The following is a 57,671-nucleotide window of genomic DNA, read 5'->3' on the forward strand; positions in this document are numbered from 1 at the left end:
CTGGGGAAGGGATAGATGAGTGGATGAGCTGGTTGGAGGCGCAACAATGTGCATAGGAACACCAGCGCAGCTGATTGCCTTGGATGACAACCAGCCAGATATCGGCATTATCGCCGTAGGCGGCGCTCGGCGTGAAGTCGATCTATCTCTGATTGGCAGCTGCGATGAAAACGGCCAGTCGCGACTTGGCCAGTGGGTCCTCGTTCACGTGGGCTTTGCCATGAGCGTATTAGATGAGCAACAAGCCAAAGAAACACTCGCAACGCTTGAGCAAATGTGTGAGCTAGAAAGTGATGTAGGCGCCTTTTTAAATAATGGCGGTGGCAGCTATGCGCTGGATTGATGAATATCGCGATGCAGATAAAGTTCAAAAAACTCTCGCGCTGATCAATTCAAAGATGGCAACACTCAGCCGCTATAGCGCACGCTCACCACTTCGAATTATGGAAGTCTGCGGCGGCCACACACACGCTATTTTTCGCTTTGGCCTAGATAAACTGCTGCCCGAGAGTATTGATTTTATTCACGGGCCAGGTTGTCCGGTTTGCGTATTGCCGATGGGGCGCATCGACAGTTGCATCGAGATAGCTCACCACAGCGAGGTGATTTTTTTAACCTTTGGCGATGCCATGCGAGTACCCGGTAGCCATGGCTCATTGCTAGACGCGCGCCGTGAAGGCGCCGATGTCAGGATGATTTACTCCCCGCTCGATGCGCTTAAAATTGCCAAAGAAAATCCATCACGAGCAGTGGTGTTCTTTGCCTTGGGCTTTGAAACCACCATGCCCGCCACAGCGATGACGTTTATCAAAGCCAAGGCACTTAAACTTTCCAATCTATTTGGGTTTTGTCAGCACATTACTATTATTCCAACACTCAACGAGCTGCTCAGTTCGCCAGATCAACAAATTGATGCGCTCCTTGGTCCAGGCCACGTGTCGATGATTATCGGCGCAGATGCCTATCAGCCATTATGTCAGCAGTATCACTGTCCATTGGTGGTCAGTGGCTTTGAACCCGTTGATATGCTCCAGAGCGTTTTGATGATTGTCGAACAGATTGCCCAAGGGCGATGCAGCGTCGAAAATCAATATGCCCGAGTGGTGCGCAGTGAAGGTAATCGCCAAGCTCAAGATGCGATTGCTAAAGTCTTTACGCTTAAACAATCAAGCCAATGGCGAGGGCTTGGAAGTATTGCTAAATCAGGAATGCGCTTTAGTGATGACTTTGCCCAGTTTGATGCGGAGATAAAATTCGCTCCGCGCCAGTATGACGTCAGTGAGCAAAGTGGCGCTCGCTGCGGTGATGTGTTAACGGGTAAATGTAAACCTCAACACTGCCCATTATTTGCCAAACAATGCTCCCCCAAACAACCAGTTGGAGCATTAATGGTGTCATCAGAAGGCGCGTGTGCAGCCTGTTATCAATATGCTTTGGAGGATGAATGTCCAGCGATGTAATTACCTTAGCGCACGGCAGTGGCGGCCAAGCAATGGGCCAGTTAATTGAAAATCTGCTCGTTAAACAGTTTGATAACCCCTATTTGCGTCGTGGTGAAGATCAGGCCCGACTCGCGCTGTCATCCATGAGCTCAGGGGCTGGCACGTTGGCGATGACCACCGATAGCTTTGTGATTGACCCTTTAGAGTTTCCAGGTGGTGATATCGGCAAATTGGCCATTTGTGGCACCGCGAACGATCTAGCAGTGGGCGGCGCTTGCGCTCAATATCTGACCTGCAGCTTAATTTTAGAAGAAGGGTTTGCTATCGCTCGTTTAGAAAAAATCATTCAGAGTATGGCAAAAACCGCTCAAGAGGCCAACATTCAGATTGTCACTGGAGATACCAAAGTTGTGGGTCGAGGCTGTGCTGATAAATTATTTATCAACACCACTGGCATTGGTGTGATTGATGCTCGCGTGCAGTGGGGCATGGAACAGATTAGTGCAACAGATGACATTATTGTCACCGGCACATTGGGCGATCACGGCGGCGCTATTTTAAACCAGCGCGAAAACTTAGGTTTGGGCGATGCGTTGCAAAGCGATTGTGCCCTGCTCTGGCCCTTGGTTGAACCACTGATTCACATTGAAGGTGTTCATACCTTACGCGATGCCACCCGTGGCGGCGTAAATGCTATTTTGCACGAATTTACCAAAGCCAGTGGACTTGGCTTTGAAGTGAGTGAAACGCAATTGCCTATCAGTGATGCGGTTCGCGGCATGTGCGAGTTATTAGGGCTTGACCCACTTAATCTGGCCAATGAAGGTAAGCTGGTTATTATCTGCAAAAATAGCGCAACCGAGCAGGTGTTAAATGCGCTCCACCAGCACCATTTAGGCACTAATGCAGCTGTCATCGGCAAGGTTCAGACAAAATCAGGCGTTCGCGTTAAAGGCGCTTATGGGGTTGTGCGCACCTTAGATCTACCTTATTTTGAGCCTCTTCCGCGTATTTGTTGATCAAGTTTCGGTTATTGAACACACCAAATCGATATAATGCCTTACAAATAATATGGCTTTATCGATATGGCTGATTTACGCGCATAGTAGAGATGTTTCATTATCATCAAATCGGCTATTTCGAACCTATTGCCTTAAGAACAGATGGTCTTAAATAGTGACGCTGTGGCGGGTATTTAAGGCAGCTGTTCTGTGCTCATATATGCTTCAGCGAGATAGTCATGTTCATAACAACCAACGATCATACGCAATCGACATTTTGGCTGGATTTGACTCATCAGCTCCTTGAGCAATTTACTATCGAGGAGTTCTTGGGTTGCCTGCAGCAGAAGTTAGCGGCGCACCCGGCGCATTGCCAACCAACATTATTGGTTTCTGGCTCTGAGCAATTGAGTTGGCATATTTATGACCCAAAATACCGCAGCTTTGAACAGCCCGGATTATTTGAAAATGGCCCGCTGCATCAGATTCAAACGACTCGACAAGTTCTAAAACTGAGCCGTGAAGAGTTTATCCAACGCTATCCGGCGCTCTATCAACAGGCTAACTATCCTGAATTTAATTACTATGCAGCCCTGCCACTGGTTGATACTCAGGGCCGTTATAACTTGTGTGAAATCTTAAGTGAAAAGCCCTTTGAAGACACCCAAGTGCTGACCCATTCATTATCCATTGCGCTGGCTCACTTGCAATCGCACGTTGAACTGCGTTATCAGGAAAATCAGTTGTGTCAGCAGCGCGATGACTTTCATGTGTTAGTCAATGTCACCAATTCGGTGCTAGCCCAACGCGAGTTAGATAAAGTGATTTTGCAGATAGCCCGAGAAATCCACCGCTATTTTGCCCTTGATGCCATTACCATCACGCTGCCAGATACCGAACCTAAACATAACATCAGCTACAGCACCTTCTTTTTTAACTCTCAGGAGATATCGCTGTGTGAACAGCGCTCACTGAGTAACAAAAGTCAAAGTCGCCACGTTTTTGAACATGCCAAACGCTCACTTCACTCGCTTAACAGTGATGATGATATGGCGCTCTCAGAGCAAAAGCTGTTTGATTTGTGGCCGGCCTCATCTCATCAACTAGGATTACTGCCAATTATCTATGCAGGCAAAGTCTGCGGCGTTTTAAAAGTGGCCCATGGCGAACCAAATACCAACAGTTTTAGCCAAAATCGGCTCGATCTGCTTGAGCAAATCGCTGAACGCGTCGGAATCGCCATCGATAATGCCCGCGCCTATCAGCAGATCAAATCACTTAAAGAACAGTTGGTGCATGAAAATCACTATTTAAGTGAGCAAATCGACCAGATCGATCATCAGTTTGATCAAATCATCGGTCGCAGCAGTGCTATCAGTGATGTGATGAAACAGATAGAGATCGTCGCGAAAACCGACTGCAGCGTATTACTATTAGGCGAAACCGGAACTGGTAAAGAGTTATTTGCCAAAGCGATTCATCAACTGAGTCCACGCAATGGCAAACGCATGATCAAAATGAACTGCGCCGCCATGCCTGCCGGCTTATTAGAGAGCGATCTATTTGGTCATGAAAAAGGCGCTTTTACTGGCGCGAGCACCAGCCGAGCAGGCCGCTTTGAGCTAGCCCATCAAAGCAGCCTATTTTTAGATGAAATAGGCGATATGCCGCTTGAGTTGCAACCCAAACTATTACGAGTTCTCCAAGAGCAAGAATTTGAACGACTCGGTGGTAGCAAACTGATTCAGGTCGATGTTCGCCTTATCGCGGCAACCAATCGAGATCTCAAACAGATGGTTGAAGATAAAAGCTTTCGCAGCGATCTCTTCTATCGGCTCAATGTGTTCCCGGTACGTCTGCCGCCACTTCGAGAACGCCTCGAAGACATTCCGACATTAGTTAAGTTTTTTGCTTTTAAAGCGGCGCGCCGTTTGGGCCGAGAAATTAACAGTATTCCAGCCAAAGTGCTCCAACAGCTCCAGCAGCATCCATGGCCGGGCAATGTGCGTGAGTTAGAAAATGTGGTTGAACGCGCAGTGTTACTCTCGCCAGGTCGAGAACTTTGCTTACCGCCAGAGCTTAATATTCAAAGTGAGTTTGACTTTAGCTCATTTAGCCACAAAGTTATGCCAGAGCCAAAACCTGATCACCACCAGTACGACCAGATTATCAGCGCCTTAAAAGCAACCAATGGAATCGTGGCAGGCCCTCGCGGTGCAGCGCAAAAACTAGGCGTAAAACGCACAACCTTACTGTCGCGAATGAAACGCTTAGGAATTGACAAAAATGCGGTCCTTACCGATGAATCTTGCTAACAACCTGACAAAAAAGAGTAAAAAAGCTTGTCGGTTATTTCGTGCGCAGGTAGATTAATCTCTGTTAGCGAAAATTAGTGGCTTGGTGTTAAAAAAATGCTAGGCTCGCTCCCTTCTGCATTAAGTTAAAAATAGTTATGAAACTCATTGTTGTCGGCATCTTGCTGCTAGCTGCGGCGATCGCCATTGCTTCTACGCAGACGTATCTGCTTTATTACATCCGTGAATTGCACTCTTTTGGTGGTGGCCTGCTAATTGTGCCAGTGCTTTGTTTTTTGGTGATTATTTACGTGATTCACGACTTTGTGCAGGTCAGTAAAGGGCCAAATTTGGCTGATAATCCCCATGCCAGAGAAAACGAAAACAAGCTATTACTGGCTTGGAGCGATAGCGACGCAACCGATAGCCATTATCATCCGCAAGCTGTGTGGCGTAATTATCTGTTAGGGTTATTAAGCTTTGATATCGGCTTTTTGATCTTAGGGCGCAAATGGCGGGCGCGGCGCTGGCTAGAGAAAAAAGCTCGGCGGGTTCAATCGCCTTATGCCTGTTGGGCGGCGCGTTGTTGGCTAACCCAAAAAAACGAACCTAACTTTGCCAAAGCAATTGAACAATTAAGCTTATCTGTCACTCTTGAAGATCCCGCTGCTTATGGTTTGCTGGGCTTTATTTATAGCTGTCCTGATAGCCCATGTTATGACACCGAAGAGGCGCTTAGTTATTTTATTCGCGGCGCCAATAATCAAGATTGGTTTTCCCGACTCAATCTTGCCTATTGCTATGAATATGGCATCGGAATCAAAGCAGATAGCCAAAAAGCGCAGCAACTTTATCAACAGGTTGCAGAACAAAATGGCCAAGTGGCGGCTGCAATGCGACTCTCACTGATGCAGGAGCAAGACCCAAATCAGTTAGAAAATGCCTATTACTGGGCTTATATCACAATGATTGAGTCCGACCGCAGTGATAGCACGGTGGCCCGCTGCGCGGCATTAGTGAACCAACTGCTGCCCGAACAAGTGGTTAACCTTGAAGAGCATGCCAAGCCACTGCTGCGGTTACTGGCACTGAAACGCTCGAACCATATTGGCAGTGTGAGTTGGCAAACATCCGAGAGTTTAAACCGCTAACCCAGATGATAAAAAGCCAGTCAGCTTAACTGACTGGCCTTAAGTAGCCTTGTCGAGACTAATTTAAAACGCTCTTACTGAGCCTGCCAAGATGCTTCAATTAACGTTTTGCCCTGACATTTTACAATTCCCAAAAAGCGATCGCCTTTGGCAATCGTGCCAACCCCTTTAGGTGTGCCAGTCATTAAAATATCATTGTCATCAAGCGTGGTATAAGTGCTGAGCTCTTCTAGCATTGCTTGTGGAGAGTGGATCATCTGGCTGATATGACCTTGCTGGACAAGCGTCTCATTAATGGTTAGTTCAATGCTTAAATCATTAATATCTAACCCATCCAGTGCCACAAATTGGCTAAAAACAGCTGCGCCATCAAAGGCTTTGGCGCGCTCCCACGGCAGTCCTTTACCTTTTAGGGTGTTCTGCAAACCTCGCTTGGTCAAATCAAGACCAAAAGCGACTGCAGCTAAGCGACCATCACGAACCAAAAAGCTTAACTCAGATTCATAATGTAATTGCTCTTGATGAAAACAGTGCAATTGCTCAGAAATGGCTGAATTTGGCTTATTGAAGACGACCATCTGGTCGGGAACAGCGTTATTAAGCTCGGTGATATGCTCAACATAATTGCGGCCAATACAGACGACTTTACTGGGCGTGACGTGAGTCTGCCCAACTAATACAGTATTCATGTTTTATCCATAAGCTGACAAGCGAAAGCAGGCTTTCGATTGGAGTGAAAATCCGCGCACAAGGTTCATCAGCATGAACCTTGTCACCTTATTAAGTTATACGGATTATGCCAGTTGCTGACAAGCATTGGATAAGCGCTCACAAGCACTCTCTAACAGTGCATCATCCACCGCATACGCAATTCGCAGATATCCTGGCATGCCAAAAGCAGAGCCTTGCAAAAGCGCTACATGGGCTTGTGAGAGGATCCAAGCAGCCACATCGACATCATCATTAAGAATTTTTCCATCCGCAGTTTTTTTACCAATCAGCCCCTGACAGTTGGCAAATACATAAAAAGCACCATCGGGCGCATCAGCGCTCAAGCCATCAATGCTGGCAATGGTCTGTAACACTTTATCTTGGCGCTTGGCTAATTTGTCTCGCCACCCATCTAAAAATTGCTCATTTTGCGTGAGTGCGCAAACGGCGGCAGCCTGCGAAATAGTGCTTGGATTAGAGGTGCTTTGCGACTGTAAAATCTGCATCAAGCTGATAAGCCAAGCCGGGCCCGCTGCATAACCGAGTCGCCAGCCGGTCATCGCGTGACTTTTTGAGACTCCATTTACAGTTAAAGTGCGATCAGCTAACTCAGGTGCTGCCTGCGCAAAGCTCTGATAACCAATGCCCCGATACCGCAGTGGCTCATAGATGTCATCTGACATCACTAAAACATTAGGGTAATCTCGTAGCACTTCAGCCAACGCTTTGAGCTCACTGGCAGAATAGATAGCCCCCGTAGGATTATTGGGCGAATTTAAGATTAACCAGCGCGTTTTATCGGTTAGTGCGCTTTGCAACTGCTCGCTGGTAAGCTTCCAACCACTTTGTTCAGAGCAAGGAACAATCACCGGCTCACCGTCGGCTAGACGGACCATATCTGGATATGAAACCCAATACGGCGCGGGAATAATGACTTCATCTTCATCTTCAACGGTTGCCATCAACGCATTAAAAATAAGCTGTTTTGCGCCACTTCCAGCAATAATTTCATCTTTGTGATAGCAAAGTTGATTGTCTTGCGCAAATTTCTGAGCAATCGCCTCTTTGAGTTCGGCTGTTCCCGCAACCGCCGTGTATTTGGTTTGATGGTTAACAATGGCCTCAATACCGGCATAGCTAATCGCATCAGGCGTGGCAAAATCTAGCTCACCTTCACCCAGATTGATCACATTTTTACCCTGTTGCTCAAGTTCTCGAACCTGGTCGGAAATCACGGCCGTTGGTGACGGCTTCACACGCAGCATACGGCGCGCGATCAGTCGGTTATTCATAATACCACCCATTGTATAAATTGAATCAGTTAGTACAATCAAAGACACAAAGCTCACTTCGGGAACATTTATGCCACGTATTTTTATTATTGATAATGCTCTAACGCCGGCACATTTTGGCGTCACAGCCAGTATTTGGGCCAACCAGCACCAGCTGCCTTTGTGGAGCCTAAGGCCCAGTTTCGAAGGCGACTATCCCGATAGTCACCAGCATGTCTGTCATAGCGGTTATTGTGTCACTAGCGGTTTATATCGCAGTGACACACTTGAAGCTGAAGTCACAGACATAGAGCAGCTTAAAAATAGCCCAGAGCACTGCGTTATAGTCCTTTCAAGCACGGATAAAAACCGCATCAGCTCTTTTAGTGGCACACGTTTTGTCAGCTCGCTCCAAGACGATAAACTTATTCTGGCTGACTCAAACAACCAGTCCCTCCTTGAGCTGCGCTGCGATCATTTTGGCCGCTGGAGCACCAAGCCTTATGAAAAGCAAAGCCAAGCTTTGCCAATTGCCATCATCGCTCGAAAAGCTGACCAGTGTGATGCTTATCCAGCTATTCTTGGCGCATTAGGCGATGCAGCCCAGATGCTAAAAACTGACGTTGCCATCTCGTTTATCGCCCCCAGCGAAGTATCTCAAGAGCTGTCAAACCTTAAGAATTTCGCTGGTATTATCTTGCCTGGTGGCTCATCCATGCAGGCGGTAAAAGCACAAATTCAGGTTGCCAAAACAACGCTCAGCCAACAGCTCCCAACCCTTGGACTGTGCTTAGGGATGCAGAGCATGGCGACCGCGATTGTGCAAACCTATCCAGAGTTTGCAAAAGCCATGCTTGAAGAGCTCGATGCTAGTGCGCCAGTGCTAAGTTTTACCGCATTTAGTGACCATCGACACCGCTGTGGTCTGTTTCCCATCACGCCGATAAAACCGCTTTGCCGCCTTATGGGCTCAGGCTCGATGCACTATAACCATCGTTATCAGTTCAACCCTGCGCTCACCGATTACCTAACAGCTCAGCAAATTAGCATCAGCGCGACAACAGGCGATATCGTCGAAGCGATTTCACACCAGACGCATCCATTCTGGCACGGCGTGCAGGGTCATCCAGAACTAGCCTCTCGTACTGGGGCCCCGCATCCGCTATTTAGTGCATTTTTAAACCATTGCCAAAGCCAAATTTAAAACAGTGTCAAAGGCCGAGCGAGTGAACCGAGTTGGCGATAGCCTGTCTCGGTCACAACCACTGTTTCACTCACCCCGACAGTGAACTGACCATAGATACGCAAAGCCGGTGGAATGTGGAATGTCATGCCAGGTTGCAGTGGTGTCATCACACCTGAATAGAGACTTAAGATCCCGCCTTCCCCCCAATCAGGTGCGAACGAAACCCCAACCGAATAACCGGTGCGTTTTTTAAAGTTGTCCGTAAATCCCGCTTTATCAATGACTTTCTGACATGCGATATGCGGTGCTTCACATGGTGCACCCGGTACAATGGCATCAAGTGCCGCTTGCAGCGCTTCTTGACACACTTTATCCATTTCAACGGCAATCGCCGGTGGCTTACCCAGCCATGCAGAACGCATCAACGCGGCATGATAACGGTCATGGGCGCTAGACATTTCTAAAAAGACCGGATCATTTGCCTGCATCACTCGGCGTCGCCACGTTCCGTGAGGAACCCCACTGCGAGGACCTGTTGAAACCAGCGGTTCCATACCGACATATTCAGAACCCGCAGCAATCGCTGCGCCCATCATCGCCGAAACCAGAGCATTTTCATCGCTTCCTTCACGAACAGCGGCTAAACCTGCGGCCATGCCAGCATCGACATAACTGGCGGCCTTGGCAATTTTCTCAACTTCAGCCGGTGATTTAACCGCCCGTAATGGCTCGATAATACCCGCGCAATCAGCCAGTTCACCTAACTTACTTTGCAACGCTTCATAAACGGCAATTGGCAAAAACCAGCCTTTTTTATCGATGCCAATACGCTTGCTCTGCCAGTTGTTCTGTTTAATCATCTGGAAGAGAAAATCAACGGGATTATCGCCATCTTGATAAACCGCCGCATCACTAATAAATGTGTTTGAAATGAAGTTAAAATACTCAAGCTGGCGAATCACAAATACCGGCTCGCCTTCAACTGGTAATAACAAGGCCTGAAACGTGTAATAACCTGGAGTTTGCTGACCTGTTAACCAGAAAATGTTCTCCGGCCCGGTCACAATCATGACATCAATGCCAGATTTACTCAGTTGCTCGCGAGCGCGCGCAATGCGCCCTGCATATTCAAGTTCTGCAAACGCAGATTCACTGCCCTGCACCACATTACTCACACTAGCCATTATTAAACTCCTTAAGGAAAGTGGCCCCTGTCGTATCAAACGAAACGCCTAGACCATATGAATCGTGCATGCTCACCATGCCATCGTGATAACAAACGCCCCGAGCGGGGTCATCTTTTAGGCCATCGGCACCATACAATTCAGCATGTTCTGGAGCCATCGCCAAAGAGGTAGCAATCGCCGCTGCAGTGGCCACATTTCCTTCATTCATCTGACCAATCATAAAGGGAACATTTGCCTGCTTAAGCTTTTTAGCCGCGCACATCAGCGGGGTGATCCCGCCTAGTTTTACCAGCTTTAAATGCGCGCAAAGCGCCACGGGTGAGTGGATAATTCGCTCGATAGCCGCCGCTGAATTGATGCTCTCATCGAGCATTAACGGAATGCCAAATTCAGCCAACTCGCTTAAATACTTATCGTCAGCCACAGCAACAGGCTGCTCGACATACTCTAAAGACAAACTTTTAAGACTCGCTAAATGCTCTTTTGCCTGTTCAACTTGCCACTGTCCGTTTACATCAATCGCCAGCGAAATCGCATCGCCAAACGTTTCACGAAGCAGCGTTAAGCGATGCCAATCATCAGCAAAAGCGCCAACACCGACGCGCAGTTTTAATTGGGTAAAACCGCGTTCAACGTAGCTTTGGGCTTGGTTAAGCAGCTGCTCAGTCGAGCCCCAAAATAAGGTTTGATTGGTGTGGATCTGATGGCTAAGATTCGGGCTTGGATTGAGTCGCTGCGCAACGCTGAGCTGCGCTTGTTTTGCCAATAAGTCGTGCAACGCGCAATCAAGCAACATCCGCCCTGGAGCCAACAATAAACACTCATCGTGATGCACGGCATCCAACATCTGCTCAGCTGATTGCTGCCAATTCCAGTTGGATAAAACTGTGACGACATTTTCCAGCACCGTGTTTTGGGAGTAACCATGCAGATAGCTGATATTAAGCCGAACTTCACCGATGCCCTGCAACGACTCATCATCTAAAACCAGCCAGAGCGTATCAAGCCCCACGACAGAACCTGAAGAGGCGGTGTGCAGCGTCACGCCATGATAATGAAGCATTCCGCGATATAAGCGAGCACGCATAAGTTAGTCGACTCCTAACATCGCAATGGCGATATCAAAATAGATAGATGCAGTGGCAATAAACTCTTCAATGGGCACAAACTCATCGGGTTTATGGGCAACCGCGAGCGAGCCTGGACCGATTACAATGCCCTTGGCTCCCAGCGCTCGAAAATGCACTAAATCGCAGCCGCCTTGAAAACCATAAGGACCCGGATCGCTTTGTCCATAACGCTGACTGGCAGCAAGTCCCACCTGAACAATTTTTTCATCGGCACTGGTTTGCGTTGCCCCGCCCGTCGTTGGCTGCCAGCGCACAATCTCGGCTTCGACACCAAACTGTTGTTGGGCAACATCTAAAAGCTGCTGAATTTCTTCTTTTACCAGCGACTCATCTTCACCGGGCACCATGCGGCGGTCTAACATTATCTCGCAATCTTGGGGCACGACGTTATCAGCATGGCCACCATGAATACGAGTGACCGTTAAGCTGGCGTTGCCCACTAATGGATGATGACGGCAACACACCTCTTCGTGGTGCGATTTTTCAACCAAGCCCAGCAATTGCCCAGCTTTATAAATCGCGTTAACTCCCAAATCGGGCGTCCCAGAGTGAGCCGCTAAGCCTTTCACTTTTATAACCGGACGCAAGCTGCCTTTATGAGCTGAGAACACTGCATTAGACGTTGGCTCGCCAATCACTGCAAAATCGATTTTAGCGGGCTGATTTTTAACGTAATATTTAGCGCCTTCACTGGCGACTTCCTCATCGGCGGTAAAAATCACCATCAATCGCCCTGACCACAGCTCTCGATTCGACGCCAACATTCGCGCCGCTTCGACCATGCCAACTAAGGGCCCCTTGGCATCACAAGAACCGCGGCCATATAAACGCCCTTCGCGCTCAGTGAGGACAAACGGATCGCTGCTCCAACCAATGCCTGCTGGAACCACATCAAGGTGCGTATTAAACGCAAAGCAAGGGCCTTCACCGTTTTCCAACACAGCGATCATATTGGTCCGACTTGGCGCATATTCGCTATATGAGACATCAAAACCAAATTCAGATAGCCAACCTGCTGCACATTGAGCAGCCTCAATTTCTTTGCCCGGGGGATTTTCAGTATTAATTGCGACAATGGTTGCTAAATTTTCTTTCATCCGCACGCTATCTACGTTTGGCATAGTCAGACTCCGATTAATGTAATATTTGATCTAAGAAACGGCGGGCTCGTTGGCTCACATTCGATGAGAAGAAGTCATTGGCACTGGCCTGTTCGATAATTTCGCCATCTTCCATAAATAAGATTTTGTTCGCCGCACGGCGGGCAAAACCCATCTCATGGGTGACGACCATACTGGTCATTCCTTCGGCACTGAGCTCAGCCATCACATCGAGTACTTCGCGAATCATCTCCGGGTCAAGCGCCGAGGTGGGCTCGTCATAAAGCATCAGGTCTGGTTTCATCGCGAGTGCTCGAGCAATGGCAACACGCTGCTGCTGACCACCGGAGAGCTCATCGGGGAAATGTTCGCTGCGCTGTTGCAGGTGAACTTTAGCCAGCAGCTGTTCCGCTTGCTTGCGAGCGTCAATACGGTTCAGACCAAGCACAGTCATTGGGGCCAGCATGATATTCTCAGCCGCCGATAAATGAGAAAAGAGCTCATAGTTTTGGAACACCATGCCGATGCGCTGGCGTAATTTATAAGGCGATATATCACCGCCGCTGATGTTTTTGTTATCAAAGAAAATGTCGCCATTTTCTGGTGGCGCTAACATGTTAACGCAGCGCAGCAGTGTCGATTTGCCTGAACCCGATGGACCGATCAGAACAACGGTCTCTGTTGAGTGCACATTCACACAGCAGTTTTTTAACACCTGATTCTGGTCGAAATATTTATCGACACCGATAATCTCTAATAGTGGTTTCTCTTTTTTGCTCATGAGACCTCCTTATCGGGTGTGCTCAAAGAAAGCTCTGAGGCATTGGTTGGAAGCTTTTTACGTCGTTTTTTCGGATCAAGGTGGCGCTCTAACCAAGATTGCGTCGCCATAAATAGGCTGGTTAACAGCAAGTAGTAGATGCCCGCTGCACATAGCGCTTCAAAGTAACGAAAACTTGCGCTTGCGGTTTGGTTGGCAACCAATAAAAGTTCCTGAACCGCAATAACCGAGACCAAAGCACTCGATTTAAGCATGCTGATCATCTGGTTACCCATTGGCGGCAACACAATACGTGCAGCTTGCGGAAGCACAATTTTGCGCATCACTTGCGTGCGGCTCATTCCCAAAGCAAGCCCGGCGGTCCGCTGACCACTTTTCACCGCTTGCAGTCCAGAGCGTAAAATCTCCGCCATATACGCCCCTTCATTCATCGACAGCGCCAGAACTGCACAAGTGAACGCTGAAAAGCGCATACCGAATCCTGGTAACACGTTATAAATAAAGATGATTTGGAACAGCACAGGGGTGCCGCGAAACAGCCATAAGTAAAAATAAGCGAGTACTTTTAAAGGTCGAAATGGCGCTTCTTGAAGAAGCGCCAGAACTAACCCTAAGATCACGCCAAAAAATAGCGAAGTGACGGTGATCATAAGAGTCATCCATGCCCCTTGTATAAAGGATGGCGAGATGACGTAATGCCACATTAAGTCTAGGGACATGAATTGCCTCCGTTAGCAGTTACAATCAGTTAAAAATCGAGACAGACTGAGGCAAGTCCCACTTTTTGATAATCTTGCTGTAAGTGCCATCTTTAACTATCGCTTTTAGACCTTTTTGAAGTAATGCTGTCATTTGGCTATCGCCTTTACGAACTGCAAATCCAATGTGAGTATTGGCTTCGAACTCAGGTCCAACCGCTTTGAAAATCCCAGGTTTTTTGCTAAATAGAGCTGCAACTCCTGGAGTTGATAGATATTCAGCATCAGCGCGGCCCTGAGCCACAGATACAGCGGAATCAGTCGCGGATGGATAGGTCAAAACTTTGATTGCGGGTTTATTAGCGCTTGTACATTTTTTGTTATCCGCTCGCGCTTGGCTCTCTTCAATCCCGCCAAGTGTTACAGCCACGCGCTTACCGCATAACGAAAAGTTTCGCCCGGTAATTTTTCCCGGATTATTGTCCTTAACTACAACTCGGTTACCAATTTTCATATACGGCACAAAATCGACCTGTTTGGCGCGAGTTGGATTGATATACATCGCTGAATTGATGATATCTAACCGTTCCCCCTGCAATGCTGGAATCAACCCTTTAAATTCCATTTTCATTGCTACAGGTTTAAGGCCGACTTCCTTACTTAGCGCTGTAATCATGTCGATATCAAAACCGGTTAATTTGCCATCTTGGACAAATTCAAACGGCATAAAGGTTGCGGCAGTCCCGTATGTTAACTTTCCTGACTCAACCATTTCACCAGCCACAGCGTTTAACGATGTGAGCGATGAAAGCGCAATAGCCACTACCCCAAGGCAGCGAATAACAGGCTTAGATCTAAACATATATATCCCCAAAATTGATTATTATGGATCGAAAAATACAATTAAATGTAAAACGAACTATCGCTGTCGATATTAACCGCACCCGAGTCGCGATTCGGCTACAAAAAGAAGCAGTGAGGATTAACCAATACCAGCCACATAAATTCTGAAATATTTAGCAATCTTTCGCTGTTTTACCCATCTTTTGGATTATATATAGCAAAATACGATCCAAAATGACGCTATATAACCCATGACAATTGCTTTTCATTATGAAAATCAATGAATACCATGATCATAGAGCTATGAAAAAATGATAAAAGGTACACGAAAAAAGTTGTATTAAATGTTCATAAAAGACAAATTAATCCCTAAAAGAGTGCAACAGCTGCACTTTTTTAGGGAAATAAGATAAATCTAGGCGGATATTTTGAATTTATTTTAATAATAAGCCTACAATATTGTATATTTAGAACCTAATAATACATTCAGGATAAATCCATGCCCACTGCATCTAGCGCAAGTAGTCGAAGAATAGCCAGACAGATTATTGAGCTGATCTGCGAGGCCAAATTTGAAATCGGTCACCATCTTCGCGAACAACATTTAGCCGACGCCCTAGGTGTATCGAGAACGCCAGTAAGAGCAGGACTCAAAGAATTAACTCAAATGGAAGTGGTACAAGCTCGTCCTCATCAGGGATTTTATCTGTTAAAAAGTGTTGAACAGCTGCAAGCATTAAACATTGAACAGCCCAAAAGTGTCGATCAAACCTTATATGAACAGTTGGTTCGAGACCGGATCCAAGGTGTATTAGATGCTCAATTTACCCAAACACAGATAGCCCAACGATATAACGCCGATAGAGGTGTGCTCACTCGTACGCTTTTAAAACTGGCAGATGATGGACTCATAGCCAGACGAACAGGACAAGGTTGGCGGTTCTTACAAACTTTAAATACAGATATCGCACTGCAAAATGGTTATGGATTTAGGCTAATGATAGAGCCAAGTGCCCTTTTATCGACACAATTTCATATCGACCGTCATCAGCTTAAACGCTGCCGGGCACAACACTTACGGCTGATAACTCATCCAGATATCACCCAAGTTGCTCCCAAAGAACTATTTGAAACTGACGCTGAATTTCATGAAATGCTAGCTGAAGCCAGCGGCAATTTGTTTATCCATCAAGCTATTGTGCAACAAAACCGCTTACGCCGATTAATGGAGTTTGCCAGCTACAATAACAAACGCCGAGTACGAGAATGGTGTGAAGAGCATGTCGCCATTCTCGATGCTATTCGTGACAATGATAAAGAGCAGGCAGCTTTATTGATGAAAAATCACCTGCAAATAGCTTATGACCAGGTTGCCAATAAGGTACCTAAGGCTTAAGAATTACCTTTGCTCTTCTTTTTAAAATTGACACATTCGCTATCTTTTTGTTTATGTTTCATCGCCAAGTATATATCTCGATCTTCTGTCAGATACATTTGGTAATACGGTGTATGATAAACAGGTGTTAATTTATTGACAGGGTAATATTTATCACTAATAAACCTGACGTCATAACTGTCTAATATAAAATTATGTTTTGTTAAAAAATAGCCACTTGAACCTTTGTAATTTTCATCAAGGTTACGACAGGAAAAATAATTCTTTAATGAAAACTTAACAATTGGAAATGCATTTATGACAGCTCTATTTTCTTGTATAGTAGGTAAGTCACCTGAAATAGAAATAGTTTTTCCTAAGTCGTTTAGATCAGCAATTTTACTACTTACAGATGTCATCATTGTAAGATAAGAGTCATACCGAATAGACTGTGCTTTTGGATAAACATTAGCATTAACAAAGAAAATAATAATTAATGGAATGATAACAATATTACTCCATTTGAAACCTAGCATTTTAAATAAAAGATAATATCCATATATTAAAAGGCCAGAGAAACCAATCATTGTACGAAATTGAACAACCGGAGAACTTAAAAAGCAAAGAATACAAAATGATAAAAACAATACTAAAATAGGAGATATTAATAACAAACATCTACGAGAAAATTTAACATATTGTTTTTTACAAATAAGATGTAAAAATGGCAATACTAGAAACAATATAAAATATATGTAATATAGATATTTAAACTGACCAGAAAAAGTTAATTTAATAAGACCTGTAAAGCTCATTACATTTTTTAAAAATTCATGCAAGCCATTTATCGACAGAGCAATTAAAGCACTATGTTCTACACTATAAACCCCAGATATAAAGCTCTTTACTGAGAGCATGTATAACATAACACTTAATACAATTGACAATATATATTCGTAGATAAAATATTTATCATTAGCTCCTTTTTTTTGAAAAATATAATTTTCTACAAAAAGGATAAATGATAATACTAAAAATAGTGAAATAGCTGGCTGATACAAGGTCCAAATACCAAGTAGCAGTATTGTTCTTATCCCCACTGATAACGTAAAATTATTTTTCTGTGGTAACAATGCCGTATAGATTGCTAGTGCAATAGCAAGAGTCATTGTCAGAGAGTCATAACGATATGAATAAACCTGAAGTAAAAAAGGACTACCCAAGCACAAAACCAGAGCAATTATGCCACTAGCAACATGTTCTTTAAATAAGAGCAACCTTAACCTATTAGCGCATAAGATTACCGAAAAAACACCAACAATAAGCCCTAAAGGATAGATATTAACGCTACTGTTTATGGCAATCATTTTAAAAATGAAATTGGTTAGAAGACGACCATTACGATCCCATGCAAAAATACCATTGATACTCCGATAAAGATCATCAGCATAGTAAAATTGATATAGAAAAAATCCGCTTAGATAAATAGTTAAAAGAATAGAGCTATATATAATATAATTCTTTTTATTGTTATCCATATACATTCCCTATTTTTTTATAAAATATCGAGGCTTATGGCGCACTTGATTATATATTTTCCAGATGTATTCGCCAATGACGCCTAAACCTACCAGCTGAATACCTAACATTAAAAATAGAATATAAGCTATTAAATAGGAGTTGCTAATTGTAAAGTTTTCAATAAATAGCGCTTCACAAAAAACCGATAACAACAAACATAAAGAGGTGATGGATATAAGCCCGCCAATGTAGATCCAAATCTTCAGAGGAAACGAAGAAGAAAGCAATATCGCATTAAAAGCATATCGGACCAGTTTCAAGCAACTAAAATTAGAGTGCCCTGCAATCCGTTTATCTCTTTTATATTCAACAATTTCATAATCTGAACCAACCTCTTTATAGATTGCCTTCATAAACATTTCATAATCATCAAGCTGAACGATTCGCTCAACAACCGCTTTAGAAAGCAATCGAAAGTCTCCGACATTATTATCAATCGGAACATCACTCACCAAATTGAAAAATTTATAAAATAATCGAGCGGTATTTTTCTTTAAAAATGAATCTGAATTACGATCAACTCGTTTGGCTAAAACAGACTCAGCATTGGAAGCTTGCCACTTTGAAATGAGCTCTAATACCACATCGATAGGGTCTTGCAAATCAACATCAATGGGGATCGCTGCATCAGAATCATGGCTGATGTTCTCAAGACCCGCAAACAATGCTATCTCTTTACCAAAATTTCTTGAAAAATTGATAGTTTTAATATGATTATCGCCAACGGATAACTCTTCAATAATCACTTGCGTCTGATCATTACTACCATCATTCACAAATATGATTTCAAGTGAAAAACTATGTCCATATAATTTTTCTTTGACTGACTGATAAAATAATTTAATAGTATCTTCTTCATTATAAACTGGAACAACTATAGATATTTTCATGCTTTATGACCTACAGTTAATACTATTTTTTTCATGACAAAGAACCCGAATAGAAAATTAATTCCCGAACTTATTATTAGTGTCAAAAATGGATTCCCATTTAATTGGCCAGCTATATAACCAATCAAAAAATAAATAATCGCCATAAAGCAAATATAAAGAAGGTATTTTCTTATATGAAGGTTAGCCCGAAAGGTAAAGAAACTATTCATACAATAGCTAAATGATACGGTAACAAAAAAACCTAGGACATTTGCAAGGGATTGATCTAAGTAGATTAATTTAAATGCAATAAAAAACACCAACCAATGAATAGCCGTATTAAAACATCCAACAAACCCATAGCGAAAAAACATTTCCATATATTAATTTCAACTAACCAGATACAAAAAAGCCATCTAATATAAAGAAAGATATCATACAACTCAATAGACGGCATCGAATAATTCTAATATCCTAGAATATTAAAAAATAATATTAATACTTATTAATTAATATTATAGTCCATTTTTAGTAATCACTTAATAGGGTTATATTTATACTCTGCTAAACCACTACTCTTGAGAGAACACTTAACAGGTCAACCCCATCCCAGAGCCAATCAAACGCAAGCGCTTGACCCGGAGCAACCACTCGGTCGATCATGATGCTCGCAGATTGAGCCAACTGCTCTTTCATCGCTTCTCTAGAGCTACCAACCACGACACAAGTTTGATAATTAATGGGTTGGTTAAAAAACTCTTCAATACTCTCAAATTGAGACCAATAAAGTGTCCCGCCTCTGCGAGGTGGTAACTGAGCTAGACTCTTGAGCTCGCCCCAACCAATATTATGAGTGCTGTGATAACCTTTAATGAGTCCATCTAGTGAAGCTTTTTGCAGTAATGTCAGCTGTGTTGAACCACTGCAAATAGATGAATCAATATATTCGGCAATTTTTGCAAATATTTTCTTGCGTAGCGATGAATCACTACCAAGCCACACCAACACTCCCGGGGAAGAACACGATTGCTGAGCAAATTGGCTAATATCCTGAGCAAGCTGTTTTAATTGCAGTTGCACAGAGTGGCCCGGCATCTGGCGAATATTGTGCTCATCAAGCACCGCCAAAGATTGGCGATCAGCAAATGCAACCTCCAACGCACCAGGCGATAGTGGATATGATCTAATTTGTTTTATTGTCGCATTGCCTCCCCAAATGACTCGGCTTCGCGATTGCAAACTTAACGCTGTTGTTAACGTATCACTATGGGAAAAACGTATAAATCGAATACGCTGGGCGATGCTCTGCCAGCGGTTTTGGCTTAATAGCTGATTAATGGCTTTAATCACTTGCTGCTGTTCTGGTAGTTGCCGAGAGGATAAACGCACGATGGTTGGATTACCTTGCAACAGAGATGCAAAAGCTGAATGAAATGCCACCATCGGCACATTCGCCGGAACGACATGAAAGCTCAGCCCGCGTGGCGCGCGCAGGTTATCTCTTTGGCGAATTGCCACCGCTTGTTCAAGAGCACGAGCGCGCAAAAAGAATCCCAGTGCTCGAGCATTAGGGGCGTCACTTAAGCGGCCCAACGCATCACTAAGGGCTGCAAAAAACTCCATTAATATCGGAGCATAACAGGGTAATGGTTCAAGATTTAGCGTCTGGACATTTGCATTTTCAGGGACTTCGACCTGTATAAGTTCAGCGTCATCATCACTTAACTGAAGGTATCGCTGCATCCTCTCACCTCTGCTTTTTGCTCCCGGCCGAGCACTTTAAAATAGCGACCTTTGCGACCACATGGACAATCGTCATCACCCAACCAAATTCCTATATCCTCAGTTAGAATACTCTGGCCCGGATAGCTTTGTGCTAAAGAGGAAAACACCTGAATCAGCCCTGGCTCACCCATGGGGCTGGGAGCTAAATTAACCGGGTTTCGAATTAAAATGTCGGAAAAAATCGGGCAATGCAGATGGCCATGCTCACAACTGACAAAAATACTCCCGGTTTGCTCGGCCATACCGTAAAAATTATGCACCTGATTGGAGCCAATCGAAGCTTCACATTGCTGATTAAATTCTTCACTGCTAACCGAGAGATGTTGCAGCTTTTTCCAACCGCCACTGTGAAAAATAATGGCTTGGCTCAGATCCAAACTCACCCCTTGCTCCGCCAGAGGTTTGAGCAAATATTGCCAAAGCATAAAGGTGAAACCAAAAATGAGCACCGGCTGATTTTGATGTGCTTTCACAAACGCTTCAATCACGGGCCAATTGGGTTGCATCTTATCATCCAGCGCATAACAATGATCACGGCCCATAAATGACAAGCCTAAAGCCCCCGCGCCACGGGCCGAAAACCCACTGCGCTGCGCAATCAGATTACTTTGCTCAATGAGCAGCATCGGCAAGCGGGCTCGACCCACCCAACTTTGCATGATCTTAACAAGCGCTTTGCTTTGCAAGGCCGCGTTCGCCCTATCTAAGATAATCTGAGATTTTGCGCCGCTCGTCCCCGATGAGGTAATCGTTTTAAACACCTCATCATCAGCAATACTGGATAATCGAGCTAACTTAAAGAGCTGAACAGCCAGTGGTAACACTTCACAATACTCTTCAGCATCTAGGTTTAAGTCTGAGCCTTCCAAAAGCGTGTTATAGCTTGGACAATGTTCGCTATGCCAACGAGTTAGTTCATTTAGCCGAGCGAGTAACAGCCTTTCTTTATCTTGCTGACTGAGTCCATAAATTGGCGCATTCCACAGGCTATCCATCTCACTCATATCTGTGCTCTTATATGGCTTTTTCAATCATTGAAACCAGTCCGATATAGTCTAGTTTCCCATTAATGTTATGAGGTAAATCGGCAATCACTGCGACTTTAAACAAAGACGGATGCAGTTGTAGCTCTTCGCGAAGATACGACTCAACTTTGATTCTTTGCACAGGGGTGAGTACTGAGATACGCAGCGCATTATCCCCACCACAGCAGGTGGCAGGAATACCTTGCGCTGCCAGTGCACTCTCAAGTGAATCAAGCGCAGTTCGCACGCCAGCTAGTTTAACAATGCGTTTGAGCCGCCCGGTAATATAAAAAAATCCCTGAGAATCGCGATATCCCAAATCACCAGTTTTTAAAAACTCTGGCCGCTCGGGCTGCGCTAAATCCTTAAGCTCTGCGGCATAGCCAAGCATCACATTGGGTCCGCGATAGATAAGCTCACCGATTGTGCCATCAACGAGTGGCCGGTTTTGCTCATCAACAACCTCAATCGTACCGCCTGGAATTGCCACACCAATGCTTTCTGAACGCGCTAAGACTTGGGTCGCTGGCAAATAGGCAATTCGCGCAGTTGCCTCAGTTTGCCCATACATAATAAAAAACTCTTTCCCCTGCAAACTGGCCCAGTTGGCAAATCGCTCTGCCAAATTTGCATCCATGTGGCCACCTGCTTGCGTCAAAACTTCTAAATCAGGCCACTCGCTGCGGCGCATCCGAAGCTGCTCATAGATTTGATAACTATAAGGGACACCAGCAAGCTGAGTGATACGCTGCTCGCGCATCAATTGCCAGAATTCTCGACTTAATGGGTCGGGCTCGGTTAAAACCGTCGTGCCACCAATCCATAAGTGGCTATTTAATAGAGATAATCCATACGAATAAGCCAGCGGCAGCGAGCTTAGCACACGCGATGAAGGCTTCATCTGTAAATATTGCGCAATAGAGGCGGCATTCGATGAGATATTTTCAAGGCTAAGCTGAACCAATTTGGCACTACCGGTTGAGCCTGAGGTAGTCAACATCACTGCTAAATCATCGTCAAATTGGTGGCTCTGTTGAGATTGTCGCTGTCCTTGCAAACGGCCATTTAAATAACACCAATTGGGCTGATAGCGCTTTAAAATAGTCTGTTCAGTGCGCCGATTTAATTTTGGATTAAAAAGAATAACTGGATGTCGGCCTATCAGCGCGGCCAGATAAATAATAACTGTTTCCGGGCGATGGTAGGCCCGCAGCACAATCAGCTGACGCTCTTTTCCCCATTGGCGAACCAATAACTGTGCTTGTTTGAGTAACTGCTTATAACTTAAGGAGGTTCCATCGTGCCAAAGGGCTTCACCTTGGTGACACGTTATCTTTTCCACTAAGTTCAAAGTTGCATTCCTCCATCAACTTTTATGACTTCACCGGTGATGTAACTGGCCATAGTGCTGGCTAAAAATAATGCACATTGTGCCACTTCTTGCGCACTGCCTGCTCGTTTAAGAGAAATTTGTTCAATATGTTCAAGGCGTTGTGAATCAGTCAAATCAGCCACCAGCGATGTGTCGATAAATCCTGGGGCAATGGCATTAACGCGAATATGATCGCTAGCTAATTCTTTGGCCAATGACTTAGTCATTCCAATCAAGGCCGCTTTACTGGCTGCATACACGCTTTGTCCGGGATAACCATTTAACGCCATCACCGAAGACATGTTAACAATACTGCCACCACCTGCTCGGCGCATCATCCGAGCTGCATACTGACAACAATAGAAAGGCCCAAAACTATTGGTCGCAAAACTCTCTAAAAGAGTATTATTGGCAGCCATTGCCAGTAACGAATCAATGCGCACACCCGCATTATTAATTAATATATCAAGAGTTTTACTCTGGGCAAAGACACTGCGAAACCCCTCTTTTACAGCCTGCGCATCACTCACATCAAAGGCATGTACAGAAACATTTACGCCATAACGTTGACGCAACTGTTCAGCTAAAGCGCCCAAAGCTTGTATGTCTCGCCCATTGAGATATAACGTGGCCTGATGCTCGGCAAATAGCTCCGCGATGGCCCTACCGATGCCACTGCTGGCACCTGTAATAAGAGCCTGTTTACCCAGCAAAAGCGCGCTCATTACACATTAACTCCGTATTTAGCAAGGATCTCACGCGCCTTGGCAACGGAGCTCATATCGATAATGTCATCGGTATCAAGCATCACATCGTAACTGTCTTCAAGAGCGGCGATAAGTTGCATATGCGCCACCGAATCCCACTGGACAATGCCTTGATATTGCAAGGAATCGCTGATCAGGCTGACATCGACAGCCAAGGCTTTGGCAAAAACTTCATTCAGAGGTGTTAATTCAGACATGACGAAAAAATCTCAGTAAATTTTGCCGCGCTCGAACATAAGATGGCGCGGTTAACGTTAAAGTAATCCAATAATTATCATTGGCTTGCGTTTGATAGCCTAACATTTGGTTCAGTCTTAGCGCACTATTATTATCACTTTTTACCTGAGTCTGTATCTGGCCTATCTTAAATTGCTCAAAAGCGGCATCAAGCTGACACAAAGCAACTGCAGTGGCTAATAAACCATGACGAACACGGCTTTGGCCCAGATACAAACCACCGTCAGCGGTTGCCTGGCCCATTAACGGCTCTTTTGCAAACCCTTTTAAATTAGCATAGCCCGCGCGAGTATCACCGACATAGACACACCAGTGACATTGTGAATCATCGGAGCTGATTCGTTCATACCAAAGGCGCTGCTGCGAAGCGCTAATCAAGGACTGGCTGAGCATATTCAAGCGAACTTCATCACTATTGCGCCAGCGCCGCAGTGAGGGCAAATCAGCAGGAATAATAGGTTTTAAACTCACGCCATAACGCGTGATAAGCGGTGTTAACATGTCGTAAATAATTTCCTAAATTGCAACTCTCTCACGGTTCTTTGGTTCAGTGCTGGTACTGAGCTTAAGAATATCTTACCCTTGAGCCTCTTCCCCTGTTAACAAGGAATTGGCATGGCGATCGCAATCATTCCGGCGCGCGGTGGCAGTAAACGGATCCCGCGTAAAAACTTAAAACCATTTTGTGGCAAACCGATGGTAAGCTATGCCATTGAGGCGGCAAAGCAAAGCCAATGTTTTGAGCATATCGTGGTCTCGACTGACGATCCAGAAATAGCTGAACTAGCCAGCCAATACGGTGCCAGTGTCCCATTTTTACGCGACGCCGCCCTTAGCGATGATTATGTCGGAACGACCCCAGTGGTGCTTGATACCATTCAACGCCTTGAAAAAGAGAGCCAAATTAGCGACAAAGTGTATTGCTGCATTTATGCGACATCACCGCTACTAGATAGCGATGCCCTTTCGCGATCGCTGGCACTACTTAAACAAAGTGGCGCCGATTATGTCTTCTCTGCCGCAGAGTACCCATTTCCGATTCAAAGAGCCTTAAAACGCGATAAACAAGGATTTATCACACCTTTCTATCCAGAACATATCGGCAAACGCAGCCAAGATCTTGAGCGCGCCTATCAAGATGCCGGACAATTTTACTGGGGAACTCGCGAAGCTTGGCTATCAGGGGAGAGCGTTTTTGAAGGTCGCGGCCAAGCATTTGTACTGCCTCGCTATAAAGTCGTCGATATTGACACCCCCGAAGACTGGAAAATGGCTGAATTGCTCTTTCGCGCCTTGCATTGCGATAAATAGCCACTATGAAAATACTGTTTCGTCTGGATGCAACCACCGCAATAGGCACTGGCCATCTGATGCGAGCGCTGACATTGGCTGATGCCTTTGTTAGTGAGGGGAAAAAATTAGCGCTTCAAGTAGATTGTTGCTTTTATACGCAAACATTGCCTGAAACCTTAAAGAATCTAGTTTTAGCGCGCGGTTTTAGCACCCTTCACACAAATCAATTAAATGCTGATATTGCCCCCATTGAGCATGCCCAACCCGATTTGGTCATTGTCGATCACTATGGACTGGATGCCAGCTGGGAGCGCAAGCTAGATGGCCGCTTTCCACTGTTAGTGCTCGATGATCTAGCAGACAGGCCCCATCATGCGAATTGGCTACTCGATCAAGGCCCGCTGCGCCAGCCAAATGATTATAAACCATGGCTCAATAGCGATTGCCAGCTACTCTTAGGCGGGCAATATGCGCTCATCCGCCCAGAGTTCCGTTTGGTCAAAAAAAACCAAGATCCCACAATTTTGCGACGTGGGTTTATCTGTTTTGGGGGAGCCGACCCGGTGCATGCGACCTTCAAACTCTTAAAAAGTTTAGGCAAGGTTAAAAATGCCCACCAAATTCAGTGGCGCGTTGTGGCTGGGGCCGCGAATCCTGACTGGCTGCAATTAGAGCAGTTATGCCAAAATAGTTCGCTGCCAATCGAGCTTATTCGTCATGAACCCAATATCACGCAGCAGTTGGACTGGGCAGATTTTGCCATTGGGGCGGCAGGCGGCATGACGTGGGAAAGATGCTGTGTTGGGCTGCCGACACTGGCGGTGCCGATTGTTGATAATCAGAGCTTCAACGCACAGGTCATTGACCATTTTCAGCTAGCTCGGTTACTCGATTTTGCCCATCTAGATGATGCTTTATTACTCAGCAAAGCCTTGGATGAACTTGCGCAAAAAGCTGACATTTATCGGCTCAACTCACAAAAACTCATCGATGGTTATGGAGCCAGCCGAGTTGCTAAGCAATTAATCAGTACTTTGTTTTAGCTAAATTTCTGCCACAATTAATAATGTGTATCTGATTAAAGGAGCAGAGAATGCCTTGGCAGTGGAATGAAATACTCAATGCAACGCCCTGGGTTCCCGCTCTTTTAGTTGTTGCCTTATCGCTGGTGATTGGATTTGTTGCTAGGTTCTTAATTTTTCAGCTAATTCGCTATTGGCAAAAGCGCGACAAACCATTATTTAAATCCCTAGAAAACCACCTGCGTGGTTCGATGTTCCTGTTTATTCCTCTGCTCTTAATAAAAATAGGCATCAGCTACGTTGCGATTGACCCAGATATTATCAGCTCCCTATACACTGGCATTAATATTCTGATCATTTTATCGCTGTGCTCCATTGCGATTCGCTTAACCAATGTTGCTCAAGATATTTTATTCCTGCGTTATGACATCTCCCATGCTGACAACCTGCGCGCCCGCAAAATTCGCACCCAGATTATCTATATCAAAAAGGTTGCAATAGTCGTCATTGTCATTTTGGGTATCTCATTTATTTTGCTCAATTTTGCAAGTGTTCGCCGCTTTGGTACGACCATCCTAACCGGTGCGGGTGTTGCCGGGATCATCATCGGCTTTGCACTGCAAAAATCGCTAGCTAACCTATTTGCCGGGATTCAAATTGCTTTTACCCAACCGATTAAGATTGACGATGCGGTGGTCGTTGAAAACGAATGGGGCTGGATTGAAGAGATTAACTTAACTTATGTCGTCGTGCGCATTTGGGATTTGCGCAGGCTCGTGCTGCCCATTACCTATTTTACCGAAAATGCCTTTCAGAACTGGACGCGCAACAGCGCACAGATTTTAGGCTCGGTATTTTTATATCTTGATTATTCCATGCCACTGGCGCCACTTCGAGAATATTTTGAAAAAGTTCTCGATGAAACCGAGCTCTGGGATAGACAAACGCAAGTTCTACAGGTCACCGACAGCACCGATAAAATCATGACTATTCGATTATTGATGACCGCGAAAAATTCCCCAACAGCTTGGGATCTACGCTGTTACGTTCGCGAAAAAATGATTGAATACATCCAGCAAAATTACCCACAGAGTTTGCCTAAATTCCGCGCCACCTTAACCGATGAGGACCAAGCAACCATTAAGCAGAACATTGCTAATCATCCGTCATAAATCACGGTCCAGGATGGGTGGCGATAAAGATAACCATTGCAAACAGTGCGGCAAACAAGAGCAAACCGAAACAATTTAACCAAATCCGTTTAAGGTAGCTTTTCAAAAGCTTAGTTTCCCCTTTAGAGGATATTACAAACGGCTGTTCACGATACTCTGGTTTCACCATACTGTGGTATTGCTCACCTGAGCGTTTATCGGCGAACGTTTTAAATTCACCCAATGCATAAAGTGGGTCGTCGGCGACGATAAGTGACTCGCTATAGCGATAACGATGGTCATAACCAACTGAACGACCCGCAAGTATCTCACTACTAGAAATGGAATCATAAGTGCTACTCACGCGCCGAAAAATTGCAGGGGTTACATCCGCTCCGTATGGCTCTACCTTGCAGCAACCCGTATCATCCTCTAATAGAAAAGGAGTGTCAGAGCTGCGACTGAACTCTGTTCTCCACTCTACGGTTTCTTTACCATCTTTATCTTTGGTCACTACTTTGCGTTCTTTCTCGACTAAAAACCAAAGGCATGCCAGATCAGAAAATGGGGCGCGCTGATATGTTTCTCCCGAACACGCGATGGCTTTGCCGATAAGTTCAACATAGCCTTGTGGCGCTGAGCGAATTTTTGAAGTTGCGGTATCTGCCACCATCCGGTAACGATGATAATTACGACGAATAATCCCAATAAAGGCTGCAAAGCAAATGAGGAAAATGCCTCCCATGACTAAAATTGCAGTCCATTGGCCAGAAGTCATTGAGTCCATGTTCAATTGACTCCTTAATTAAATAAGCTTTTTAGATCAACGTCGCTGGTTTGCTCCTTAGAAAAAGAGAGCATTTCAGCACTTTTAAAGCCGAAGCGCCGAGCGATTAAAACATGCGGAAACTGTTCAATACGGGTATTGAGCAAATTCACTGAGTCGTTATAAAATTCCCGGCGATCACTTATCGATGACTCTAGAGTACTGATACGTTGTTGCAAATTGGCAAAGCTGTCATTTGCATGTAACTCTGGATAAGCCTCTGCTAAAGCGAACAGCTGTCCTAGCCCACTTCTTAGTTCACTTTCAGCCGCTCCAACGGCTTTCACATTTCCATCATGGCTGGCTTGATAAACCCCTGAACGAGCCTGCATAATCCGGTCAAAAGTACTCTGCTCGTAGCTCATATATTGCTTACAGGTTTCAACTAGTTTAGGAATCTCATCATGGCGCTGTTTAAGTAATACATCGATATTTGCCCAAGCACGAGCAACATTGTTTTTCAGATTGACCAAATGGTTATAAATGGATATTCCATAGCAGATAAAAATAATAATTAGTACTGCAAGCGTAATTAGGCCCGTCATCGAGGCATTCATAAAAATCTCACTTGAATGGTTTGGTTTAATTGACTCATTAAACAGTAGGAGAATGAATTTTGATATAAACATCATTAATATGCAAGTAGGTCAATGATAGACAACCTCACACAGAGTGAAATGCCCTCTAAACAGTGATTACTTTCTCATGAAAATCGCCTAATGGTACGACCATTAAGTTTGATCCAACCCAAAGAACTGCCTTAAATTTAGCCAAAATTGCAATTTTTAGCGGTCAAATGTTGAAATTTGCATAACTAGTCAACCACAATGGTAATACCATTAAATGACTTACTATCATCATGTCGAATCAGTCATCGTTATTTAAACCCGTACAACCAGGCCGTGCGAGTGAAGAAATTGCCCTGCAAATTGAAGCAGCTGTGCTTTGTGGCGATTTAAAAGCTGGCGAATCATTACCCAGTGAACGGGAACTGCAACAACTATTTCAAACGGGCCGCGGAGTCGTGCGCGAAGCGCTGCAGACTCTTCGGCAAAAAGGCATGATTGAAGTGCGAAAAGGCGCTCACGGCGGCACCTACATTAAACAGATAGAAGTGGCGCAGGTCAGCGAGTCACTCACCCTGTTTCTGCGCCAGAACCACATTGAACCTATCCATATCATTCGCTATCGAGAAAGTATGGATCATGCAATGGCAGCCCAAGCGCTCACCCAAGCAAGCCAAGAACAGCGCCAAACGCTGGTGCCGATGGCAACAAAATTAGCGCAACTTGCCGAAGATGAAGCCACTTCTCAGCAGCAACTTGGTGAATTAGACCGAAACCTTAATATCGCCTTTGCCAAACTGAGCCACAACCCGGTATTTATCTGGATGACTCAAGCAATGCAGATGGGATTTAGCTCTCAAGACTATAAGCTCTATGAAGATACTCAATTTCGTCTGTTAACCGCCCAGAATTGGGCACACACCGCTCAAGCTCTTGCCAATGGCGACCTGCAACAGACTCATGCGTACATCAGTAAACACTATCTATTGCTACGCGAATGTGTGCAAAACCATCAAGAGCTAAGCACTCACCACAGTTTTATCAACCCAAAATGATCGTTTGAGGAGTTCTATCGACATTTGCTATCAAGGAGTTTTTATGACCCGCGAAAACTATGACTTTATTATCATCGGAGCCGGTTCAGCTGGCTGCGTGCTGGCCAATCGCCTAAGCACCAATCCTAAACATCAAGTCTTGGTGTTAGAGGCCGGACATCCAGATTATAAGCTGGACTTTCGAATCCATATGCCTGCTGCTTTAACCTATCCACTGCAGAGCAAAATGTATAACTGGTGGTATGAGTCAGAACCAGAGCCTTACATGCATAACCGCCGGATTTATCAGCCTCGGGGGAAAGTCTTAGGGGGATCAAGCTGTATTAACGGCATGATTTATATTCGCGGTAATGCCATGGATTATCAAAAGTGGGCAGCAAACGAAGGCTTAGAAAACTGGGATTATGCGCATTGTCTGCCCTATTTTCAGCGCTTAGAAAACAGCTTAAGTGGCGCTAATGACGGCTATAAAGGCGCCAATGGCAAACTAGTGCTTACAGAACCCGAGTGTAGTGAAAGCCCGTTGTTTGATGCTTTTTTTGAAGCGGTTCAACAAGCTGGTTATCCACTAACGAGCAATGTGAATGGCTATCGTCAAGAAGGCTTTGGCAAGTTCGAGCGAACCACGCTCAATGGCCGGCGCTATAGCGCGGCCAGAGCGTTTATCCATCCCATTAAAGATCGCAAAAATCTGCATACGACCTGCCGAGCGCATGTCTGTCGAATCTTATTTGAAGGGACAAAAGCCGTTGGTGTGGAGTATCAAAAAGCAGGCCAGCGCCATAAAGTCTATGCCGCTGAAATTATCTTAAGTGGCGGCGCCATTAACTCACCGCAATTATTGCAACTGTCGGGAATTGGCAATGCCAGTGAACTGCGCGCCCAAGGCATCGAACCTATTGTCGATTTGCCCGGTGTCGGCGAGAACTTGCAAGATCACCTAGAGTTATACGTCCAATACAGCTGCAAACAACCGGTCAGCCTTTATCCGGCGCTGAAATGGTACAACCAACCTGCAATTGGTTGGCAATGGTTAACCAAAGGGACAGGCGCGGCTGCGACGAACCACTTTGAAGCGGGCGGCTTTATTCGCAGTAATGACGAGGTTGCCTATCCAAACCTGCAATATCATTTTCTACCCATTGCGATTCGTTATGATGGTTCTTCACCTCAACAAGGGCATGGCTATCAATGTCACGTTGGCCCAATGAATACCGATGTGCGGGGAAGTGTCAAACTCAAAAGTGCAGACCCATTTGCTCATCCAGCAATCTGCTTTAATTATCTATCAACAAAACAGGAACGTCAGAATTGGGTTGAAGCGATTCGCGCCACCCGCACGATTATGCAGCAAAACGCGTTTGACCCTTACCGAGATAAAGAGCTGGCCCCAGGGCAGGACTGTCAAAGCGATGAGCAAATCCTTGATTTTGTCGCTCGCGAAGGCGAAAGCGCCTACCATCCAAGCTGTACCTGCAAAATGGGTTACGATGAACAAGCCGTCGTAGATAGTCAATTGCGAGTGCACGGCTGTCAGAATTTGCGCATTGTCGATGCTTCGGTCTTTCCCAGTATCACCAATGGCAATATCTACGCCCCAACCATGATGATTGCAGAAAAAGCAGCTGATTTAATTTTAGAAAACGCAGCGCTTGAGCCTTCAACTCAGCCTTTTTATCAACATCACGAATCCAAACACGCGGTTGCAGGTTAACCTCTTATAAGCGATCAATCCGGCCAATCTATGGCTCGATTGGTCGCTATAAAAATTAGTCCACTATCTATTTTGATCTATTCACCCCCATTTTAATCTCAAAAATCACTAAAAATGATTAAAACAATTTATATTTCGATTCAGAGATAAGCCTATTTCTAAAATTTTAAATAATAATATCTATATGAATTTATTTATAAATTTTTAAATTTAATATTATTTTTACATTAAAACAAAACTAATCATAAATTTTACAAACAAAACCTATTATAAATTAATAAAAAGTTCAATCTTTTGACATCTAATCAAAATTCTGACAACCTATTTTTAATTGAACGATTAATTAAAGAAAAACATGCCCAAAGTTGGAATGCCTGAAATCCGCCGCCCGCAACTGATTAACGCCACGATGGAGGTCATCGATGACGTTGGATTAGCGGGGGCAAGTGTCTCGCTAATCAGCCGCAAAGCAGGTGTTTCAGCGGGGATTATCAATCACTATTTCGGTGGTAAACACGGATTGCTTGAAGCCACGATGCGCTCAGTCTTAAAACGTTTAGGCGCAGGCATTGTGGCAAGACTTCGCCAGATCCCATCGGATCAGGTGCTCGAGCGAATTAGAGCCATTGTTGAAGGCAACTTTGACCCGCATCAGACTGAGAGCAAAGTGGTGAAAACTTGGCTGGCATTCTGGACTCAGTCAATGCATGACCACGACTTGTATCGATTACAAAGGGTGAATGAACGCCGCTTGCATTCACATCTGCGCGGTGAACTTAAAAAGGTCTTAAGCGCCCAGCGCGCAGAGTTCGTCGCTCAAGGCGTTGCTGCACTCATCGATGGTTTGTGGCTACGTGGTGCTCTTGCTCCAGAGGGAATTCAAAGTCAAAAAGCAATTGAGCTGATTCGCGATTATTTAGCCCGTGAAATCGAACTTGCCGAAGTTAGTTAATTTTTAAAGGAATGATCATGTCACAGCAACCGAAGATGAGTCGCCAACAGCTTTACATTGATGGCCGCTATCAAAGCGCTACCTCAAATGAGACATTTAACACCATCAACCCAGCGACGAGCGAACTGCTTGCCGAGGTAGATCAAGCCAGTCAGGCGGATGTCGACGCTGCGGTAAAAAGCGCCCAACAAGGTTTCGCCATTTGGTCAAAAATGACGCCTTTAGAGCGCTCCAGAATCTTATTAAAAGCAGTTGAGCTGCTGCGTGAGCGCAACGATGAGCTGGCTAAACTTGAGGTATTAGACACCGGTAAACCCCTGCAAGAAGCCGATTGCGTCGATATTGCAACTGGCGCTGATGTGATTGAGTATTACGCAGGATTAGTTCCGGCCATGCAAGGGGAGCAACAGCCGCTTTCTAACTCAAGCTTCTTTTACACTCGCCGCGAGCCGCTAGGCGTGTGCGCAGGTATCGGCGCTTGGAACTATCCAATCCAAATCGCCATGTGGAAATCAGCCCCAGCGCTCGCCGCTGGCAATGCGATGGTCTTTAAACCTTCTGAAGAAACCCCGCTAAGCGCACTTAAGCTGGCAGAAATATATACGCAGGCTGGCGTGCCAGATGGCGTGTTTAACGTTGTCCAAGGCGATTATCGAGTTGGCCAGATGCTTACCGCTCACCCAGATATTGAAAAAGTTTCTTTTACCGGTGAAGTAGGAACAGGCAAAAAAGTCATGGCCGATGCGGCCAAATCACTCAAAGAAGTCACCATGGAGTTAGGTGGTAAATCACCGTTGATTGTATTTGATGATGCCGACCTTTATACCGCAGTTTCCGGCGCGATGGTCGCTAATTTCTATACCCAAGGTGAAGTATGCACCAACGGCACACGCGTGTTTGTGCAGCGCGGTATCTACGACCAATTTATCGAACAATTACGTGAGCGCACCGCCAAATTAACCATTGGCGATCCGATGAATCCAAACACCCAAGTGGGTGCACTCATCAGTGAAAAACATCTTCATAAAGTATTGGAGTATATCGAGCTGGCTAAACAATCGGGCGCCAAACTAATCGCTGGCGGCAACCGTGTCGTGGATGGTGATTTAGCCAATGGCTTTTTTGTCGCACCAACTATTTTTGCTGACTGCAGCGATGAGATGCCCAACGTTAAAGATGAAATTTTTGGCCCCGTCATGTCCATCTTGCCATTTGATGATGAGCAAGAAGTCATTGAGCGTGCGAATGCCACTCAGTACGGCCTGGCAGCAGGGCTATTCAGTAAAGATTTAAGTCGCGCCCACCGCGTTATCCATAACCTTGAAGCAGGTATTTGCTGGATTAACACGTGGGGCGATTCTCCCGCAGCGATGCCAGTGGGTGGTTATAAACACTCCGGGGTTGGCCGTGAAAACGGCATTGAAACACTTAAACATTACACTCAAACCAAGAGTGTTTACGTAGAGCTTGGGACCTTTGAGAGCCCATACGCCTAATTAGCAGCTCTTTGTATGTAACCAGAATAGAGGATTTTATGGACACCACTCAGTTCGATTACATCATTGTTGGAGCAGGTTCAGCAGGTTGTGTACTTGCTGACCGGCTCAGTGAATCAGGTCAGTACCAGGTTCTATTACTAGAAGCAGGCGGCAATGATCACAGTATTTTTATCAAAATGCCGACTGCCCTTTCCTATCCAATGAACACCGATAAATACGCTTGGCAATTTGAATCACAGCCAGAACAGGGCTTAGATAACCGGCGCTTGCACTGCCCGCGCGGTAAAGTAGTTGGCGGCAGTTCATCAATTAATGGCATGGTCTACGTACGAGGCCACGCCGAAGACTTCAACCAGTGGGTTGAACACGGCGCTTCAGGCTGGGATTATCAGTCATGCCTGCCTTATTTTAAACGCAGTGAAAACTGGGTCGATGGCGGTGATGATTATCGCGGTGAGAATGGCCCGGTCGGCACCTGTGCTGGCAATGAGATGCGCTATAACCCGCTTTATCAAGCTTTTATTGAAGCGGGCAAACAAGCGGGCTATCCACAAACCGAAGACTACAATGGTTACCAGCAAGAAGGCTTTGGTCCGATGCAGATGACCGTCGATGCGGGCGTGCGCGCATCGACAGCTCGCGCCTACCTTAAACGAGCGCGAAAACGAGCCAATCTGACGATTAAAAAACAGGTTTTAGTGCACAAAGTGCTCCTTTCAGGAACACAAGCCACCGGCATTGAATTTAGCCGCGATAACCAGACATTTAAAGCCTTGGCCAAGCGCGAAGTCATTTTAAGCGCCGGTTCCATTGGCTCACCGCAGTTATTACAACTTTCTGGCATTGGTCCTTCTTCGCTATTAAAACAAGCGGGCATTGAGCCAGTTGTCGACTTGCCAGGAGTCGGTGAAAATTTACAAGATCACCTCGAAGTTTATTTTCAACATCGCTGCTTACAACCCATTACCCTTAACAGTAAATTGGACTTGTTAAGCATGGCGATGATCGGCACGCGCTGGTTATTACGCCGCGATGGCTTAGGAGCGACCAACCATTTTGAGTCTTGCGCCTTTATTCGTTCGTCAGCAGGTGTAAAATGGCCCGATATCCAATACCACTTTTTACCTGCGGCCATGCGTTATGATGGCAAAGCTGCTGTAAAAGGTCATGGATATCAGGTACATGTAGGGCCGAACAAGCCCACCAGCCGAGGTTACGTGCGTATTCAAAGTAGCGACCCAACGGCCGCACCAACCATTAAATTTAATTATTTATCTACTCAGCGCGATATCGAAGATTGGCGCAAGGTCATCCGCCTGACCCGTGAAATTTTGGCGCAAGAAGCTTTATCACCTTATCGTGGCGAAGAGATAGCGCCCGGAGTTGATATCACCAGTGATGAACAGATCGATGCTTGGGTTCGCCAAAGCGTCGAGAGTGCTTATCATCCATCTTGCACCTGTAAAATGGGCGCTGATGATGACCCACTTGCGGTCCTGAACGCCCAATGTCAGGTTCGCGGTATCGAGCGTTTACGCGTTGTTGATTCATCCGTTTTTCCAACCATTACCAATGGCAACCTCAACGGTCCGACCATTATGGTTGCAGAACGAGCTGCCGATATGATTCTCGGCAACCCACTTCTTCCACCAGCCGACGTTCCTGTCTGGATCGATCCCGGCTGGCAAACTCGCCAGCGTCTTCACCAAGACGTTCAGTTTGCTCACCCCTGACGATAGTTTCGTCAAATTCTGTTCACCCAGACAGCTCAGCCCACGTTGGGTTGAGTGATATCACTTAAATGAAAGAGGATTTTTGTCATGGAGACAATCTCAAAAAAGAGACATCTTAAACTTTGCGGCGCCCTTCTGGCAGCCTTCAGCCTAGCTTCTGCCGCGCATGCTCAATCAAGCTGTCAGACCGTGCGTTTCTCCAACGTCGGCTGGACTGACATCAGTGCCACAACGGCCAGCACCGGCGTGGTCTTAAAGGGGTTAGGTTATAAAACCACAACCCAAATGCTCTCTGTTCCAGTGACTTACCGCTCACTTGCCAACAAAGATATTGATGTATTTTTAGGGAACTGGATGCCGTCAATGGCTGGCGACATCGCAAAATACAAAAAAAATGGCACCGTCGATACGGTTCGTGCGAACCTCACTGGCGCCAAATACACCCTGGCAGTACCTCAATATGTTTACGACGCAGGCGTTCACAGCTTTAGTGATCTGAAAAAATACGCGAGCAAATTTCACCGCCGAATTTATGGTATTGAACCAGGTAACGACGGAAACCGTCTGATTCAATCAATGATTAAGAAAAATGCCTTTGGTCTGAAAAAATTTGACCTGATTGAATCAAGTGAAGCAGGCATGCTCTCGCAGCTTAAACGAGCGATTCGCCGTAAACAGTGGATTGTATTTTTGGGTTGGGAACCACACCCAATGAATACCAACTTCAAAATTCAGTACCTCTCTGGTGGGGATGATTTCTTTGGCCCGAACTTCGGCGGCGCTAAAGTTTATACCAACGTCAGCCACGGCTACGTGAAACGCTGTCCAAATGTCGGAAAACTGCTAACAAATCTGCAGTTCTCACTGTCGATGGAAAACCAGATCATGGACTCCATTATGAACAAAGGTCAGAAACCAACTCAGGCGGCGCAAGCTTGGCTTAAAGCGCATCCAGACGTTCTTAATGGTTGGTTAAAAGGTGTCAAAACAATTGATGGCAAACCTGGCCTACCTGCTGTTAAAGCCTCATTAGGTCTGCAATAAAAGCCCTTAAAGGGCGGCATTGCCGCTCTTTAGAGCTTAAATTCAATTGAGGAATCTCATGAATTTTATTACCGAACACAAAATTCCGTTTGGCCACTGGATGGAAGTGCTATTTGACTGGCTCAGTATCCATGCCGCTACCTTTTTCGATGCAATTTCAAATGGTCTGGGATGGGCGATTATGTCATTGGTTGACCTGTTTGAATGGGTGCCACCAATTGCATTGATCCTACTAACCGCAGCCATCGCTTATCTGATTCATCGGCGCTGGTCATTGGTGCTGTTCATTCTGCTGGCACTGGCATTAATCTTAAATCTTGGCTACTGGCAAGCGATGATTGAAACCTTCGTTTTGGTATTTATCGCCACCTTGCTTAGCGTCTTAATGGCTGTGCCAATCGGTATTTTTGCCGCGCATAAACCGCGGGTGTTCACCGTTTTACGGCCAATTTTGGATCTGATGCAAACTGTACCAACATTTGTGTATCTAATCCCAACACTGGTTCTGTTTGGCTTGGGCGTTGTTCCAGGGCTTATCTCAACCATTATTTTCTCAATCGCATCGCCTATTCGACTTACCTATTTAGGAATTCGCAAAGTACCCGAGGAGCTTATCGAAGCGGGTAAAGCCTTTGGTGCAACACCGATGAAATTATTATTTAAAGTCGAGCTTCCTGCGGCGATGCCAAACATTATGGCCGGGGTCACTCAGTGCATTATGTTGTCACTGTCGATGGTGGTGATGTCAGCATTAGTTGGGGCTGGCGGTCTGGGTAAACCAGTGGTTCAAGCACTTAACACCGTCAATATCTCGCAAGGATTTGAAGCCGGTTTATGTATTGTCATTGTCGCGATGATTCTTGATCGTCTGTGTAAAAATCCATCAGGTGAGCAGGAGGATTCATGAACATTGCCGTAGAAATTAAAAATCTTGATGTCATCTTTGGTAGCCATATCAACAAAGCAGCGAACTTACTTGATAATGGCCTATCTCGTCAGGAAATTATCGATAAAACTGGCGATGTGGTTGCAGTTAGCAACGCATCTCTTAGGGTCAATAAAGGTGAAATTTGCGTATTAATGGGCCTTTCTGGCTCTGGTAAATCAAGTTTGCTACGCGCAGTCAATGGGCTCAATCCAATCACTCGCGGCTCAGTTGAAATCGAATACGATGGCAATATGATTGACCTTGGCAGTTGCAACAGCGCAACGCTGCGCCATATTCGCACCAACAAAGTTTCCATGGTCTTTCAAAAATTTGCCCTGATGCCATGGCTTAGCGTGCTTGAAAACGTCGCATTTGGCTTAGAAATCCAAGGCATGAGCAAACATGAGCGTGAACAAAAAGCACATGAGCAGCTAAAAATGGTAGGGCTTGATGAATGGGCGCACCAATATCCGCATGAGCTCTCCGGCGGGATGCAGCAGCGTGTTGGTCTGGCTCGCGCTTTTGCGATGGATAGTGATATTTTGCTAATGGATGAACCTTTCTCAGCACTCGATCCGCTCATTCGAACTCAGTTGCAAGATGAACTGATGGAACTGCAACACCAGCTCAATAAAACCATCATTTTTGTCAGTCATGACCTTGATGAAGCGCTTAAGTTGGGGAGCAAAATCGCCATTATGGAGTCGGGTAAAATTATCCAGTACGGCGAACCTGAAGCGATTGTCTTAAAACCTGAAGATCAATACGTTGAGGACTTTGTCGCCCATACCAATCCACTCAATGTGCTGCGTGGTCAGTCATTGATGACCCGACTTGATGAGCTCAAAACCAAAGATCAGAAAATTGTCCTCAAAGAGTATGAAGATACCTGTTTGAAACTGGCATTTGATGGCTCAATTGAACAAGTGACGCGCCAAGATAAATCGCTAAAAGTGACGCACTGGCAAAGCTCTCGAGATGATTTTGCCGCCATTGAAGCCGACTCCATCGTTGTCACCGATTTGGCTATCTCCATGCGAGATGCGCTGGAGCTTCGTTATCGCAGTCGCCAACCCGTTGTACTTAGTGATAATGGTCGAATTCTTGGTATTTTGCGCGATCAGGACTTTTACCATGCTCTGCTGGGTAAACATTTTGGCCACTGCGCTGAAAACTCAGTTGCCGCCTCTTAATTGATGCAAAAGCAGCTGCTAGAGATAACTCTCTAAAGCGCATAAAATCCGATATCAGCAATTGGTATCGGATTTTTTTATAAGCGTTACTCCTCCTTAAGACAACTCATTGGTATTTTGAGAACAAAGCAACCTAAGTAATCACTCAACTCGGACCTTCTCTTTAAATTTGTCAAACACATGTACCAGTGTGGCAAACGATTATTTTTCTATACACCATTTTGCTGAAGAACATTAAATGATAAAAGATATCATTTGCAATTGATAATAATTATCAATTGCAATAACATTACCACATATTTAACAACACCATAACAATATCTTTATCAATTAGGACGATTCCTCTATGAAATCCATATCTGTGGTATGGCTGACCCCATTATGTATCGCATTATCCGTTCGAACAGCTCTGGCCGATAATAACTCGGACTCATCTCAATCAGTGCTCAATGCAATGGTTGTAAAAGGCAAAACCCCACCTAAAGACGCTGATAGTTCAACCACTAAAATCACCAGTAAACAACTTGAAAAACAAGGTGCTAGCGATCTTGCACAGGCATTGCGTTATGAGCCAGGGATTGATGTTGCCAGTACCAGTCGATTTGGGGTCAGCGGCATTTATATTCGAGGTCTAGGGGATGACCGTGTTTATCAAAGTATCGATGGTGTGACGCTTGCCGATGCCTATAACCCTAGTGGCAGCTATATTCAAAGCGGACGCGATGCCGTTGATATCGATTCTCTCGCCGCCATTGATATTACTAAAGGCGGCGATGTCCTCGCAGGTAGTGGCGCTCTAGCTGGAGCGGTAGCACTTCGCACAAAATCTCCAAAAGACTTACTCAAAGCAGGTAATAGCCAATATCGCTCTATTAAAACTGGTTTTCAGAGCGCTTCAAATCAATATCACGAAACCCTTACATATGCCGCACGCCACAATTCATGGGAAGGACTACTTCTTTATACCCGTCGTGATGGCCATGAAACTAAAAGTAATGCCAGTGGCGATGGCTTAGAAACATCTCGTGGGAAAGCGGATCCAGCAAGCATTAGCTCAGATAATGTATTAGCAAAGCTAAACTACCAGTTCAATGCTCACAACCAATTGGGCGTTACTTTCGAGCACTACAATAATCGCAGTACCAGTGAGCTATTATCGCAAAGTTCAACCTCAGAGCTTGATAGCGCTAATGACCATATCTATCGGACTCACTTAGGTATTCACCAAAATCTTAGCACTCCAACCTGGGCCTATGATCGCCTGCACTGGCAGTTAGATTATCAGGATACCAAAACCACCAACGGTACCCATAAAGTCAGCAGTGACTCGGCACGTTATGTCAAGCGCTTCTACGATCAGCGTAATTATCAACTGCAAGCAAAACTCAGCAAACACCTTGGTGATCATTATCTTAGTTACGGAATTAACTACCAGTATCAACGATTTGATGATCTCAATGACGATAGCTCAGCAACCTCAGCAGAACGAATGAGCCCCAAGGCAACTGGTCAGGTTATTGGCTTATATGCAGGCGATCGCTGGCAATTGACAGATCGCTGGTTAATCATGCCCGCGGTGCGTTACGACCATTACCAATACAAGCCGAAATATGACGCCAATTTAGGTCAGTGGGATACGAATAAAAACCATGCTCTGACAGCACAATTAGGCAGTGAATTTGCTCTCACGCAGTCTTTAAGTGTTTTTGGAAAATATGGTACAGGCTTTCGCGCACCGAAAATGGATGAAATGTACTACACCTACATCCATTCGCTAGCCTTTGGCAGCTATGCAATTACACCGAATCCGAATCTAAAACCAGAACGTAGTATTTTCTTAGAAGGAGGACTGCGCTTTAAAAATGATGTTGCCAGTGCCGAAATCACCACCTACTACAATCGCTATCGTAACTTTATTCAAACGCAGCAAAGCATCGGCACCAGTAGTACCTATACTCTGGGCCAATTCACCAGCTTAAACCTCGATAAAGTAGTCATCCATGGTATTGAAGCAAAAGGCACATTGGCACTTAGTGCTCTGACTCATCAACTTGAGCGCTTTACTGTGCAAGGAGCACTAGCCTACGCCAAAGGTCACAACGTTAAAGATGATGAACCATTAGACAGCGTAGCTCCGCTACAAATTAACTCTTCGCTGAGCTACCACAGCCAACACGACTTTTGGGGAAGTAGCTTACACGTTACTTGGACAGATGCTAAAAGCAGTGATGACCTTACTGATTCCAGTTCGTGGCTTGCCACCAAACGTTCAACCGTTTTGGATCTCACCGGCTATATCAAACCGTTAGAAAACCTAACCATCAACGTTGGCCTATATAACCTCACTAACCAAAAATATTGGGTCTGGAGCAATATTCACGATGCTAATGAAAACACCACAGGCAACCTAGGCCGATTAAGCCAGCCGGGGCGCAATTTCGCTGTTGATTTGACTTACGCATTTTAAGCCAAGGAGAAAACTGATGTTAAATTCAAGCAACCTTTATCAGCGCATGTGCACGCTCCAAACGCAGCAACCGAAACTAAGAGCTCGGCGCTTGGCACAATCATTGAATGTCAGCGAAGCGCAATTAATTCACTGTCGCCATGGACATGATAGCTGGCAGTTAACCAGTAATTTTCAAGCTCTTATCAATGAAATTAATCAGCTGGGCGAAGTAATGGCACTAACTCGCAATGAACAAGCGGTACATGAACGCCATGGCAGGTACCACGATTTGCATCAAGACGGAGAGATAGGCGTCATCTTAGGACCTGAAATTGATCTGAGGATCTTTTTTAACCACTGGCGAAGTGCCTATTGGGTCGATGATGAAGGTCGACAAAGCATCCAGATCTTTGATGCAACAGGCCAAGCCGTGCATAAGATTTATCAAACTGATAAAACCAATTCCCAAGCGTGGGACAATTTGATTAGCCGCTACAAAACCAACGAGTTACAAGATTTAGCGATACACCCCGTAACGAGCAATGCTGTCCGCCCAATAAATGAGGCATTTAATCGCGAAACATTTTGCCAAGACTGGGCCAACTTACAAGAAGTACACGATTATCACCTACTACTACAACGCCACCAGCTCAGTCGCACTCAAGCGTTAGCACAAATTGACAAGCAATGGGCAACCAAACTTCACATTGATGCATTAGCAATGCTTTTAACTCAAGTAAGCCAAAACCGATGTCCGATTATGATTTTTGTCGGTAATCGGGGCTGTGTGCAAATTTACACTGGCCCCATCGCTCACATAAAACCAACAGCTAATTGGCTCAATGTCTTAGATCCTGGCTTTAACCTACATCTGAACTTAGCTGAAATAGACCAATTGTGGATGCTTAAACGTCCGACGGTAGACGGCAATATTCACGCGATTGAAGCATTTAACGCTGACGGTGAATCAATTGTAACTTTTTTTGGTAAACGCAAACCAGGCCAACCACAACTAAAAGCCTGGCAACAATTGTGTGAACAACTTTGCCTTACCCACCCAGCCGACACCAACTAATAGCAACAATATATTGCGCCATTTTGTGCTCAAAGTGGCTGAAATATGTCTCTTGGTGAAAATATATTGGGTTCTTTACTGCATAAAAAAGCCGGGGAGCAATTCAGCTCCCCGGCTTTTCAAATTCATCTAGCGCTTAATTTAAGCGATATAAGAAGATAACATCCAGACTTCTTTTTCTTGACCTGCGATGTAATCACTTAACAAGCTAACGGTTCCTTCATCCCCAGCTTCAGCCGCCTTAGAGAGCAACTCACGCTGCAATTGCAACAGTGCCTGATAACCAGCCAACAATCCGCTAACGCAGGTAATGCCATCGTGAACGCCAGTGTGTTCTTTAATACTGCTGGCTTTAATATACGCACTGTAGCTATGCGACGGCGTTCCGCCCAGAGTCAGAACTCGTTCTGCTATTTCATCTACTTTTGTCAGTAAATCGGTATACGTTGTTTCGAATTTAGCATGCAACTCAAAGAACTTATCGCCACGAATATTCCAGTGATAGCCTCGCACATTCTGATAGAGGATCTGGTAATTTGCCAGAAGCGTATCTAAGCCTTTAATAAGTTGTGATGCTGCTTGTTCATCTAAACCAATGCGATTCATAAGCTATCTCCTTTTGAATCCAAGTAAATATTGATAACGAGTTACAAGTTAAACGACAGCAACCAATAAATCCAAACGATTAATATTATAAAAGTGATTGGTAAAACCTATGTATTCGATTTTACCTAATTAGATAGCTTGTTCATCCATAAGAGGAACGTCACAAAGCGCGGCCATTTTCTGCCGATAAGCTTCAACTTTCTCTGGATAAACAATACCTTTGACACCTGAGAGCGAACGCAGTGTCGGAAACAGGTGAAAATCATCTTCTGAGAGCTCACCATTAACGCCCCGTTCACAAACAATCCATGGTTCGAGCTGGGTCAGCGCTTTATTCATCCGTTCCAGATAGGTATCAGTCTGGGCAAGATGCTCCTCAAAATCACCAATAATATTCTGTTTAGCATTAGTGTAATAAGCCTGAGCTGCTTGTGTTGCAAACTCAGCGAATGGTAAACGCGGTGTACGAGGCATGACCAGCTGATTGACCAACAGATTGTTATCGCTCAACCACTGCGAGAGATCGTTATTATGGCGCTGAGAAACCAACGGTTGCCCATCTAGCCTATCGATCCAATGCACAATATCCATGCTTTCAGGCATAAAGCTACCGTCTTCTTTTTCCAAAATCGGTACCATTTTTTTGCCAATCATGGCAGTTGGTGTGTCAACATCATCATTCAGTAAAATGTTGAGTGTGACTGGAATCCCTTTTAAACCGAAGATCATGCGCGCTTTGACACAAAACGGGCAATGATCATATACGTGTAACTTCATCCTGACCCCCTAATTTAAGGATATAAATAGCGTATGGGCTTAAGTCATTCTGGGCTGATTTGACATTTGAATCAACTCCCCAAGGATATCCGACAATAAGCTTGTGCTAGATTGATCAAGAAAATAACACAACAATCTATTCTCATACTTCCATTTATTGGCTAAACTGGTTAACCTTAGGCGCCTTTATTAACAGCCGATAATTAGTGACAGATATGATCGCAAAAGGCACGCTTTACATTGTCTCCGCCCCAAGTGGAGCAGGCAAATCATCGATGATCAACGCACTGATTAATCGAAATCCTAATTTGCCGATACAGGTTTCTATTTCACACACCACCCGCGCCCCTCGACCAGGCGAAGAAAACGGTGTGCATTATCATTTTGTTAGTAAAACTGAATTTGAAGAGCTCATTGCTCAGAGCGCATTTTTTGAATATGCCGAAGTATTTGGCAACTATTATGGCACGTCAAAATTAGCCATCGAGCAAACGCTATCGCAAGGCATCGATGTTTTCTTAGATATCGATTGGCAAGGTGCCAGACAAGTGCGCGAACAGATGAACGAAGCAGTTTCGGTATTTATTTTACCGCCAAGCAGTGCAGAATTAGAAAATCGGCTCAAAATGCGCGGCCAAGATAGCCAAGAAGTGATTCGTTCAAGAATGCTCCAAGCCAAGGCTGAAATGAGCCATTATGATGAATATGACTATTTGATCATTAACGAAGATTTTGATCGCGCAGTTACCCAACTGCAGGCTATTTTACAGTGCCATCGTTTACGCCAAAGCGCACAGGCACTAAAATACCAAACAATTATTACGGATCTTCTGGTAAATAAACCAAAGATCGATTAACATTTTGCGTTATTTTTGAACAACGGAGTTACACATGGCACGGGTTACAGTTGAAGATGCGGTAAAAAAAGTCGGCAACCGCTTTGATCTGGTCCTTATGGCGTCACGTCGTGCACGTCAAATCGCACTAGAAGGCAAAGACCCTCTGGTTCCTGAAGATAACGATAAACCAACCGTTATCGCCCTTCGTGAAATTGAAGATGGGTTAATTAATAGTGATGTCATGGATGCTCAGGACCGCTTAGAACGTCAAGAACGTGAAGCAGCAGAACTGGCAGCAGTTGCAGCCATCGCTGATAAACACAACTAAGCATCCCCGCCTTAATTGATGCTTTGCGCCGGGTTTACTCGGCGCTGTAAACCTTACATAATAACTACCAATGATGTGTTCCTAGAGCAGTGCGCCAAGGGGTGACAGCTTGTATTTGTTTGAAAGCCTCAAAGAAGTAGCCAGTCAATACTTAGACGATGAGCAGATGAACCTGCTCAAGCAGGCTTATATTGTTGCTCGAAATGCGCACGAAGGGCAGTTTCGCTCAAGCGGCGAACCCTACATCACCCATCCGTTGGCGGTGGCAAGAATCCTCGCTGAAATGCGCATGGATCACGAAACACTAGCCGCCGCATTGCTCCACGATGTCATTGAAGATACCGAAGTCAGTTATGAAACCCTCGCAGAACAGTTTGGCAAAGACATTGCCGACTTAGTCGAAGGGGTGAGTAAACTCGACAAACTAAAATTTCGCGATAAAAAAGAAGCGCAAGCTGAAAACTTTCGCAAAATGATGATGGCGATGGTGCAGGATATTCGCGTCATCTTAATTAAGCTCACTGACCGCACCCATAATATGCGCACGCTGGGTGCACTGCGCCCTGATAAACGCCGCCGCATTGCGCGTGAAACCCTAGAAATCTACAGTCCAATTGCGAACCGTTTAGGGATCCACGCGATTAAAAACGAGCTCGAAGAACTAGGTTTTGAAGCGCTCTATCCGATGCGTCATCGGGTCTTAAAAGAAGCGGTGAAAAATGCCCGCGGCAACCGCAAAGAGCTGATTAAAAATATCCTCGATGAAATCGCAGGACGGATTGAAGAGGCAGGAATTCGCGGTAAAGTCATTGGCCGTGAAAAACACCTGTTTAGCATCTACACAAAGATGGTCAATAAAGAACTGCAATTTCACGAAGTCATGGATATTTATGGGTTTCGTATTATCGTCGATAATTTAGATACCTGTTATCGCGTACTTGGGCAGATGCACAGCTTATACAAACCGCGCCCAGGGCGGTTTAAAGATTATGTCGCCATTCCTAAAGCCAACGGCTATCAATCGCTGCACACCACGTTAGTAGGCCCTCATGGGGTGCCGGTTGAAATTCAGATCCGTACCGAACATATGGATCAGATGGCCGATAAAGGGATCGCGGCGCATTGGTCTTATAAAACTCATGAGCCCGCCGGAAGTGCCGCACAAGTTCGCGCCCAACGCTGGCTACAAAGTTTATTGGAGCTACAGCAAAGCGCTGGCAACTCCTTTGAATTTATCGAAAACGTGAAAACCGACCTGTTTCCAGACGAGATTTATGTCTTCACTCCTGAGGGCAAAATTATCGAAATGGCAGCAGGTGCAACGCCAGTGGACTTTGCTTACGCAGTGCATACCGATATTGGCAATAGCTGTGTGGGTGCGCGCGTCAACCGTCAACCATATCCGCTAAGCCGGGCGCTCAGTAACGGTCAAACAGTTGAGATTATCACCGCACCGGGTGCTCGCCCAAATGCCGCCTGGCTCAACTTTGTGGTCACTGGCAAAGCCCGTGGCAAAATTCGCCAGTTTCTTAAAACCCAAGAGCGCCAAGATTCTATTGCCCTTGGCAAACGGCTACTCAACCATGCACTCGGTGAATATTCGATTGACGATATTAAAGCCAGTGACTTTGAACGGGTTCTGGCTGATACCAAATGCAACAGTCTTGATGAACTGCTGACCGAAATCGGTTTAGGCAATGCGATGAGCCAAGTCATTGCTCGACGGTTGCTCGGTGAAGATGAATCACCTAACCACTCGCATCGCCATGGCTCAATGGCTATTCGCGGTGCCGAAGGGGTAATGGTCACTTATGCCAAATGCTGTCAGCCAATCCCAGGTGATCCAATTGTTGGCCATATCAGCCCCGGCAAGGGACTCGTGGTACATTTAGAGTCATGCCGCAATATTTACGGTTATCAGAAAGAACCGGATCGCTACATTACCCTTCGCTGGAGTGATGATGCCGATAAAATGGGTGATTATCGCACTGAGCTGCGTATCGATGTGGTCAACCATCAGGGGATTTTAGCCAACCTGACCAATGTCGTGGCCTCAACGGGAGCCAATATCCACAATATTGTGACCGAAGAAAAAGAAGGCCGCGTGTACACCATTGATTTATTAATCACCACGAAAAGCCGTGTTCATTTAGCTGGTATAATGCGCAAAATTAAAGCGATTCCTGAAGTTCTGCGCGTCATCCGCAACCGCAATTAACTATGGGCTGTTGCCCTAGTTAAACGCCCATTGGCGTTAATTTTTTAGAAAATACGGCAGTTGCTTCCACCTCCTCTATACTGAATGAGTAATCATCGGAGGTGGCAATGCAAGTAAAGAAAGTTCTTAGCATCCGCACAAAGCTTATAATTCTTGCAACAGTTTTAACCTTAACCATGCTGGCTGTTGTGGCACTGGTTTGGATCTCGCTGCAGGATAATCAGGCCAACGCCCAAATTATTAATATTGCGGGACGCCAGCGGATGCTGACTAAAAAATTCTCAGCCGAGCAGCTCTATGCAGCGCTCAGTCGCTCCCCTAATCAGCAAACCGTCAGTGCACTGGGTATGGATAACACCCAACAACTTTATGAAGTTTCATTAAATGCGCTGCAAAACGGTGGGCAAACTTACCTTGATTTAGGCATGAGCAAACCGATTACACTGCCAAGTGTCAGTCATAATCAGGTCTACCTCAAGACGCTTAGCAAAGTTAAAGAACTTTGGGCTCAGCAACTTGAAGCAGCAAAATTGATGCACCAAGCCAAAGGCCAGCCAGATTTTGAGCAAAAAGTAGATACTTTTTTACAGCTCAACCACCAAGCGATGGCAGTGATGAATCAAGCGGTTGGGCAGTTTACCGAAACGACGAATGATAATCTTGATGGGATGTTAGTCGATGTCGAGCTGCTTGCGATTGTCAGCCTTATTATTGCTATTGTGATGTCCGGCTGGATCATTGCCAGCATTACCAAACCGATGGACAAATTGATACGAATCAGCAAGCTCTTTAGCGATGGTAAACTAGAACCAAGCCATGATTTAACAGCCATTATTAACACCAGTGAAACTGGCATCATTGCCCAAAGTCTTGAAAAACTGCGCGCCAACTTGCAACACACATTGATGCAGATGCAAACCTCATCATCGCAAGTGCACCTATCTGCCGATCAAGTTTCATCACTATCGGCAGAGATAAGCCAGGTCAATGCCGAAGAGCAGATACAGTTCAAATCAATGATTAATAGCTCTGATGAACTGAGTATGGCTTCGCAGCAATTTAGTGAAATTGCGGCATCCACCTCATCGATTGTTGAGCAATGCACTGAGCAATCACAGCAAGCCAGTGAATCGGTGTCGGATAATATTGAAATGATGCGCTCCACCGCACAAGAAACGCAGCGCGCCTCCGAGGTGATTCAGACCCTAAGTGCCACCGCTGAAAGTGTGTATGGCATTGTCGATTCGATTCGCAATATTTCCGACCAGACCAACCTGTTGGCACTCAATGCGGCCATTGAGGCTGCCCGCGCCGGTGAGCAAGGCCGTGGCTTTGCGGTAGTTGCCGACGAAGTGCGCACGCTTGCCGCTCGCACCGGCAGCTCTACCAACGAGATATCCACTTTGATTGGCGAGCTGACCGATGGCGTTAACAATGCAGTGGCCAGTATGCAAAGTGTTGCAGATAAAGTGACCCAAAGTCAGGATAAATCCAACCTTACCGAAGAGAGTATTGATGCCGTGCGCCGCTTAATCGCGCAGGTTAGCCATTCCCAACAGCAAATTGATGAGCAGGCTCGCACTCAGATTGACCAGCTAAGCCAATTGAAGAGCCGACAGATGGAGTTGTATGAAACGCTTGATGAAAGCCGGCAAAAATCACACGCATCATCGCTCATCGCCGATCAGTTGGCTTCAATATCAAAAGATATCAACACCAGTTTAGCGCAATTTGATTTGGGCAAAACGAAACGTTCAATGTCACGAATTGCTGAAGATAAACGCCATCATCCACGCCTCAAAGCAGGTTTGCACTATGAATTGGTACAAGGTTCTATCCGTTTTGAAGGGGTTACTGAAGATGTCAGTTTAGGTGGCGCGAAACTTTTAGCCACCGAAGAGATTAAACAGATCAAAGCCTCTGAGCCGATTGATGTTTATCTTAACTACTCAAACGATCCGAGCCATAAACTGCGCATTAAAGCCAATTTAGTCGGACAATCACAATCGGCAAATAACACCTTCCAGTATCACCTGAAGTTCACAGAACTTAACAGCGAGCAAAAACAGCTACTGAATAATCTGTTTGCTCAGCATCAGGTAAACAGTGAATTTGTATAACCGATAAACCGTCAATGATAAGAACAAAGGCAGCCACTTAGCTGCCTTTGTCAGTTTTACACTTAAAACAGTCAGCTCATTGAGCGTACAATGAAATTACGTTTAAACGACCTGACATTGAAATTATGACTGATATTGCCAAATCGATACCGCTTTGGCCCAATCTACAACCATCAGATGAGTCACCAGAATACTTGCAAGATGGCTGCTATTTTGCGACCTCCCAACCGTACCTTGAAACATTTCTTGCCCCATATAACCCAAGCCATGGTGCTGTGATTATCTTCCCCGGTGGCGGCATGCAAGCCTTAGCTTGGGAAAAAGAAGGTAAAGCGATTGCCCAGTGGGCCAATCAAACCCTACAAATTGACGCGTTTGTTGTTCACTATCGGCTTATCCCGAACCACTACCCTGACCCACAATATGACGCTCGCCAGGCAATTCGACTGGTTCGCCATAATGCGCAGCGCTGGCAACTCAATCCGCAAGCCATTGGGGTCATGGGGTTTTCTATCGGCGGACATTTAGCTTTACAGCTAGCGATAGCGCCAGACTTATATCCACCTTTAGAGGATGAACTGATTCAATACGACGCTCGTCCCAACTGGGGAATTTTGGGTTATCCGGTGTCAACAATGAATAGCGATCTTGCCCATCAACCTTCAACCCAAAGGATGTTTAATGGTCTACCGGACAAAGAGCAGCAACACGCTTGTGACCTTGCCCAGTGGGTCAGCGAAAAAACACCACCACTGTTTATCTTTCATGAACAAGGCGATCCAGCGGTGAGTGCACAGCAAAGTATTCGGCTGATGCAACACTTACAAAGCGTCAATACTTTAAATGAGCTGCATCTATTTCCCGGTAATAAACACAGCCTAGGACTTGCTGAAAGTGAACCGGGCAATGTTCGGATTTGGCCAACGCTTGCCAAACGCTGGCTTAATTCTGCCCAGTTTATTTAAGTAAGGGACTATTGCCCTGACCCCTTATAAAAAAGGCAGACCACTGGCCTGCCCATCTTTTTGCTTACGCTAAAAAACTAATCTTTTTTATGCGCAAGATATTTAACTAGTGAAATGTACTCACCAACATTACTGACTGAACTTGGCTCCACTTGGTATTTACCGTTAACGATGACGGTTGGAACACCCTGAATTTGGTAATCTTCAACCGATTTATTCATCTGTGCGACTAACCCATTCACAGCAAAGCTGTTCACAGCGCTATCGAACTCTTCACCAGAGGCGATGCCGTTATCGATAAAAATCTGGCGAATATCGTTGCGACTAGTAATCGGCGTATGTTTGACATGAATCGCATCAAAAAAGGCTGGCACCATTTTTTTATTCACACCGAGCACTTCTGCCACAGCATAAGCTCGCACCATCTCTTCGCCCATGTCACCACCTAAAAAGGCCACATGCACCCGTTTAAAGGCCACATCCGGCATGCTTTTTTCCATTTTTTCAAAAATCTGTTCAAAAGCATAACAGTGAGGACAATACAGAGAGAAAAACTCAGTCACCTGCGGTTTTGCCGTTGCTTGCTGGCGAACTACTTGGTAGTTTTGCCCTTCAACAAAGGCCTGGGCACTAGCGACCATCGGCAACATCAGAGCAAAAATCAGAACACACAGTTTTTTCATGAAAAAATCCAAGTCAATTTAAGGCTGTCGTTTAGCTTACGGGGTTATAAAAGCCAAATCAACGCTTGCTTAAAGGTAAAGATTAATACAATACGCGTGATAATGGCGCCTCGCGCAGTGCCGAGAGTTGCTCTTTGAGCGCTAAAATTTGGTTTTCCCAATACTGCTGCGAGTTAAACCAAGGAAACGCTCGCTGAAATGCGCCATCTTCCCAGCGTTTAGCCAGCCAGCCCATGTAGTGGATCATCCGCATTGCTCGCAGTGGCTCAATCCATTTGAGCTCTTTATCCGGGAAATGGGCAAACTCTTCATACCCTTCTAAAACCGTATCTAACTGAATTAGCCGCTCTTGGCGCTCACCACTTAACAACATCCAGATATCCTGAACAGCAGGCCCCATCCGCGCATCGTCTAAATCCAACAGCTTTGGTCCATCAAGCCATAAAATATTACCCGGATGACAATCACCGTGCAGACGAATTAATTCACTGGGATGATATTGGCTTTTCACTTCATCGCGCACTTGCTCAGCTATCGCGAAAAAGGCACGTTTAATCGAATCCGGTAGCCAGCTTTGCAATAGAGCTAGAGGACGTTCAATAAAATCGTCGATATTAAGCGTTGGACGAACCTGAAACGGCTCTTGCGCACCGACCTGATGTAACCGCCCCAAATAGCGACCCACCTGGGCCAGTTGGTCTAAATTATCCACCTCGAAACTGCGCCCGCCCACGCTATTAAATAGCGCAAAGCGCACATCTTGCCAGTGCAATAATGTTTGGCCATTGATATTAAGCGGTGCCACAATCGGCACTTCAGCTTCAACTAACTGTTCACAGAATCGGTGATCTTCAAGAATTTGCGCATCCGTAAGTCGGTTAGGTCGATAAAACTTGACCACATAACGCTTATTGTCGTCGGCGAGGAACTGATAAACCCGGTTTTCATAGCTGTTTAAGGCCAGCAAACCACTTTGCGGGAAAATCCCCACTGATTCCAATGCATCAAGTTGGCAGTCAGGGGTTAGATGAGAAAAATTAAATTGCGCCATAATCGCTTATCCGGGCAAACCATACCCCATGATAGCAGACTCAAGCGCATCTTCTGCTAGAGGTTGTTGATCTTTTATGATTCGTTTTGCGCCAATCAAAGAGGGATTTGGGCCAGATAAACATTATTGGTGTAATGTAGTTATGGACCACAAATCCCGTTTAACGCCGAATAAATCGGCCTCAGATACTGCCCTTTAGGTTCATTTAAACGCAGGCTGTGGCGCATTCAATTTAAACAAACTTCAATCACAAAAGATCAACAACCCCTAATTTTATTTGATAATTCCGCGAGCTTTTAAAATCGCAGTTTTAAAATCTTCTTCGTAATCTTTTTGTAATCCAGGAATGGCTTTACCTTCACCGGTTTCTTTCATTTTTAACTGGTAAATCAGCATATCATCGCTGAGCTCTGCCAGCGGACCGGTAAAACCTGCTTCTTTGGCAATCTGCGTGAGCATTTCAGTCAGGTTTAACTCCTGATGCTGTAGCCAAACAGGGGTCAACAACTCAATGAGTTCTTCTATACGATGGCACTGCATCATTACTCCTTAGCATACACGTTACATAATCATTACAAAGTGTAGGGGATTGTGAACAGCGAAGCAATCGATTCTGTGAACTATCCCACTTAATTAAGGTATGATAACTCATCTACGCCACCGTTATACATTGCTCAATCGACGGGCATTCAAAGATAACGGATGAAGCATAAAGCTAATTATTCTATGATGGACAAACACTGATCTTATAAATGTTGCATTTTTTTACGAAAAATCGCAGCACTCATGTTTATTCATTCGATATTCACCATCAATTTGGGGATGAAAAGTATGTTAGAAAAAATAAACCCTACCCAAACGGCAGCGTGGCAAGAGCTTGAAGCGCACTTCAAAGCCATGAAAAAGACCACTCTTAAAGAGCTCTTTGCAAATGACCCGAACCGTTTTGATAAATACACTGCCTGCTTTAATGATCAAATTCTTCTGGATTACTCGAAAAACCTGATTACGGATGAAACGCTAAGCAAATTATTTAATCTTGCTAAACAGTGTAAGCTTGACGAAGCAACTAAAGCGATGTTCAGCGGTGAAAAAATTAACCGCACAGAAGACCGCGCCGTACTGCACACTGCACTGCGTAACCGCTCCAATACTCCTGTCTATGTAGATGGCCAGGATGTGATGCCACAGGTCAATGCTGTTCTTGAAAAAATGAAAGCATTCTGTGCAAAAATCCACAGCGGTGAATGGACAGGCTACACAGGCAAAGCAATTCGCAGCGTTGTGAATATTGGTATCGGCGGCTCAGATTTAGGCCCGGTAATGATTACCGAAGCCCTAAAACCTTATAAAAAAGCCAACATTGATAGCTATTTCGTATCAAACGTCGATGGCACTCACATTGCTGAAACACTGAAAAAACTCGATCCAGAAACCACGTTGTTTCTAGTTGCATCGAAAACTTTCACCACTCAAGAAACCATGACCAACGCGCACAGTGCTCGCGACTGGTTCTTAGCCAGCGCCAAAGACGAAGCATTTGTTGCTAAACACTTTGCCGCGCTATCAACCAATGCCAAAGCAGTGAGTGAATTTGGCATTGATACCGACAATATGTTCGAATTCTGGGACTGGGTCGGTGGTCGTTACTCTTCATGGTCAGCGATTGGTTTGTCTATCGCGCTTAGCATCGGCTTCGACAACTTTGAAGAATTGCTCGCAGGTGCCCACGAAATGGACCAACATTTTGTCAGCACACCTATTGAGAAAAACCTGCCTGCACTGTTGGGCTTAATCGGGATCTGGTACAACAACTTCTTTGGTGCACAAACTGTTGCCCTGCTGCCTTATGACCAATACATGCACCGTTTCCCTGCCTACTTCCAGCAAGGTGATATGGAATCAAACGGTAAATACGTGGATCGCAACGGCAATCCAGTTGATTACCAAACGGGTCCTATCATCTGGGGTGAAGCAGGCACCAACGGCCAGCATGCGTTCTATCAGTTGATTCACCAAGGCACAAAACTTATCCCTGCCGACTTTATCGCACCAGCACAAACCCATAACCCACTGGGCGATCATCACCAGAAACTGTTGTCTAACTTCTTTGCACAAACCGAAGCACTGGCGTTTGGTAAAGATGCAGACACCGTTCGCGCAGAATTTGTTGCCCAAGGCAAAGCGGCCGATGAAATCGAACAGCTGGTTCCATTTAAAGTTTTCCAAGGCAACCGCCCAACCAACTCGATTCTGATGCAGAAAATTACACCGCGCTCATTAGGTTCTCTTATCGCGATGTATGAGCACAAAATCTTTGTTCAAGGGGTTATCTGGAATATCTTTACCTTTGACCAATGGGGTGTTGAGCTGGGTAAACAACTGGCTAATAAAATTCTGCCGGAACTGGGCGATGATGCAACCGTCACCAGCCACGACAGCTCTACAAACGGCTTGATCAATACCTTTAAAAAATGGCGTTAAGCACACTGCTTAAATAATATCGCTATCTGAGCCTGCCAAACGGCAGGCTTTTTTATACGTACGAAAAAGACCAAGAAAAAGCCGTTAATCTCTTGCTACCACAGAGCATCAAGCCCATCATGGATAGCGAGCTTGGCTTGTAGTGGGAAGCAAGATGGGAGCGAAACAAAATAGGGTTGCCATTTTTGATGGTTATAGGGTATTTATATTGATAACTAAGAGTAACCTTATATAAAGATATTTTAGTGTTAAACCAAACTTAAACTTTTTATTAGAAATTCATTAATCCAAATGGCTGATGAAATTCATCATAATAGTAGTAAGGTGGGTGGGTTATGAAAAACTCTTTTGCCTTTTTATAGAGGAGATTTTTTTTTGCACTGCTTATTTTTGTGTTTAATCTATATTTTTGAGAACCATTTTTATTAAAAAAAATAGACAAATCCTCACCGTAGAGTGAAATAATTGAACCATAATAATAGGCTTTATCAATATTTTTATCATATTCACCCCACCCCCGAATATAAGATACAAAAAGATATTTTATAAAATCTCTATCACCTGACTGAACAGCGAGTTTTTTATATTTATTCATTAACTTCACATTTTTCTTGGACTCGTAATATGTAGATAAAAGACTATATGCTGGAACAAAACCATTATTAGCTGACTGCGTAATATATTTCAATTTTTTAGACTTGTCATTTTTAAATAGATAAACAGCTGAACCTTGATAGCCCTGATTAAATGATTTTATTGCCATTTTATTTAATTTTTCTTGGCCCATACTAGGTAACCACTTCGTAAGTCGATACCAATAGCTATCTTCTTTGTGAAGTAATAAAGCGAATGTTGCTTTGCCATTACCTTTTTTCGACAATTTCTCCCAACTCTCTAATGCTTTACCCTTCCATTTAGAATCACAGGGCCAAAAAGAACAAAAGGGAAAAGCATTATCTGGGTCTAATCGGTCCATAGCCCATGGGTCACCCATTTTTGCGGCTTTCAATAGTATTCTCCCAGCATCTAGTCGTTTCATGCCACCTTCTAACTGATAGGTATTGCCCAGCCAATACATGGCATGGGCATTTCCTTGTTCTCCAAGCTTTTGAAACACCTGTTCAGCTTTTTGGTAATGGTGATGCCACAGGGCGTCAAGCCCATCATGGATGGAAGGCATTGCCTGAAGCGGGAAGCTCATGCCAATACATAATAAGATAGCTATGAATAAGTATCGGGATTGCATTAAATTTTTAAAATTAGATGAAATTTTTCATTAGGCTATACATAGAATATTTAACTCTATTGGTTGAAATTTATAGCATAAAATGGTAAAGAAAACTCATCGTAGTAATGATAGGGAGGATGATTATAAAAAAAGGCCTTTGCTTTTTGGGTCAATAAAAGTTTTGTATCATTAGTAATCTTTGCGTTTAATCTATATTGCTTAAAACCATCTTTAGTAAAGAAATTAGATAGATTTTTGCCATAATATGACAATATTTTTCCATAAAAATATGCTTTTTTATAGTCTTTATTATATCCATTTAGCCCTTGCAAGTATACTTCAAAAAGGTAATTTATAAATCCAACATCACCTGATTCAATAGCTTTTTCTCTATATATTTTCATTAAATTAATTTTTTTCCCCTTTCGGTAGAATATAGCTAATTGTCCATATGCTGGAATAAAATTATTATTAGCTGCCTGTTGAAAATATTTTAAATCATGAAATTTAGAGTTGTTAAATAAATAAAATGAAGCGCCTTGATACCCCTGATGGAAAGCTGTAAGCGCCATTTTATTTAGCCTCTCTTGCCCCAGACCAGGGAGCCATTTTGTGACATTATACCAAAAGGTTCTGTCTTTACGTAATGCGAGGGCAAATGTCGCCTTTCCGTTGCCTTGTTTGGATTGTCTTTCCCAAATTGCTGCAGCCTTACTGTCCCATTTTGAATCACATGGCCAGACCGTACAAAGTGAATACGGGTTTTTAGAGTAAAGACGATACATCGCCCAAGGGTCACCCATTTTTGCGGCTTTCAACAGAATTCGCCCGGCATCCAACCGTTTCATCCTCCCCTCTAACTGGTAGGTATTGCCCAGCCAATACATGGCATGGGCATTTCCTTGTTCTCCAAGCTTTTGAAACACCTGTTCAGCTTTTTGGTAGTGATGATGCCACAGGGCATCAAGTCCATCGTGAATAGTGGGCTTGGCTTGTAGTGGGAAACTCATAGCAAAGCACAATAGAGAAATTATTTTAAAGTATCGAGATCGCATGAACGTTTTTAATAAGCAGATAGGAAATGTGTATACCTTGACTACAACCAATTAAAACCTCATTGCATAAAATGGGAAAGAAAACTCATCATAATAGTGATATGGGGGGTGGGTGCGAACAAATTCTTTTGCTTTTTGGGTGAATATAATTTGCTTATCTTTTGCGACCTTTGTCGATAAACTAAAGTCTTTAGAAGTCTTATCTGCTCTAAAAAATCCTGATACATCTTCACCATATAATGATGCAATTTTGCCATAGTAATAAGCTTTTTCAGGATTTTTACTATATCCCAGAGCACCTTGCATATGCTCATGGAATAATAAACTTATAAAATCAGTCTCACCTGATTGGAGGGCCTTTTCCTGATATTTTTCTGCGAGTTTAATATTAACTATTTTCTTATAATGTATAGTTAACACCCGATATGCAGGGATAAAACCAGCGCCTGCAGCTTGAATGATATATTTGAAGTCATGAGGTGTCGAATGATTTGCTATATAATAGGATGCCCCTAGGTACCCTTGATGAAAGGCTTTAAGCGCCATTTTATTGAGTTTTTCTTGCCCCATACCAGGAAGCCATTTCATGACATTATACCAAAAGGTTCTTTCTTTACGTAATGCAAGGGCAAATGTTGCTTTACCATTTCCTTCTTTTGATTGTTTCTCCCAAATTGCTGCAGCCTTACCGTCCCATTTTGAATCACATGGCCAGACAGTACAAAGAGAATATGGATTTTTAGTATAAAGGCGATACATCGCCCAGGGATCACCCATCTTTGCAGCTTTCAACAGAATTCGCCCGGCATCTAGTCGTTTCATACCGCCCTCTAATTGATAGGTATTGCCTAGCCAATACATGGCATGGGCATCACCTTTATTGGCCTGCTCATCAAAAATCTTTTCTGCTTTGGCAAATTCATGATGGTTTAGCGCATCTAGCCCTGAGTCAACAGAGGCAAGTGTTCTAAACGAAGTTGCTAAAATAAAGACAAGTGCCATGGCTAG

Annotated in this window: 54 protein-coding genes (2 of these 54 running past the window's edge); 27 read left to right on the forward strand and 27 right to left on the reverse strand. The window is 44.7% G+C overall.

Annotation, left to right across the window (positions count from 1 at the left end):
- The 6 genes from hypB to ABTQ23_RS08260 all read left to right on the forward strand — a co-directional run.
- Positions 1-56, forward strand: the end of a protein-coding gene (gene hypB / locus ABTQ23_RS08235; RefSeq protein ID WP_408615211.1) for a hydrogenase nickel incorporation protein HypB. 859 nt of this gene lie to the left of the window's left edge; 56 of the gene's 915 nt are visible here — the last part of the coding sequence; the start codon falls outside the window, past its left edge; its stop codon occupies positions 54-56.
- A complete protein-coding gene (gene hypC / locus ABTQ23_RS08240; protein WP_408615212.1) occupies positions 47-343 on the forward strand; it encodes a HypC/HybG/HupF family hydrogenase formation chaperone in 297 nt (98 codons plus the stop codon). Before hypB ends, hypC begins: the two co-directional genes overlap by 10 nt.
- The gene (hypD, locus tag ABTQ23_RS08245; RefSeq protein WP_408615214.1) at positions 330-1,460 is read left to right on the forward strand and encodes a hydrogenase formation protein HypD; all 1,131 of its coding nucleotides are present in this window, start codon (positions 330-332) and stop codon (positions 1,458-1,460) included. Before hypC ends, hypD begins: the two co-directional genes overlap by 14 nt.
- Positions 1,445-2,461, forward strand: coding sequence for a hydrogenase expression/formation protein HypE (gene hypE, locus ABTQ23_RS08250; RefSeq protein ID WP_408615215.1), 1,017 nt, complete (start codon positions 1,445-1,447; stop codon positions 2,459-2,461). The genes hypD and hypE overlap by 16 nt, the downstream gene beginning before the upstream one ends.
- Before the next feature lie 221 nt (positions 2,462-2,682).
- Positions 2,683-4,758 (forward strand): sigma 54-interacting transcriptional regulator, encoded by a 2,076-nt coding sequence (locus ABTQ23_RS08255; protein ID WP_408615216.1) that lies wholly within the window; start codon positions 2,683-2,685, stop codon positions 4,756-4,758.
- Positions 4,759-4,895: 137 nt separating this feature from the next.
- Positions 4,896-5,888, forward strand: a complete 993-nt coding sequence (locus tag ABTQ23_RS08260; protein ID WP_408615217.1) for a tetratricopeptide repeat protein — start codon at positions 4,896-4,898, stop codon at positions 5,886-5,888.
- Between the two features lie 74 nt (positions 5,889-5,962).
- Here ABTQ23_RS08260 and ABTQ23_RS08265 read toward each other — a convergent pair whose 3' ends face one another.
- Positions 5,963-6,577 carry a fumarylacetoacetate hydrolase family protein gene (locus ABTQ23_RS08265; protein WP_408615218.1) on the reverse strand — a complete coding sequence of 205 codons (615 nt, stop codon included), beginning with the start codon at positions 6,575-6,577 and terminating at the stop codon, positions 5,963-5,965.
- A gap of 105 nt (positions 6,578-6,682) precedes the next feature.
- A complete protein-coding gene (locus ABTQ23_RS08270; RefSeq protein WP_408615219.1) occupies positions 6,683-7,891 on the reverse strand; it encodes a pyridoxal phosphate-dependent aminotransferase in 1,209 nt (402 codons plus the stop codon).
- Positions 7,892-7,961: 70 nt separating this feature from the next.
- On the opposite strand from ABTQ23_RS08270, the gene ABTQ23_RS08275 reads away from it, so the two are divergent.
- Positions 7,962-9,074 (forward strand): glutamine amidotransferase-related protein, encoded by a 1,113-nt coding sequence (locus tag ABTQ23_RS08275; protein ID WP_408615220.1) that lies wholly within the window; start codon positions 7,962-7,964, stop codon positions 9,072-9,074.
- Here ABTQ23_RS08275 and ABTQ23_RS08280 read toward each other — a convergent pair.
- From ABTQ23_RS08280 to ABTQ23_RS08305, 6 genes are read right to left on the reverse strand one after another with little or no spacing between them, the layout of a single operon-like run.
- Positions 9,071-10,240 carry a M24 family metallopeptidase gene (locus ABTQ23_RS08280; protein ID WP_408615221.1) on the reverse strand — a complete coding sequence of 390 codons (1,170 nt, stop codon included), beginning with the start codon at positions 10,238-10,240 and terminating at the stop codon, positions 9,071-9,073. The genes ABTQ23_RS08275 and ABTQ23_RS08280 overlap by 4 nt on opposite strands.
- Positions 10,233-11,330, reverse strand: a complete 1,098-nt coding sequence (locus ABTQ23_RS08285; protein ID WP_408615222.1) for a mandelate racemase/muconate lactonizing enzyme family protein — start codon at positions 11,328-11,330, stop codon at positions 10,233-10,235. Before ABTQ23_RS08285 ends, ABTQ23_RS08280 begins: the two co-directional genes overlap by 8 nt.
- 3 nt (positions 11,331-11,333) lie before the next feature.
- Positions 11,334-12,494, reverse strand: a complete 1,161-nt coding sequence (locus ABTQ23_RS08290) for a M20 family metallopeptidase (protein WP_408615223.1) — start codon at positions 12,492-12,494, stop codon at positions 11,334-11,336.
- Between the two features lie 13 nt (positions 12,495-12,507).
- Positions 12,508-13,254, reverse strand: a complete 747-nt coding sequence (locus ABTQ23_RS08295) for an amino acid ABC transporter ATP-binding protein (protein WP_408615224.1) — start codon at positions 13,252-13,254, stop codon at positions 12,508-12,510.
- Positions 13,251-13,973 (reverse strand): amino acid ABC transporter permease, encoded by a 723-nt coding sequence (locus tag ABTQ23_RS08300; RefSeq protein WP_408615225.1) that lies wholly within the window; start codon positions 13,971-13,973, stop codon positions 13,251-13,253. The genes ABTQ23_RS08295 and ABTQ23_RS08300 overlap by 4 nt, the downstream gene beginning before the upstream one ends.
- 25 nt (positions 13,974-13,998) lie before the next feature.
- The gene (locus ABTQ23_RS08305) at positions 13,999-14,814 is read right to left on the reverse strand and encodes an ABC transporter substrate-binding protein (protein ID WP_408615226.1); all 816 of its coding nucleotides are present in this window, start codon (positions 14,812-14,814) and stop codon (positions 13,999-14,001) included.
- Positions 14,815-15,294: 480 nt separating this feature from the next.
- Between ABTQ23_RS08305 and ABTQ23_RS08310 the strand changes: the two genes are divergently transcribed.
- On the forward strand, positions 15,295-16,191 hold the full coding sequence (locus tag ABTQ23_RS08310) for a GntR family transcriptional regulator (RefSeq protein WP_408615227.1): 897 nt from the start codon (positions 15,295-15,297) through the stop codon (positions 16,189-16,191).
- Here the strand turns inward: ABTQ23_RS08310 and ABTQ23_RS08315 are convergent.
- From ABTQ23_RS08315 to ABTQ23_RS08355, 9 genes are all read right to left on the reverse strand, one after another.
- Positions 16,188-17,708: a glucosyltransferase domain-containing protein gene (locus ABTQ23_RS08315; RefSeq protein ID WP_408615228.1), complete on the reverse strand. Its 1,521-nt coding sequence runs from the start codon at positions 17,706-17,708 to the stop codon at positions 16,188-16,190. The two genes, ABTQ23_RS08310 and ABTQ23_RS08315, sit on opposite strands and share 4 nt — an antisense overlap.
- A gap of 9 nt (positions 17,709-17,717) precedes the next feature.
- Complete coding sequence (locus ABTQ23_RS08320) at positions 17,718-18,641, reverse strand: glycosyltransferase family 2 protein (RefSeq protein ID WP_408615229.1); 924 nt, start codon at positions 18,639-18,641, stop codon at positions 17,718-17,720.
- Positions 18,638-19,003, reverse strand: a complete 366-nt coding sequence (locus ABTQ23_RS08325; RefSeq protein ID WP_408615230.1) for a GtrA family protein — start codon at positions 19,001-19,003, stop codon at positions 18,638-18,640. Before ABTQ23_RS08325 ends, ABTQ23_RS08320 begins: the two co-directional genes overlap by 4 nt.
- Before the next feature lie 184 nt (positions 19,004-19,187).
- Entirely contained in the window at positions 19,188-20,366 is a 1,179-nt protein-coding gene (locus ABTQ23_RS08330) for an acyl-CoA reductase (RefSeq protein WP_408615231.1), read from the reverse strand.
- Positions 20,345-21,403, reverse strand: a complete 1,059-nt coding sequence (locus tag ABTQ23_RS08335; protein WP_408615276.1) for a LuxE/PaaK family acyltransferase — start codon at positions 21,401-21,403, stop codon at positions 20,345-20,347. The genes ABTQ23_RS08330 and ABTQ23_RS08335 overlap by 22 nt, the downstream gene beginning before the upstream one ends.
- 19 nt (positions 21,404-21,422) lie before the next feature.
- Complete coding sequence (locus ABTQ23_RS08340) at positions 21,423-22,775, reverse strand: AMP-binding protein (protein WP_408615278.1); 1,353 nt, start codon at positions 22,773-22,775, stop codon at positions 21,423-21,425.
- A 5-nt stretch (positions 22,776-22,780) separates the two neighbouring features.
- Complete coding sequence (locus ABTQ23_RS08345; protein WP_408615232.1) at positions 22,781-23,530, reverse strand: SDR family NAD(P)-dependent oxidoreductase; 750 nt, start codon at positions 23,528-23,530, stop codon at positions 22,781-22,783.
- Positions 23,530-23,769 (reverse strand): acyl carrier protein, encoded by a 240-nt coding sequence (locus ABTQ23_RS08350; protein WP_408615233.1) that lies wholly within the window; start codon positions 23,767-23,769, stop codon positions 23,530-23,532. The genes ABTQ23_RS08345 and ABTQ23_RS08350 overlap by 1 nt, the downstream gene beginning before the upstream one ends.
- Positions 23,762-24,310: a GNAT family N-acetyltransferase gene (locus tag ABTQ23_RS08355; protein ID WP_408615234.1), complete on the reverse strand. Its 549-nt coding sequence runs from the start codon at positions 24,308-24,310 to the stop codon at positions 23,762-23,764. Before ABTQ23_RS08355 ends, ABTQ23_RS08350 begins: the two co-directional genes overlap by 8 nt.
- A 114-nt stretch (positions 24,311-24,424) precedes the next feature.
- On the opposite strand from ABTQ23_RS08355, the gene pseF reads away from it, so the two are divergent.
- From pseF to ABTQ23_RS08370, 3 genes are read left to right on the forward strand one after another with little or no spacing between them, the layout of a single operon-like run.
- Entirely contained in the window at positions 24,425-25,120 is a 696-nt protein-coding gene (gene pseF, locus ABTQ23_RS08360) for a pseudaminic acid cytidylyltransferase (protein ID WP_408615235.1), read from the forward strand.
- Positions 25,121-25,125: 5 nt separating this feature from the next.
- Positions 25,126-26,145, forward strand: a complete 1,020-nt coding sequence (pseG, locus tag ABTQ23_RS08365; RefSeq protein WP_408615236.1) for a UDP-2,4-diacetamido-2,4,6-trideoxy-beta-L-altropyranose hydrolase — start codon at positions 25,126-25,128, stop codon at positions 26,143-26,145.
- 50 nt (positions 26,146-26,195) lie between these two features.
- Positions 26,196-27,296: a mechanosensitive ion channel family protein gene (locus ABTQ23_RS08370; protein WP_408615237.1), complete on the forward strand. Its 1,101-nt coding sequence runs from the start codon at positions 26,196-26,198 to the stop codon at positions 27,294-27,296.
- 1 nt (position 27,297) lies between these two features.
- Here the strand turns inward: ABTQ23_RS08370 and ABTQ23_RS08375 are convergent, their stop codons facing one another.
- Together ABTQ23_RS08375 and ABTQ23_RS08380 are read right to left on the reverse strand one after the other, a co-directional pair.
- Positions 27,298-28,062: a GIDE domain-containing protein gene (locus ABTQ23_RS08375; protein WP_408615238.1), complete on the reverse strand. Its 765-nt coding sequence runs from the start codon at positions 28,060-28,062 to the stop codon at positions 27,298-27,300.
- A gap of 14 nt (positions 28,063-28,076) precedes the next feature.
- Entirely contained in the window at positions 28,077-28,658 is a 582-nt protein-coding gene (locus tag ABTQ23_RS08380) for a LemA family protein (protein WP_408615239.1), read from the reverse strand.
- 302 nt (positions 28,659-28,960) lie between these two features.
- Between ABTQ23_RS08380 and ABTQ23_RS08385 the strand changes: the two genes are divergently transcribed.
- The 10 genes from ABTQ23_RS08385 (at position 28,961) to ABTQ23_RS08430 (ending at position 42,309) form a co-directional block, all read left to right on the forward strand.
- Entirely contained in the window at positions 28,961-29,722 is a 762-nt protein-coding gene (locus ABTQ23_RS08385) for a FadR/GntR family transcriptional regulator (RefSeq protein ID WP_408615240.1), read from the forward strand.
- Positions 29,723-29,765: 43 nt separating this feature from the next.
- Positions 29,766-31,436, forward strand: a complete 1,671-nt coding sequence (gene betA, locus ABTQ23_RS08390; protein ID WP_408615241.1) for a choline dehydrogenase — start codon at positions 29,766-29,768, stop codon at positions 31,434-31,436.
- Between the two features lie 355 nt (positions 31,437-31,791).
- On the forward strand, positions 31,792-32,388 hold the full coding sequence (gene betI, locus ABTQ23_RS08395) for a transcriptional regulator BetI (protein ID WP_408615242.1): 597 nt from the start codon (positions 31,792-31,794) through the stop codon (positions 32,386-32,388).
- 35 nt (positions 32,389-32,423) lie between these two features.
- Positions 32,424-33,884 carry a betaine-aldehyde dehydrogenase gene (gene betB / locus ABTQ23_RS08400; RefSeq protein WP_408615279.1) on the forward strand — a complete coding sequence of 487 codons (1,461 nt, stop codon included), beginning with the start codon at positions 32,424-32,426 and terminating at the stop codon, positions 33,882-33,884.
- A gap of 38 nt (positions 33,885-33,922) precedes the next feature.
- Positions 33,923-35,620, forward strand: a complete 1,698-nt coding sequence (gene betA, locus ABTQ23_RS08405; RefSeq protein ID WP_408615243.1) for a choline dehydrogenase — start codon at positions 33,923-33,925, stop codon at positions 35,618-35,620.
- Between the two features lie 87 nt (positions 35,621-35,707).
- Complete coding sequence (locus ABTQ23_RS08410; protein ID WP_408615244.1) at positions 35,708-36,664, forward strand: choline ABC transporter substrate-binding protein; 957 nt, start codon at positions 35,708-35,710, stop codon at positions 36,662-36,664.
- A 58-nt stretch (positions 36,665-36,722) separates the two neighbouring features.
- Complete coding sequence (gene choW / locus ABTQ23_RS08415) at positions 36,723-37,571, forward strand: choline ABC transporter permease subunit (protein ID WP_408615245.1); 849 nt, start codon at positions 36,723-36,725, stop codon at positions 37,569-37,571.
- Positions 37,568-38,785, forward strand: a complete 1,218-nt coding sequence (gene choV / locus ABTQ23_RS08420) for a choline ABC transporter ATP-binding protein (protein ID WP_408615246.1) — start codon at positions 37,568-37,570, stop codon at positions 38,783-38,785. Before choW ends, choV begins: the two co-directional genes overlap by 4 nt.
- Before the next feature lie 346 nt (positions 38,786-39,131).
- Positions 39,132-41,252 carry a TonB-dependent hemoglobin/transferrin/lactoferrin family receptor gene (locus ABTQ23_RS08425; protein WP_408615247.1) on the forward strand — a complete coding sequence of 707 codons (2,121 nt, stop codon included), beginning with the start codon at positions 39,132-39,134 and terminating at the stop codon, positions 41,250-41,252.
- A 16-nt stretch (positions 41,253-41,268) separates the two neighbouring features.
- Entirely contained in the window at positions 41,269-42,309 is a 1,041-nt protein-coding gene (locus ABTQ23_RS08430) for a hemin-degrading factor (RefSeq protein WP_408615248.1), read from the forward strand.
- Between the two features lie 141 nt (positions 42,310-42,450).
- On the opposite strand, the gene ABTQ23_RS08435 is transcribed toward ABTQ23_RS08430, so the two are convergent.
- Together ABTQ23_RS08435 and grxB are read right to left on the reverse strand one after the other, a co-directional pair.
- Positions 42,451-42,915 (reverse strand): Dps family protein, encoded by a 465-nt coding sequence (locus tag ABTQ23_RS08435; protein ID WP_408615249.1) that lies wholly within the window; start codon positions 42,913-42,915, stop codon positions 42,451-42,453.
- A gap of 129 nt (positions 42,916-43,044) precedes the next feature.
- A complete protein-coding gene (gene grxB, locus ABTQ23_RS08440; protein WP_408615250.1) occupies positions 43,045-43,692 on the reverse strand; it encodes a glutaredoxin 2 in 648 nt (215 codons plus the stop codon).
- 218 nt (positions 43,693-43,910) lie between these two features.
- On the opposite strand from grxB, the gene gmk reads away from it, so the two are divergent.
- From gmk to ABTQ23_RS08465, 5 genes are all read left to right on the forward strand, one after another.
- The gene (gene gmk, locus ABTQ23_RS08445) at positions 43,911-44,549 is read left to right on the forward strand and encodes a guanylate kinase (protein ID WP_408615280.1); all 639 of its coding nucleotides are present in this window, start codon (positions 43,911-43,913) and stop codon (positions 44,547-44,549) included.
- Positions 44,550-44,583: 34 nt separating this feature from the next.
- Positions 44,584-44,859 (forward strand): DNA-directed RNA polymerase subunit omega, encoded by a 276-nt coding sequence (gene rpoZ, locus ABTQ23_RS08450; protein WP_408615251.1) that lies wholly within the window; start codon positions 44,584-44,586, stop codon positions 44,857-44,859.
- Positions 44,860-44,968: 109 nt separating this feature from the next.
- Entirely contained in the window at positions 44,969-47,077 is a 2,109-nt protein-coding gene (gene spoT, locus ABTQ23_RS08455; protein ID WP_408615252.1) for a bifunctional GTP diphosphokinase/guanosine-3',5'-bis pyrophosphate 3'-pyrophosphohydrolase, read from the forward strand.
- A gap of 107 nt (positions 47,078-47,184) precedes the next feature.
- Complete coding sequence (locus tag ABTQ23_RS08460) at positions 47,185-49,197, forward strand: methyl-accepting chemotaxis protein (protein WP_408615253.1); 2,013 nt, start codon at positions 47,185-47,187, stop codon at positions 49,195-49,197.
- 125 nt (positions 49,198-49,322) lie between these two features.
- Positions 49,323-50,162, forward strand: coding sequence for an alpha/beta hydrolase (locus ABTQ23_RS08465; protein WP_408615254.1), 840 nt, complete (start codon positions 49,323-49,325; stop codon positions 50,160-50,162).
- 77 nt (positions 50,163-50,239) lie between these two features.
- Here ABTQ23_RS08465 and ABTQ23_RS08470 read toward each other — a convergent pair whose 3' ends face one another.
- The 3 genes from ABTQ23_RS08470 to ABTQ23_RS08480 form a co-directional block, all read right to left on the reverse strand.
- A complete protein-coding gene (locus tag ABTQ23_RS08470; RefSeq protein WP_408615255.1) occupies positions 50,240-50,845 on the reverse strand; it encodes a thiol:disulfide interchange protein DsbA/DsbL in 606 nt (201 codons plus the stop codon).
- An 82-nt stretch (positions 50,846-50,927) separates the two neighbouring features.
- Complete coding sequence (locus tag ABTQ23_RS08475) at positions 50,928-51,896, reverse strand: serine/threonine protein kinase (RefSeq protein ID WP_408615256.1); 969 nt, start codon at positions 51,894-51,896, stop codon at positions 50,928-50,930.
- A 273-nt stretch (positions 51,897-52,169) separates the two neighbouring features.
- Complete coding sequence (locus ABTQ23_RS08480) at positions 52,170-52,436, reverse strand: YihD family protein (RefSeq protein ID WP_408615282.1); 267 nt, start codon at positions 52,434-52,436, stop codon at positions 52,170-52,172.
- A gap of 291 nt (positions 52,437-52,727) precedes the next feature.
- On the opposite strand from ABTQ23_RS08480, the gene pgi reads away from it, so the two are divergent.
- Positions 52,728-54,380 (forward strand): glucose-6-phosphate isomerase, encoded by a 1,653-nt coding sequence (gene pgi / locus ABTQ23_RS08485; protein WP_408615257.1) that lies wholly within the window; start codon positions 52,728-52,730, stop codon positions 54,378-54,380.
- A gap of 271 nt (positions 54,381-54,651) precedes the next feature.
- Here pgi and ABTQ23_RS08490 read toward each other — a convergent pair whose 3' ends face one another.
- From ABTQ23_RS08490 to ABTQ23_RS08500, 3 genes are all read right to left on the reverse strand, one after another.
- Positions 54,652-55,581, reverse strand: coding sequence for an SEL1-like repeat protein (locus ABTQ23_RS08490; protein ID WP_408615258.1), 930 nt, complete (start codon positions 55,579-55,581; stop codon positions 54,652-54,654).
- Between the two features lie 101 nt (positions 55,582-55,682).
- Positions 55,683-56,618 carry an SEL1-like repeat protein gene (locus ABTQ23_RS08495; RefSeq protein ID WP_408615259.1) on the reverse strand — a complete coding sequence of 312 codons (936 nt, stop codon included), beginning with the start codon at positions 56,616-56,618 and terminating at the stop codon, positions 55,683-55,685.
- Between the two features lie 96 nt (positions 56,619-56,714).
- Positions 56,715-57,671: the 3' portion of a hypothetical protein gene (locus ABTQ23_RS08500; RefSeq protein WP_408615260.1), read on the reverse strand. The gene runs 51 nt beyond the window's last position; the window shows 957 of its 1,008 coding nt (coding positions 52-1,008); its start codon lies off the right edge, out of view — the gene reads right to left on this strand; it ends in the stop codon at positions 56,715-56,717.

Origin of the sequence: Celerinatantimonas sediminis (assembly GCF_046054195.1) — a bacterium.
Lineage (GTDB): Bacteria > Pseudomonadota > Gammaproteobacteria > Enterobacterales > Celerinatantimonadaceae > Celerinatantimonas.

Bases quoted from the DNA above. Each gene is read 5' to 3' on its own strand.
- ABTQ23_RS08315 (WP_408615228.1), bottom strand. From the start codon at position 17,708: ATGGATAACAATAAAAAGAATTATATTATATATAGCTCTATTCTTTTA.
- betA (WP_408615243.1), top strand. From the start codon at position 33,923: ATGGACACCACTCAGTTCGATTACATCATTGTTGGAGCAGGTTCAGCA.
- betA (WP_408615241.1), top strand. From the start codon at position 29,766: ATGACCCGCGAAAACTATGACTTTATTATCATCGGAGCCGGTTCAGCT.
- ABTQ23_RS08295 (WP_408615224.1), bottom strand. From the start codon at position 13,254: ATGAGCAAAAAAGAGAAACCACTATTAGAGATTATCGGTGTCGATAAA.
- betI (WP_408615242.1), top strand. From the start codon at position 31,792: ATGCCCAAAGTTGGAATGCCTGAAATCCGCCGCCCGCAACTGATTAAC.
- ABTQ23_RS08270 (WP_408615219.1), bottom strand. From the start codon at position 7,891: ATGAATAACCGACTGATCGCGCGCCGTATGCTGCGTGTGAAGCCGTCA.
- ABTQ23_RS08470 (WP_408615255.1), bottom strand. From the start codon at position 50,845: ATGAAAAAACTGTGTGTTCTGATTTTTGCTCTGATGTTGCCGATGGTC.
- ABTQ23_RS08430 (WP_408615248.1), top strand. From the start codon at position 41,269: ATGTTAAATTCAAGCAACCTTTATCAGCGCATGTGCACGCTCCAAACG.
- ABTQ23_RS08380 (WP_408615239.1), bottom strand. From the start codon at position 28,658: ATGAATGCCTCGATGACGGGCCTAATTACGCTTGCAGTACTAATTATT.
- ABTQ23_RS08290 (WP_408615223.1), bottom strand. From the start codon at position 12,494: ATGCCAAACGTAGATAGCGTGCGGATGAAAGAAAATTTAGCAACCATT.
- ABTQ23_RS08355 (WP_408615234.1), bottom strand. From the start codon at position 24,310: ATGTTAACACCGCTTATCACGCGTTATGGCGTGAGTTTAAAACCTATT.
- ABTQ23_RS08310 (WP_408615227.1), top strand. From the start codon at position 15,295: ATGCCCACTGCATCTAGCGCAAGTAGTCGAAGAATAGCCAGACAGATT.
- pgi (WP_408615257.1), top strand. From the start codon at position 52,728: ATGTTAGAAAAAATAAACCCTACCCAAACGGCAGCGTGGCAAGAGCTT.
- ABTQ23_RS08300 (WP_408615225.1), bottom strand. From the start codon at position 13,973: ATGTCCCTAGACTTAATGTGGCATTACGTCATCTCGCCATCCTTTATA.
- hypE (WP_408615215.1), top strand. From the start codon at position 1,445: ATGTCCAGCGATGTAATTACCTTAGCGCACGGCAGTGGCGGCCAAGCA.
- ABTQ23_RS08465 (WP_408615254.1), top strand. From the start codon at position 49,323: ATGACTGATATTGCCAAATCGATACCGCTTTGGCCCAATCTACAACCA.
- ABTQ23_RS08330 (WP_408615231.1), bottom strand. From the start codon at position 20,366: ATGCAGCGATACCTTCAGTTAAGTGATGATGACGCTGAACTTATACAG.
- ABTQ23_RS08490 (WP_408615258.1), bottom strand. From the start codon at position 55,581: ATGAGCTTCCCGCTTCAGGCAATGCCTTCCATCCATGATGGGCTTGAC.
- rpoZ (WP_408615251.1), top strand. From the start codon at position 44,584: ATGGCACGGGTTACAGTTGAAGATGCGGTAAAAAAAGTCGGCAACCGC.
- ABTQ23_RS08305 (WP_408615226.1), bottom strand. From the start codon at position 14,814: ATGTTTAGATCTAAGCCTGTTATTCGCTGCCTTGGGGTAGTGGCTATT.
- hypC (WP_408615212.1), top strand. From the start codon at position 47: ATGTGCATAGGAACACCAGCGCAGCTGATTGCCTTGGATGACAACCAG.
- ABTQ23_RS08325 (WP_408615230.1), bottom strand. From the start codon at position 19,003: ATGGAAATGTTTTTTCGCTATGGGTTTGTTGGATGTTTTAATACGGCT.
- ABTQ23_RS08425 (WP_408615247.1), top strand. From the start codon at position 39,132: ATGAAATCCATATCTGTGGTATGGCTGACCCCATTATGTATCGCATTA.
- pseG (WP_408615236.1), top strand. From the start codon at position 25,126: ATGAAAATACTGTTTCGTCTGGATGCAACCACCGCAATAGGCACTGGC.
- pseF (WP_408615235.1), top strand. From the start codon at position 24,425: ATGGCGATCGCAATCATTCCGGCGCGCGGTGGCAGTAAACGGATCCCG.
- ABTQ23_RS08320 (WP_408615229.1), bottom strand. From the start codon at position 18,641: ATGAAAATATCTATAGTTGTTCCAGTTTATAATGAAGAAGATACTATT.
- ABTQ23_RS08335 (WP_408615276.1), bottom strand. From the start codon at position 21,403: ATGGATAGCCTGTGGAATGCGCCAATTTATGGACTCAGTCAGCAAGAT.
- grxB (WP_408615250.1), bottom strand. From the start codon at position 43,692: ATGAAGTTACACGTATATGATCATTGCCCGTTTTGTGTCAAAGCGCGC.
- ABTQ23_RS08350 (WP_408615233.1), bottom strand. From the start codon at position 23,769: ATGTCTGAATTAACACCTCTGAATGAAGTTTTTGCCAAAGCCTTGGCT.
- hypD (WP_408615214.1), top strand. From the start codon at position 330: ATGCGCTGGATTGATGAATATCGCGATGCAGATAAAGTTCAAAAAACT.
- ABTQ23_RS08255 (WP_408615216.1), top strand. From the start codon at position 2,683: ATGTTCATAACAACCAACGATCATACGCAATCGACATTTTGGCTGGAT.
- ABTQ23_RS08280 (WP_408615221.1), bottom strand. From the start codon at position 10,240: ATGGCTAGTGTGAGTAATGTGGTGCAGGGCAGTGAATCTGCGTTTGCA.
- ABTQ23_RS08260 (WP_408615217.1), top strand. From the start codon at position 4,896: ATGAAACTCATTGTTGTCGGCATCTTGCTGCTAGCTGCGGCGATCGCC.
- ABTQ23_RS08460 (WP_408615253.1), top strand. From the start codon at position 47,185: ATGCAAGTAAAGAAAGTTCTTAGCATCCGCACAAAGCTTATAATTCTT.
- ABTQ23_RS08480 (WP_408615282.1), bottom strand. From the start codon at position 52,436: ATGCAGTGCCATCGTATAGAAGAACTCATTGAGTTGTTGACCCCTGTT.
- choW (WP_408615245.1), top strand. From the start codon at position 36,723: ATGAATTTTATTACCGAACACAAAATTCCGTTTGGCCACTGGATGGAA.
- ABTQ23_RS08410 (WP_408615244.1), top strand. From the start codon at position 35,708: ATGGAGACAATCTCAAAAAAGAGACATCTTAAACTTTGCGGCGCCCTT.
- ABTQ23_RS08275 (WP_408615220.1), top strand. From the start codon at position 7,962: ATGCCACGTATTTTTATTATTGATAATGCTCTAACGCCGGCACATTTT.
- betB (WP_408615279.1), top strand. From the start codon at position 32,424: ATGAGTCGCCAACAGCTTTACATTGATGGCCGCTATCAAAGCGCTACC.
- ABTQ23_RS08375 (WP_408615238.1), bottom strand. From the start codon at position 28,062: ATGGACTCAATGACTTCTGGCCAATGGACTGCAATTTTAGTCATGGGA.
- ABTQ23_RS08495 (WP_408615259.1), bottom strand. From the start codon at position 56,618: ATGAGTTTCCCACTACAAGCCAAGCCCACTATTCACGATGGACTTGAT.
- ABTQ23_RS08345 (WP_408615232.1), bottom strand. From the start codon at position 23,530: ATGAGCGCGCTTTTGCTGGGTAAACAGGCTCTTATTACAGGTGCCAGC.
- ABTQ23_RS08435 (WP_408615249.1), bottom strand. From the start codon at position 42,915: ATGAATCGCATTGGTTTAGATGAACAAGCAGCATCACAACTTATTAAA.
- choV (WP_408615246.1), top strand. From the start codon at position 37,568: ATGAACATTGCCGTAGAAATTAAAAATCTTGATGTCATCTTTGGTAGC.
- ABTQ23_RS08385 (WP_408615240.1), top strand. From the start codon at position 28,961: ATGTCGAATCAGTCATCGTTATTTAAACCCGTACAACCAGGCCGTGCG.
- ABTQ23_RS08265 (WP_408615218.1), bottom strand. From the start codon at position 6,577: ATGAATACTGTATTAGTTGGGCAGACTCACGTCACGCCCAGTAAAGTC.
- ABTQ23_RS08285 (WP_408615222.1), bottom strand. From the start codon at position 11,330: ATGCGTGCTCGCTTATATCGCGGAATGCTTCATTATCATGGCGTGACG.
- ABTQ23_RS08370 (WP_408615237.1), top strand. From the start codon at position 26,196: ATGCCTTGGCAGTGGAATGAAATACTCAATGCAACGCCCTGGGTTCCC.
- ABTQ23_RS08475 (WP_408615256.1), bottom strand. From the start codon at position 51,896: ATGGCGCAATTTAATTTTTCTCATCTAACCCCTGACTGCCAACTTGAT.